Source organism: Paenalcaligenes sp. GW821-LYS-B07-1 (genome assembly GCF_058803365.1).
On sequence record NZ_CM179516.1, the window covers coordinates 2,972,932 to 3,030,602 of the forward strand.

51 protein-coding genes (2 of these 51 only partly in view) are annotated in these 57,671 nt (G+C 51.1%); 30 read left to right on the forward strand and 21 right to left on the reverse strand.

Annotated elements, in window-relative coordinates:
* From AC3QL0_RS14330 to AC3QL0_RS14350, 5 genes are all read right to left on the reverse strand, one after another.
* Window positions 1-454 carry the 5' end (the start) of a TRAP transporter substrate-binding protein gene (locus AC3QL0_RS14330; protein WP_493009076.1) on the reverse strand. 554 nt of this gene lie to the left of the window's left edge, so the window shows 454 of its 1,008 coding nt (coding positions 1-454); the start codon lies at window positions 452-454; its stop codon lies beyond the left edge, outside the window.
* A gap of 47 nt (window positions 455-501) precedes the next feature.
* Entirely contained in the window at window positions 502-1,779 is a 1,278-nt protein-coding gene (locus AC3QL0_RS14335) for a TRAP transporter large permease (RefSeq protein WP_493009077.1), read from the reverse strand.
* A 7-nt stretch (window positions 1,780-1,786) separates the two neighbouring features.
* Window positions 1,787-2,305, reverse strand: coding sequence for a TRAP transporter small permease (locus AC3QL0_RS14340; protein ID WP_493009078.1), 519 nt, complete (start codon window positions 2,303-2,305; stop codon window positions 1,787-1,789).
* 71 nt (window positions 2,306-2,376) lie between these two features.
* Window positions 2,377-3,117, reverse strand: coding sequence for a FadR/GntR family transcriptional regulator (locus AC3QL0_RS14345; RefSeq protein ID WP_493009079.1), 741 nt, complete (start codon window positions 3,115-3,117; stop codon window positions 2,377-2,379).
* Between the two features lie 73 nt (window positions 3,118-3,190).
* Complete coding sequence (locus AC3QL0_RS14350; RefSeq protein ID WP_493009080.1) at window positions 3,191-4,660, reverse strand: FAD-binding oxidoreductase; 1,470 nt, start codon at window positions 4,658-4,660, stop codon at window positions 3,191-3,193.
* A gap of 147 nt (window positions 4,661-4,807) precedes the next feature.
* Here AC3QL0_RS14350 and denD point away from each other — a divergent pair, with 147 nt between their 5' ends.
* From denD to AC3QL0_RS14375, 5 genes are all read left to right on the forward strand, one after another.
* Complete coding sequence (gene denD / locus AC3QL0_RS14355) at window positions 4,808-5,791, forward strand: D-erythronate dehydrogenase (protein WP_493009081.1); 984 nt, start codon at window positions 4,808-4,810, stop codon at window positions 5,789-5,791.
* Window positions 5,788-6,678, forward strand: a complete 891-nt coding sequence (locus tag AC3QL0_RS14360) for an NAD(P)-dependent oxidoreductase (protein ID WP_493009082.1) — start codon at window positions 5,788-5,790, stop codon at window positions 6,676-6,678. The genes denD and AC3QL0_RS14360 overlap by 4 nt, the downstream gene beginning before the upstream one ends.
* A gap of 5 nt (window positions 6,679-6,683) precedes the next feature.
* Complete coding sequence (locus AC3QL0_RS14365) at window positions 6,684-8,465, forward strand: IlvD/Edd family dehydratase (protein WP_493009083.1); 1,782 nt, start codon at window positions 6,684-6,686, stop codon at window positions 8,463-8,465.
* A 278-nt stretch (window positions 8,466-8,743) separates the two neighbouring features.
* The gene (gene gabT / locus AC3QL0_RS14370) at window positions 8,744-10,009 is read left to right on the forward strand and encodes a 4-aminobutyrate--2-oxoglutarate transaminase (protein WP_493009084.1); all 1,266 of its coding nucleotides are present in this window, start codon (window positions 8,744-8,746) and stop codon (window positions 10,007-10,009) included.
* Window positions 10,010-10,185: 176 nt separating this feature from the next.
* The gene (locus AC3QL0_RS14375; RefSeq protein WP_493009085.1) at window positions 10,186-10,878 is read left to right on the forward strand and encodes a dienelactone hydrolase family protein; all 693 of its coding nucleotides are present in this window, start codon (window positions 10,186-10,188) and stop codon (window positions 10,876-10,878) included.
* An 18-nt stretch (window positions 10,879-10,896) separates the two neighbouring features.
* Here the strand turns inward: AC3QL0_RS14375 and AC3QL0_RS14380 are convergent, their stop codons facing one another.
* Entirely contained in the window at window positions 10,897-11,676 is a 780-nt protein-coding gene (locus AC3QL0_RS14380; RefSeq protein ID WP_493009086.1) for an alpha/beta hydrolase, read from the reverse strand.
* A gap of 88 nt (window positions 11,677-11,764) precedes the next feature.
* Between AC3QL0_RS14380 and AC3QL0_RS14385 the strand changes: the two genes are divergently transcribed.
* The 13 genes from AC3QL0_RS14385 (at window position 11,765) to dhbA (ending at window position 27,753) form a co-directional block, all read left to right on the forward strand.
* Complete coding sequence (locus AC3QL0_RS14385; protein ID WP_493009087.1) at window positions 11,765-12,817, forward strand: FecCD family ABC transporter permease; 1,053 nt, start codon at window positions 11,765-11,767, stop codon at window positions 12,815-12,817.
* A 6-nt stretch (window positions 12,818-12,823) separates the two neighbouring features.
* Window positions 12,824-13,609 carry an ABC transporter ATP-binding protein gene (locus tag AC3QL0_RS14390; protein ID WP_493009088.1) on the forward strand — a complete coding sequence of 262 codons (786 nt, stop codon included), beginning with the start codon at window positions 12,824-12,826 and terminating at the stop codon, window positions 13,607-13,609.
* A 10-nt stretch (window positions 13,610-13,619) separates the two neighbouring features.
* Window positions 13,620-14,798, forward strand: coding sequence for an ABC transporter substrate-binding protein (locus AC3QL0_RS14395; protein ID WP_493009089.1), 1,179 nt, complete (start codon window positions 13,620-13,622; stop codon window positions 14,796-14,798).
* Window positions 14,798-15,574: an alpha/beta hydrolase gene (locus tag AC3QL0_RS14400; protein ID WP_493009090.1), complete on the forward strand. Its 777-nt coding sequence runs from the start codon at window positions 14,798-14,800 to the stop codon at window positions 15,572-15,574. Before AC3QL0_RS14395 ends, AC3QL0_RS14400 begins: the two co-directional genes overlap by 1 nt.
* A 158-nt stretch (window positions 15,575-15,732) precedes the next feature.
* On the forward strand, window positions 15,733-16,425 hold the full coding sequence (locus AC3QL0_RS14405) for a 4'-phosphopantetheinyl transferase family protein (RefSeq protein ID WP_493009091.1): 693 nt from the start codon (window positions 15,733-15,735) through the stop codon (window positions 16,423-16,425).
* An 8-nt stretch (window positions 16,426-16,433) separates the two neighbouring features.
* A complete protein-coding gene (locus AC3QL0_RS14410) occupies window positions 16,434-18,077 on the forward strand; it encodes a (2,3-dihydroxybenzoyl)adenylate synthase (protein ID WP_493009092.1) in 1,644 nt (547 codons plus the stop codon).
* Entirely contained in the window at window positions 18,074-18,313 is a 240-nt protein-coding gene (locus AC3QL0_RS14415; protein WP_135862051.1) for a phosphopantetheine-binding protein, read from the forward strand. Before AC3QL0_RS14410 ends, AC3QL0_RS14415 begins: the two co-directional genes overlap by 4 nt.
* Before the next feature lie 27 nt (window positions 18,314-18,340).
* Window positions 18,341-22,315, forward strand: a complete 3,975-nt coding sequence (locus AC3QL0_RS14420; protein WP_493009093.1) for an amino acid adenylation domain-containing protein — start codon at window positions 18,341-18,343, stop codon at window positions 22,313-22,315.
* Window positions 22,316-22,320: 5 nt separating this feature from the next.
* A complete protein-coding gene (gene entS, locus AC3QL0_RS14425; protein WP_493009094.1) occupies window positions 22,321-23,559 on the forward strand; it encodes an enterobactin transporter EntS in 1,239 nt (412 codons plus the stop codon).
* Window positions 23,560-23,658: 99 nt separating this feature from the next.
* Window positions 23,659-25,050 carry a YncE family protein gene (locus tag AC3QL0_RS14430; RefSeq protein ID WP_493009095.1) on the forward strand — a complete coding sequence of 464 codons (1,392 nt, stop codon included), beginning with the start codon at window positions 23,659-23,661 and terminating at the stop codon, window positions 25,048-25,050.
* 65 nt (window positions 25,051-25,115) lie between these two features.
* Window positions 25,116-26,339 (forward strand): isochorismate synthase, encoded by a 1,224-nt coding sequence (locus AC3QL0_RS14435; protein ID WP_493009096.1) that lies wholly within the window; start codon window positions 25,116-25,118, stop codon window positions 26,337-26,339.
* On the forward strand, window positions 26,336-26,980 hold the full coding sequence (locus AC3QL0_RS14440; RefSeq protein WP_493009097.1) for an isochorismatase family protein: 645 nt from the start codon (window positions 26,336-26,338) through the stop codon (window positions 26,978-26,980). The genes AC3QL0_RS14435 and AC3QL0_RS14440 overlap by 4 nt, the downstream gene beginning before the upstream one ends.
* Entirely contained in the window at window positions 26,980-27,753 is a 774-nt protein-coding gene (dhbA, locus tag AC3QL0_RS14445) for a 2,3-dihydro-2,3-dihydroxybenzoate dehydrogenase (RefSeq protein ID WP_493009098.1), read from the forward strand. Before AC3QL0_RS14440 ends, dhbA begins: the two co-directional genes overlap by 1 nt.
* Window positions 27,754-27,854: 101 nt before the next feature.
* Here dhbA and AC3QL0_RS14450 read toward each other — a convergent pair whose 3' ends face one another.
* The 5 genes from AC3QL0_RS14450 to apaG form a co-directional block, all read right to left on the reverse strand.
* Window positions 27,855-29,390: an EAL domain-containing protein gene (locus tag AC3QL0_RS14450; protein WP_493009099.1), complete on the reverse strand. Its 1,536-nt coding sequence runs from the start codon at window positions 29,388-29,390 to the stop codon at window positions 27,855-27,857.
* Between the two features lie 240 nt (window positions 29,391-29,630).
* Window positions 29,631-30,371, reverse strand: a complete 741-nt coding sequence (locus tag AC3QL0_RS14455) for a DsbC family protein (RefSeq protein ID WP_493009100.1) — start codon at window positions 30,369-30,371, stop codon at window positions 29,631-29,633.
* A 26-nt stretch (window positions 30,372-30,397) separates the two neighbouring features.
* Window positions 30,398-31,585, reverse strand: coding sequence for an FAD-dependent monooxygenase (locus AC3QL0_RS14460; RefSeq protein ID WP_493009101.1), 1,188 nt, complete (start codon window positions 31,583-31,585; stop codon window positions 30,398-30,400).
* Window positions 31,582-32,889: a murein transglycosylase A gene (gene mltA, locus AC3QL0_RS14465; RefSeq protein WP_493009102.1), complete on the reverse strand. Its 1,308-nt coding sequence runs from the start codon at window positions 32,887-32,889 to the stop codon at window positions 31,582-31,584. Before mltA ends, AC3QL0_RS14460 begins: the two co-directional genes overlap by 4 nt.
* An 8-nt stretch (window positions 32,890-32,897) precedes the next feature.
* On the reverse strand, window positions 32,898-33,272 hold the full coding sequence (apaG, locus tag AC3QL0_RS14470) for a Co2+/Mg2+ efflux protein ApaG (RefSeq protein WP_493009103.1): 375 nt from the start codon (window positions 33,270-33,272) through the stop codon (window positions 32,898-32,900).
* A gap of 109 nt (window positions 33,273-33,381) precedes the next feature.
* On the opposite strand from apaG, the gene rpe reads away from it, so the two are divergent.
* Window positions 33,382-34,080 carry a ribulose-phosphate 3-epimerase gene (gene rpe / locus AC3QL0_RS14475; protein ID WP_135862035.1) on the forward strand — a complete coding sequence of 233 codons (699 nt, stop codon included), beginning with the start codon at window positions 33,382-33,384 and terminating at the stop codon, window positions 34,078-34,080.
* A 3-nt stretch (window positions 34,081-34,083) separates the two neighbouring features.
* Here rpe and AC3QL0_RS14480 read toward each other — a convergent pair whose 3' ends face one another.
* Complete coding sequence (locus tag AC3QL0_RS14480; protein WP_493009104.1) at window positions 34,084-35,892, reverse strand: GGDEF domain-containing protein; 1,809 nt, start codon at window positions 35,890-35,892, stop codon at window positions 34,084-34,086.
* A gap of 194 nt (window positions 35,893-36,086) precedes the next feature.
* Here AC3QL0_RS14480 and AC3QL0_RS14485 point away from each other — a divergent pair, with 194 nt between their 5' ends.
* The 6 genes from AC3QL0_RS14485 (at window position 36,087) to AC3QL0_RS14510 (ending at window position 41,855) form a co-directional block, all read left to right on the forward strand.
* Window positions 36,087-36,773 (forward strand): phosphoglycolate phosphatase, encoded by a 687-nt coding sequence (locus tag AC3QL0_RS14485; protein ID WP_493009105.1) that lies wholly within the window; start codon window positions 36,087-36,089, stop codon window positions 36,771-36,773.
* A 253-nt stretch (window positions 36,774-37,026) separates the two neighbouring features.
* A complete protein-coding gene (gene trpE, locus AC3QL0_RS14490; RefSeq protein ID WP_493009106.1) occupies window positions 37,027-38,547 on the forward strand; it encodes an anthranilate synthase component I in 1,521 nt (506 codons plus the stop codon).
* Window positions 38,548-38,596: 49 nt separating this feature from the next.
* On the forward strand, window positions 38,597-39,160 hold the full coding sequence (locus AC3QL0_RS14495) for an anthranilate synthase component II (protein ID WP_493009107.1): 564 nt from the start codon (window positions 38,597-38,599) through the stop codon (window positions 39,158-39,160).
* 25 nt (window positions 39,161-39,185) lie between these two features.
* The gene (gene trpD, locus AC3QL0_RS14500) at window positions 39,186-40,217 is read left to right on the forward strand and encodes an anthranilate phosphoribosyltransferase (RefSeq protein ID WP_493009108.1); all 1,032 of its coding nucleotides are present in this window, start codon (window positions 39,186-39,188) and stop codon (window positions 40,215-40,217) included.
* 104 nt (window positions 40,218-40,321) lie between these two features.
* Window positions 40,322-41,116: an indole-3-glycerol phosphate synthase TrpC gene (gene trpC, locus AC3QL0_RS14505; RefSeq protein ID WP_493009109.1), complete on the forward strand. Its 795-nt coding sequence runs from the start codon at window positions 40,322-40,324 to the stop codon at window positions 41,114-41,116.
* Window positions 41,117-41,126: 10 nt separating this feature from the next.
* Window positions 41,127-41,855, forward strand: coding sequence for a uracil-DNA glycosylase (locus tag AC3QL0_RS14510; RefSeq protein ID WP_493009110.1), 729 nt, complete (start codon window positions 41,127-41,129; stop codon window positions 41,853-41,855).
* 625 nt (window positions 41,856-42,480) lie between these two features.
* Here AC3QL0_RS14510 and AC3QL0_RS14515 read toward each other — a convergent pair.
* A complete protein-coding gene (locus AC3QL0_RS14515; protein WP_493009111.1) occupies window positions 42,481-43,701 on the reverse strand; it encodes a CaiB/BaiF CoA transferase family protein in 1,221 nt (406 codons plus the stop codon).
* A 242-nt stretch (window positions 43,702-43,943) separates the two neighbouring features.
* Here AC3QL0_RS14515 and AC3QL0_RS14520 point away from each other — a divergent pair, with 242 nt between their 5' ends.
* Window positions 43,944-44,135 (forward strand): hypothetical protein, encoded by a 192-nt coding sequence (locus tag AC3QL0_RS14520; protein WP_493009112.1) that lies wholly within the window; start codon window positions 43,944-43,946, stop codon window positions 44,133-44,135.
* Between the two features lie 56 nt (window positions 44,136-44,191).
* Window positions 44,192-44,317, forward strand: coding sequence for a hypothetical protein (locus tag AC3QL0_RS14525; protein ID WP_493009113.1), 126 nt, complete (start codon window positions 44,192-44,194; stop codon window positions 44,315-44,317).
* A gap of 125 nt (window positions 44,318-44,442) precedes the next feature.
* On the opposite strand, the gene AC3QL0_RS14530 is transcribed toward AC3QL0_RS14525, so the two are convergent.
* The 5 genes from AC3QL0_RS14530 to AC3QL0_RS14550 all read right to left on the reverse strand — a co-directional run bounded on the left by AC3QL0_RS14530 (window position 44,443) and on the right by AC3QL0_RS14550 (window position 51,859).
* Window positions 44,443-46,488, reverse strand: a complete 2,046-nt coding sequence (locus tag AC3QL0_RS14530) for a UvrD-helicase domain-containing protein (protein ID WP_493009114.1) — start codon at window positions 46,486-46,488, stop codon at window positions 44,443-44,445.
* Between the two features lie 12 nt (window positions 46,489-46,500).
* Entirely contained in the window at window positions 46,501-48,597 is a 2,097-nt protein-coding gene (locus tag AC3QL0_RS14535) for a primosomal protein N' (protein ID WP_493011005.1), read from the reverse strand.
* A gap of 282 nt (window positions 48,598-48,879) precedes the next feature.
* Window positions 48,880-49,953 (reverse strand): uroporphyrinogen decarboxylase, encoded by a 1,074-nt coding sequence (gene hemE, locus AC3QL0_RS14540; RefSeq protein ID WP_493009115.1) that lies wholly within the window; start codon window positions 49,951-49,953, stop codon window positions 48,880-48,882.
* A gap of 32 nt (window positions 49,954-49,985) precedes the next feature.
* On the reverse strand, window positions 49,986-50,789 hold the full coding sequence (locus AC3QL0_RS14545) for a hypothetical protein (RefSeq protein WP_493009116.1): 804 nt from the start codon (window positions 50,787-50,789) through the stop codon (window positions 49,986-49,988).
* Window positions 50,790-50,911: 122 nt separating this feature from the next.
* Window positions 50,912-51,859, reverse strand: coding sequence for a cation diffusion facilitator family transporter (locus AC3QL0_RS14550; RefSeq protein ID WP_493009117.1), 948 nt, complete (start codon window positions 51,857-51,859; stop codon window positions 50,912-50,914).
* Between the two features lie 130 nt (window positions 51,860-51,989).
* Between AC3QL0_RS14550 and ogt the strand changes: the two genes are divergently transcribed.
* Together ogt and ada are read left to right on the forward strand one after the other, a co-directional pair.
* Entirely contained in the window at window positions 51,990-52,547 is a 558-nt protein-coding gene (gene ogt, locus AC3QL0_RS14555; RefSeq protein ID WP_493009118.1) for a methylated-DNA--[protein]-cysteine S-methyltransferase, read from the forward strand.
* Window positions 52,548-52,578: 31 nt separating this feature from the next.
* Window positions 52,579-53,412, forward strand: a complete 834-nt coding sequence (gene ada / locus AC3QL0_RS14560; RefSeq protein ID WP_493009119.1) for a bifunctional DNA-binding transcriptional regulator/O6-methylguanine-DNA methyltransferase Ada — start codon at window positions 52,579-52,581, stop codon at window positions 53,410-53,412.
* 120 nt (window positions 53,413-53,532) lie between these two features.
* Here ada and AC3QL0_RS14565 read toward each other — a convergent pair whose 3' ends face one another.
* From AC3QL0_RS14565 to AC3QL0_RS14575, 3 genes are all read right to left on the reverse strand, one after another.
* On the reverse strand, window positions 53,533-55,263 hold the full coding sequence (locus AC3QL0_RS14565) for a porin (RefSeq protein ID WP_493009120.1): 1,731 nt from the start codon (window positions 55,261-55,263) through the stop codon (window positions 53,533-53,535).
* 227 nt (window positions 55,264-55,490) lie between these two features.
* On the reverse strand, window positions 55,491-56,015 hold the full coding sequence (locus AC3QL0_RS14570; protein WP_493009121.1) for a carboxymuconolactone decarboxylase family protein: 525 nt from the start codon (window positions 56,013-56,015) through the stop codon (window positions 55,491-55,493).
* Between the two features lie 18 nt (window positions 56,016-56,033).
* Entirely contained in the window at window positions 56,034-57,365 is a 1,332-nt protein-coding gene (locus AC3QL0_RS14575) for an aspartate aminotransferase family protein (RefSeq protein ID WP_493009122.1), read from the reverse strand.
* 164 nt (window positions 57,366-57,529) lie between these two features.
* On the opposite strand from AC3QL0_RS14575, the gene AC3QL0_RS14580 reads away from it, so the two are divergent.
* A protein-coding gene (locus AC3QL0_RS14580; RefSeq protein ID WP_493009123.1) for a MurR/RpiR family transcriptional regulator crosses the window boundary here: on the forward strand, window positions 57,530-57,671 show its 5' portion. The gene runs 749 nt beyond the window's last position; only the first 142 of its 891 coding nucleotides appear in the window; it begins with the start codon at window positions 57,530-57,532; its stop codon lies off the right edge, out of view.

The following is a 57,671-nucleotide window of genomic DNA, read 5'->3' on the forward strand; positions in this document are numbered from 1 at the left end:
ATTGGCGGAAACCATTTTCCCAATACGCTAAGTTCACCAAGCCCTGTTCAGCTAACTTCTCATTGATAAAGTCACCAAATGCGCCATCTTGAATCGCATCGGCCTCTTCGTCATTGGCAAACAAGAAAGGTAAGTCAAACACCCCCAACGCTGGCACTAACCCCACCAAGGGTGACGACGACGTAATTACCGCCTCTTGGGTACCTGAGCGCAATGCTTGTGTAGCCTGAATGTCGCCTCCTAACGAACCACTCCAATACGCTGTCAGTTTCATCTGACCGCCTGATTTCTCTTGCAGGCAGGCATTAAAGGCCTCTACGCCATTACCCACAGGGTGCTCCGCATTCAGTCCGTTAGAAATACGGATATTGCGTTTAGCAAAATCGGCATGTGCAGGCAAGGCCGCGCTCAGACCTATTAGGGCAATCATGCTGCTTAGTACAAGTTTTTTCATGTCTTTGTCTCCTTAGTTCAGAATCTGCCTACCTTCTAGGGCAAGCTTCAATACAGCCACTTCATGGGTACGGTAATGATTTCAGGTACGGCTACGAACAGCATTAACAGCAGGAAATAGCCCAACAGGAATGGCCCCACACCCACAATGACCTTCCCCAATGGCACTTTGGCTACGCCACTGACTACGTTTAGCACTACGCCTACGGGAGGCGTCAGCAAACTAATGCAGGTATTCATCACAAACATCACCCCGAAGTACACCGGATCAATGCCTGCCATCTTCACGATAGGCAGCAACACAGGGGTCAGAATCAATAGCGTGGGAGTGAGATCCAATGCGGTACCAATCACAAAAATCAGCAGCATCATGATCAACATCAGCACCTTGGGATGCTCAATAAAAGGCTCTAAGAAACCACCTAGCTCGGCAGGAATATCCGCTGCGGTAATCAACCAAGCTGATACCAATGCTGCAGCAACCAAGAACATCACTACCGCAGTGGTTTTGGCCGAGCGCAGCAACACGGTATAAAGATCGCGTAAACGCAGCTCTTTATACACAAAGGTACCAACTAGCCAGGCATACACTGCCGCAATCACCGCCGCCTCGGTAGGAGTCACCATGCCCATGCGTATACCACCCAGTACGATCACAGGCATACCCAAGGCCCACGACGCACGTGCGGTGGCTTGTAAACGTTCTTTACCTGATCGTTTGGGAAGCGTTGTGCTGGTGCTATTGCGCCCTACTACCATCCAAATCACTACCAAGGTCAGTGCCATCAACAAGCCCGGCACAATACCCGCCATAAACAAACGCGAGATAGAAACGTTGGCAGCCACACCGAAAATAATGAAGGCCATTGAGGGGGGAATTACCGGTGCAATCACACCACCTGCTGCAATCACCCCAGCAGAACGCGGCACGTTATAGCCCGCTTCGCGCATCATAGGTACCAGAATCGCAGCCAATGCGGCGGAGTCGGCGACAGCAGAGCCAGACAAACTCGCCATAATCACCGCCGCCACAATGGCTACCAAGCCCAAGCCCCCTTTGATATGACCCACACACGCTAAGGCAAAATCAATGATGCGACGGGACAAGCCTCCCGAGTTCATCAACTCGCCCGCCAAGAGGAAAAACGGTATCGCCAATAAAGTAAAGGTATCTGCCCCCGAGATCATGTTTTGCGCCACGATTTGGGCATTAAACATATCCAATTGCAGCATTAGCATCAGCGAACAAAAGATCAACGCGAAGGCAACAGGCACGCCTATAGCCATGGCTCCCAGTAATGAAGCCACAAAAATCAGTAATGTCATGGTGAGCTTACTCCGCGCTAGACCCGTGGCCGCCTGCAAAGCGGTCTAACTCTACGTCACTGACTTTACCGGTCAGCACCGTTAGCAATCGGAAGCCGGCGATCACAAACACCCCCACACCCGTGAACATACCTATGCCATACACCCATGCCAACGAGAGGCCGGTGACAGGAGCATACATTGTTGCGTTCACCTCTAACTGTTCCCATGTACCTGCTGCAAAAATGTAGGCACACGCCATAATGATGAGGTTAGTGGCCGCCATACAGATCAACTGACCGTTGCGTGATAAGCGGGAAGTAAGGGTTTCAATACCCATATGACTATGCTCTTTGAAGGTCAGCACAGCCCCAGTGAAGGTCAGCCAGACGAAGAAGAAACGGGACAATTCTTCTGAGATCATCCATCCGGTGTTAAACGCGTAGCGCAGCACCACGTTGCCAAATACCATGACCACCATGCCGGCGAGCAGGATGGCCAGCACTAGGCCAAGAAAACGGTAAAACCAATCTATTATCCACTGCATGTACCTTGACTCCTTTGTGTTTATATCGGTGCATCTGCAGCTTCTCCCTACCGTCTTGGCATGAGGAAAACCTACAGCTCGCGCGGCTTATAGAGTGCCGCTTTGTCTTCTGCCTGCAATTTGACACGCTGTGCACCACCCAAAATATGGGCTTCCATGGCTTTACGGGCTCCCTCCACATCCCTTCTGGCTATGGCATCGCGCACAGCTACGTGTTCATCAATAGTGATTTTGACTATTTCGTCTCGCTCGTAATAATTGCGCGACGTATTCATGGCTTGATGCATCTTTTCACTAATAAAACCAATAAACAGCGGGAAGTATTCATTGCCCGTTGCATTGGCAACCTCGGAGTGAAAATCCAAGTCGGCCACTACGCCATCATCACTCCACTTATCGGCATGAATCATGCGGTTTAGTGCATCATCAATACGCGCCATTTCCTCCTCGGTATGGTGCTGTGCAGCCAAACCAGCCGCCTCCACTTCCAGCACACTACGTAACTGGAACAGGCTGCGAAATGCTTCAGGCTCATTTAGCGACAAGTCGTCTAAACGTAAAAACTGTCGGCGTTCTGGCTCGGTAATAAACGCCCCTACCCCACGTCTGGTTTCAACTAGTCCTTCGTGACGTAGCTGTGCAATGGCTTCACGCACTACTGTGCGGCTCACACCAAAGCTCTCAGACAACTCACTTTCTGTGGGTAATCGGTCCCCTGCTTTCAACTGTCCCTGTACCACTTTGTCGTAGATCTGGCGGGCAATCATCGCTGGCAAACTTTCCACACGCTGGATCTGATCAAAAATAGCCATGACTGACATTTCTCCTTGGGCTGACACTAGCTGAAAATAGCGAGTGTGCCTTGTAAGCGCACATAGCGTCCAGTCAGGACAACAAACAACCGGGATTCATGATGTTTTTTGGGTCTACACACTGCTTTAATTTGTGCATCAAAATTTTCTGTGCCGCATCGGCATAATGCTCAAAGGTATGTTTTTTTAGTCGCCCCACACCATGCTCGGCACTGAAGCTACCGTTAAACGTCATCACGCATTCAGTAATGATGTCGCCCCCCGCTGCGATTAATTCCATGCGCTGCTCAGTCGTAAACTCTGCAGGTGGCAATACATTGACATGCACATTGCCATCACCGATGTGGCCGTAGCCCACTACTAATGAAGTAGGAAAAGCCTGCTGTAATCGTTGCTGTATCTGCTCAACAAACTCGGCCATACGAGAAATTGATACCGACACATCAGAGCGCAAATGCAACCCACGTAAGGCTTGGGCTTCATTCACGGCTTCGCGGTAACGCCATAAGGTGGCAGCTTGTGTTTGGGTGTGGGCAATAACCGCATCTTGTAATAGACCGTCTTCCATCACGCGCTCTAAAAAACCTTCCAAAATACCGGCTACATCTACCAGCTCAGCTCCTGAAAACTCCACTAACACATAGGTAGAGTGGGTAAGCGACATGGGGGCTGTGGTGTCTGGCAATGCTTCTTGCGCAAGCGTTAATACGTTTTGCGGCATCAATTCGAAGGCTGTCATTAGGTCGCCACAACGTTTTCGTGCTTGCAAATACAACTGCACTGCATCGTGTACTGAATCCAAGGCCAATAAGGCGGTCACTACATTTTGCGGTAAGGGCGACAAGCGTAAAGATGCGGCGGTCACGATGCCTAAAGCCCCTTCCGCACCAATAAAGAACTGGTTCACATCGACACCACGGTTATCTTTACGCAAGCCCTTCAGGTTGTGCAGCACGCTGCCATCTGGCAGTACCACTTCTAAGCCCAGCACTTGCTCGCGCATCATGCCATAGCGCAAGACGTTCACCCCACCAGCGTTGGTGCTGATATTGCCGCCTATTTGGCAACTTCCCTCTGCACCCAAGGAAACAGGGAACAAAAACCCTTGTGCGGCAGCAGCGTCTTGCACCGTTTGCAAAATGCAGCCTGCCTCTACGGTCATAGCGTAGTTGTCGTGGTCCATATCTCTAATGGCATTCATACGCCCTAGCCCCAGCACGATGACACGCATATCGGTACCCAGAGGCAACGCCCCCAACACCAGCCCCGTGTTCCCCCCTTGCGGAACTACGGCAATTGCTTGTTCCGCACAGTAGCGCACTACGTTTTGTACTTGCTCTGTATTAGCAGGCATCACCACCGCCAACGCAGCAGCTACGTGATCACCATGCCAATCACGTAAACACGGCTCAGCACGCGCATCATCGCCTGGCCACACATGCTCGCCCCCCACTAACTGCCGCAACTGCGCACATACGGTAACTGCATCGTGACGATCTACGGGCGTTTCAGCTGCCGTTGGCGAGTAGGAGTGTGCGTTCAATTTTTTTCTTTCCTGTAGGGATGAAGTGTGGTCATTTTGGGATTGACCTGCACTTTTAAACCAGACATCATATTGTCAGACAACTAAACTATAGAAAAAAAGCCTGATGACTCTAATCGGGTTTTACCCTAAGAGGAGACAAACAACATGCGTATTGCCATCATTGGTGCCGCTGGCATGATAGGTTTCAAGCTGACCAACCATTTGCTACAACACGGTTTAGCCGCCAGCTCGCCCATACAATCTATGCAACTGTATGACGTCAGCCCTGCCTTACCCATGCCACTGGCGTCAGACCGCTACCAGTATCACTGCATTGATTTCTCTAGCCCTCAGGCAGCAGAAAAAATTGTGCATGATAGGCCCGATCTGATCATTCATCTGGCGGCTATCGTTTCAGGCGAAGCCGAAAAGGACTTCGACAAAGGTTATGCCATCAACTTAGCGGGTAGCCATCAATTATTTGAGGCTATACGCCACGCCCATCAAGAAGATGGTTATTACCCACGCATGGTGTTTGCATCCTCGATTGCCGTGGTGGGTGCTCCCCTGCCTTTTCCAATTCCTGACGACTTTCACCTCACCCCGCTTACCAGCTATGGCACACAAAAAGCCATTACCGAGCTGCTGTTAGCCGATTATTCCCGCCGTGGGTTTATGGATGGCGTAGGCATACGTTTACCCACTATCTGCGTGCGCCCCGGCAAACCCAATGCGGCAGCATCCGGATTTTTCTCGTCCATTATTCGCGAACCGTTAAACGGCCAAACCGCCATCTTGCCGGTAGACCCTAACGTTAGGCACTGGCACGCTTCCCCACGTTCAGCCGTGAACTTCTTTTTGCATGCCGCAACCATGGACACCGCACCATTAGGGGCCAGACGCTCACTCTTTATGCCCGGGGTAAGCGTAACCGTAGACGAACAAATCCAAGCCTTGCGACGTATAGCGGGTGACGAGGCCACGCGTCTGATCCAGTACCAACCCAATCCAGACATTCAAAGAATGGTCACAGGCTGGGCCCCTGGCTTCGACGCCAAACGGGCCCTTGCCTTAGGCTTTAGCGCCGAGCAAAATTTCGATGAGATCATTCAACAATACATTGACGACGAAATGAGGGCCGGAGCATGACTACTACACCACAACCACGCATCGCTTTTTTGGGTACAGGCTTGATGGGCGCACCCATGTGCGCCAACTTACGTAAAAAGGGCTTTGAACTCTGGGTATGGAATCGCAGCCCTGAAAAAGCAGAAGCCTTGGTGCCACTGGGCGCCACGCTTGCACACAGCGCCGCCGAAGCCGTCAGCCACGCCGATGTGGTGTTCACCATGCTTAGCAATGACGAGGCCGTAGAAAACCTAGTGCTAGATCCTGCCATTATCGCCGCCGCCAAACCCGGCACGGTCTTTATAGACAGCAGTTCTACCCGCCCCGCTACGGCTAAAAAACTGGCAGCAGCCCTAGCACAGCATCAATTGCACTTTATTGATTGCCCGGTATCGGGTGGCGTGAAAGGAGCACAAGAAGGCACGCTAGCGTTGATGGCTGGCGGCCCTGCAGCACTGATTGACTCTTTAGCACCCATTTTTGCCGCCTTAGGGCGATTAACCCGTGTAGGTGATCACGGTGCAGGGCAAGTCGCTAAATTGGCTAACCAACAAATTGTAGCCATCACCATAGGTGCCATTGCCGAGGCCATGACGCTAGTATCACGCTCGGGTGGCTCTGGCGCCGCATTCAGAGACGCCATTCGTGGTGGTTTTGCCGAAAGCACCATCTTGGCACTGCATGGCGAACGCATGATCAACCGCAACTTCGAGCCCGGTGGCCCCTGCAAGCACCAATACAAAGACCTACGCAACATACAGTCGCAAATGGCCTTGCATCAGTTGGAACTGCCTTTAACCTCTAGTGTGACCGAGCTGTTCGGCACCTTATGCGAAAACGGTGGCGCTGATTTGGACCATAGCGCTTTGCTGCTACAGATTGAATCTCTGAATCCCAAGGAGGGTTAGCAACAATGACTAGCCCACACACACCTAAACGCCTACGCTCGCAAGACTGGTTCGATAACCACGAGCACATCGATTTGGCCGCTCTGTATATGGAGCGGTTCATGAATTACGGTATCACCCCAGAGGAGCTGCGCTCTGGCAAACCTATTATTGGTATTGCACAAAGTGGGAGCGACCTTACACCCTGTAACCGTGTACATATAGAGCTAGTGAAACGGGTACGCGATGGTATACGTGATGCAGGGGGCATTCCTATGGAGTTCCCCACGCACCCTATTTTTGAAAACTGTAAACGTCCCACCGCTGCACTAGATCGTAACTTGGCGTATTTGGGGTTGGTAGAAATTCTGTATGGCTACCCCATTGATGGCGTCGTACTCACCACTGGCTGCGACAAAACTACGCCTTCTGCGTTAATGGCAGCAGCTACCGTTAACATTCCCGCTATTGTGTTATCGGGTGGCCCCATGCTAGATGGTTGGCACGACGGTAAACGTGTAGGGTCTGGCACGGTTATCTGGCAATCACGACGTGCGTATGCTGCCGGCGACATAGATAAGGAGGAGTTCTTCCAACGCGCCTTAGACTCTGCTCCTTCGGTAGGCCACTGCAACACTATGGGTACGGCTTCCACCATGAACGCCATGGCCGAAGCCTTAGGCATGTCGCTCACCAGTTGTGCAGCTATCCCCGCCGCTTACCGGGAGCGCTCCCAAATGGCGTACCGCACCGGCAAACGCGCGGTAGAACTGGTACACGAAGATATACGCCCTTTAGATGTAATGACACGCACAGCCTTTTTAAACGCTATTCGGGTGAACACCGCGATTGGTGGCTCTACCAATGCACAACCTCATTTAGTTGCCATGGCGCGTCATGCGGGAGTGGAGCTGGCCGACGCCGACTGGCAAACCTACGGCTATGACATTCCTTTACTAGCGAACGTGCAGCCTGCAGGCGAATACCTCAGTGAAAACTTCCACCGAGCAGGCGGCGTACCCGCCATCATGTGGGAGCTATGGCAAAACGGTAAGCTAGACGAGCAGCCCATCAATGTGAATGGTAAACCTTTAAGCAAATCGCTACACGGCCGCGAAAGTACCGACCGCAACGTAATCCTTCCCTATGCCGCGCCGTTAAAACACCAAGCTGGTTTTAGAGTGCTATCAGGTAATTTGTTTGACTTTGCCATCATGAAAACCAGCGTCATTTCGGAAGCCTTTGCACAACAGTATTTGCGCAAACCCGGCCATGAAGGTGTATTTGATGCACGTGCCATCGTGTTTGAGGGCTCAGAAGACTACCACCAACGCATAGATGACCCCGCACTGAACATTGATGAAAATTGTATTCTGGTGATTCGTGGCACTGGCCCCTTGGGCTGGCCTGGAGCCGCCGAAGTGGTCAACATGCAACCACCCAAAGCCTTGCTGCAAAAAGGCATTACTAGTTTGCCTACCTTGGGTGATGGTAGGCAATCCGGCACCTCAGATAGCCCTTCTATCCTGCATGCGTCCCCTGAAAGCGCAGCCGGTGGTGGTTTATCGTGGCTGCAAACCGGCGACATAGTACGGGTAGATTTGAATAATGGTCGCTGCGATGCATTGGTTGATGCCGCAGAAATTGCACGCCGCAAAGCCAACTTCACCCCTCCTGTGGTGGCAACCGCCACACCGTGGCAAAAAATTTACCGCAATGATGTGGGCCAATTAAATACGGGGGCCGTGCTAGAAAGCGCCGTGCCATTTATTAATGTGAGCCAGACACTGCCTAGGCACAATCACTAGATAAGACCCACACACCACACAATTGCTTTTACACCCCCTTGATCGCACCTAGACAGCGTTGCTGTTTAGGTGCATTTTTTATACAGCGGTGAAGTGGTACTGCAATGGTTCTCTATAATCCATCACAAGTGGCTCTTTTGAAAGCACCAGCTAAGACTTAAGCTATACCCTATTCACGATGACATCGCTTTTTCTTCGGTTACCTGTCAGCAACCAGACAGCCCTGTCTCGCGAAAAAACAGAATACTTGAATACACGAATTGACCCGGAGTCGCCTCATGAGCAACGCAGATCTGAAAAAACGTAAAGATGCCGCCACCCCACGTGGTGTTGGTGTAATGTGTGATTTCTACGCAGAACGCGCCGAAAACGCTGAACTGTGGGATATCGAAGGCAATCGCTACATTGACTTTGCTAGCGGTATTGCGGTGCTGAACACCGGTCACCGTCACCCACGCCTGATGAAAGCCATTGCTGAGCAAATGGACCGTTTCACACACACTTGCTACCAAGTGGTTCCTTACGAAAGCTACGTAGAGCTGGCTGAGAAAGTAAACGAACTGTCCCCAGGCAAAGGTCCTAAGAAAACTGCATTCTTCACTACAGGTGCTGAAGCTGTTGAAAACGCCATCAAAGTAGCACGTGCTTTCACAGGCCGTCCTTCCGTGATCGCTTTTAACTCCGCTTTCCACGGTCGTACACTGCTGGGCATGGCTCTAACAGGTAAAGTAAACCCATACAAACTGGGTTTTGGTCCTTTCCCTGGCGACATCTACCACGCTCTGTACCCTAACGCACAAGCTGGCGTGACCATCGAAGACGCTAAAGAAGCGCTGAAACACCTGTTCTTGGCTGATGTAGACCCTAAACGTGTGGCTGCAATCATTCTGGAACCCGTACAAGGCGAAGGCGGTTTCAACGTATGTCCTCCAGAATTCATGCGCTTCCTGCGTGAAACATGTGACGAACACGGCATCCTGTTGGTAGCTGACGAAGTACAAACTGGTTTCGGTCGTACAGGCAAACTGTTCGCCATGGAACACTACGATGTACAACCTGACCTGACCACAATGGCTAAAAGCTTGGCCGGTGGTATGCCTCTGTCCGGCCTGAGCGGTCGTGCAGACGTTATGGACGCAGCTGCTCCTGGCGGTCTGGGTGGTACATACGCTGGTAACCCATTGGCTGTTGCTTCCGCATTGGCTGTGATCGACACCATCAAAGAAGAAAACCTGCTGGCACGTGGTGCTGAGTTGGGTGATCTGTTGCAAGCACGCCTGAACACCATCGCTAAAGACGTTAAAACCATTTGTGAAGTACGTGGTTTGGGCGCGATGGTTGCTGTTGAGTTCCGCGATCCAGAAACTGGCAAAGCTGCAGCACAACTAGTTAAAGACATTCAAAACCGTGCATTGGCCAACAAACTGATTCTGTTGACATGCGGTATTGAAGGTAACGTTATTCGCTTCCTGTTCCCATTGACCATCTCCGACGCAGTAATGGCAGAGGCTCTGGATATTCTGGAAGCGGCTATCCGCGGTTAATAAAACCGCACGACGCAGTTGCGCCTGCGTCAAACCATGACAACATGGTGCTCTTCACCCCCAGTAACTTTCAAAGTTACTGGGGCTTTTTTTATCTGCGAGCATAAACGCCTTTGTTACACTACGCTTTTCGCTGCACCTGAAAGGCAGCGCTCACCATCCACCAAGGAGTGTGCATGAACTACGTACAGATACCTACAGGACAGGGCCAAACCATGAAAGCCCTTTATGTTGCAGCCGCAGATAAAAACGCTCCGGGACTGGTGCTGATTCAAGAAATTTTTGGTATTAACCAAGCCATGCAAACGCTGGCGCAATACTGGGCAGCTCAAGGTTTTAATGTGATTTGCCCAGACCTGTTCTGGCGCCAAGAGCCTGATTTGGCACTAAACCCAACCAATAAAAGCCAATTTGCATTGGGCGTAGAGCTGATGCAAAACATGAAAGACAACGAGACGCTGGCCGATTTGGAAGCCACTCGCAGCTTTTTGGCAAAACAATTGGGACACCAAAACATTGCCGCTCAAGGCTACTGCATGGGTGGTAGATTAGTTGTGCTAATGGCCGCTCACAGCCCTATTCGCTGTGCTGTGAGTTACTACGGTGTAGGTTTGCAAGACTTGCTGCCTACATTGCCTGCCAAAGCAGCCCCGGCATTGCTGCACATCGCCGAACTGGACCACTACGTACCTAGCGATGTACGCAAAATCATTGAAGACAATGTCGCCCAACGCGCAGAGTGGGAAGTGACACTACACCAAGGTTGTGATCACGCTTTTGCTCGCCCCGGTGGCATGCACTTTGTAGAGAGCGCCGCTCAACAAGCCAACGCACAATCCCTGCAATTCTTGCAACGTTTTACCGCGTAATAGTAGCGATAGAGCGCCTTACTCGGCGCTCAGCAATACCTTGAAGGCTTGGGCAGATGCAGTACCGTGGTCTGCCCCTTCTATCACTGAAAAAGCCACATCAAAACATCCGGTCGCATCCAGCGTTTCAAATAATTGTCGAGCGCCATCCACCATGCGACGCCGCTCTCGACGCTGCTGGTTTTCTTGCTGCTTTTCTATGGGCTGCAACAAATCTGCAGGGGTTAGCCCTTGCTCTAAACTGCCTACGCTCACATGCACCGCTGGCCTATGTGGACCCATGCTGCGGCAACGCCACTCCACCGCCTGACGTAATAGATAAAAATCGCCCCACCACACAGAAGGGCTAGAAATTACATAGCGTTTGAAACGTGCTGGCTCTTGCAGCAATAACTGCGACACAAATAGCGCTCCCAGCGAATGCCCCACCAGCGTTGCTGACGATAATGGCTTCACTGCAAACCAACGCTCTACTTCAGGCACCACCACATTCAGCAGCGTTTGCAGTAATACATTGCTTCCCCCCGTACCAGCAGGTTGTTCGGTCACACGCCCCAGCTTGGGCGTATAGAAATAATGCCTACGTTCAGCGTCTGGTATACCTATGCCAACTAGCACCGCCCCTGGTCCTTGCCCACCCGCTTCGCGCCGCATTTGCAACAACAGGCGGAACTCTTTTTCATCCAGTACGTAGATCACTGGCCACCCACCCACAGGGGGAATAGCCTCAGGCCACGCTAGCCAAACAGGTAGTTCATCGCCTTCAGCGGTTTGCACCGTCAATTTTGCATGATTCATAAACGCCTACTATCACGATTCAGTCCAGCAACTCGCGGCTCAATCCACTATACTCATAGTTTCATAAACCATTCTCATTTACACCAGGATGTCCATCGCATCAAACCCTGCGCTTGCAGCCCATACCTACCACCGCCTGCTACGCACGCGCTGGCTACTTATCGCCGCTCTGGTTTTTGTTATTGTACTGTCCACTCTGGCTGATTTTACGCTAGGTCCCTCAGCATTGAGCTGGTCAGAACTCTTTACAACCTTATTGAGTCCTGCGGATGCAGAACCCACCACGCGTGTGATTGTGTGGGAGTTCCGCCTGCCCTACTCCATGATGGCGGTTGCCATTGGTTTAGGCTTGGGCTTAGCGGGCGCAGAGATGCAGACCATCCTGAATAACCCACTGGCCAGCCCTTTTACCTTGGGTATATCGTCAGCAGCAGCTTTTGGTGCCTCCTTAGCCATCATTCTGGACTTGTCTTTACCGGGTCTGCCCCATGCGTGGATGGTGGCCAGTAATGCCTTTGTTTTCGCTCTGCTGTCAGCCTTCTTGCTCGATGCCGTGGCCCGCTGGGGCGGCATGAGCAGTTCTGGCCTAGTGCTATTTGGTATTGCACTGGTATTTTCGTTTAATGCGCTGGTGTCCTTGATGCAGTTTGTAGCGAGCGCCGAAGACCTGCAAGCATTGGTATTCTGGACGATGGGCAGTTTGTCGCGTGCCTCATGGCCTAAAGTGGGTGCCATGTTCTTGGCCGTGGCAGTCATTCTGCCATTAGCCTTGCGTGACTCGTGGAAGTTAACTGCTTTACGCTTGGGTGAAGAACGTGCCACTAGCTTTGGTATTAACGTACAACGCCTACGGTTAACCTCGTTATTACGCATTAGCTTTCTGGCAGCACTAGCCGTTTCTTTTGTGGGCACCATCAGTTTTATTGGGCTGATTGCACCGCACATTTCACGCCGTCTCTTTGGTGAAGACCACCGTTTTTACTTGCCAGGCAGCGCGCTGATTGGTGCCATGATTCTGTCCTTGGCGTCTATTGCTTCCAAAAACATCTCCAGTGGCATCATCGTACCGGTAGGTATTGTGACTTCCTTGGTGGGTGTGCCCTTTTTCCTGTCGGTGGTATTGCGCCGCCAAAGCCGTTAATTGCCCATGCTAGACGTAAGTAACCTGCAACTTTCCTACGGCAAACGTACGATTATTTCTGATCTCAGTTTGGCCCCGATGAAAAGCGGCCAACTGGTGGCCTTGCTAGGGCCTAATGGCAGCGGTAAGTCCACCCTGTTAAAAGCACTGGCTGGCCTACTGAAACTCAGCAAAGGTGAAGTCGTGCTGGATGGTCATAATCTTGCACGTAGCAGCTTTGAGCAACGCGCTCAACACGTGGTGTACCTGCCGCAGTCTTTGCCTGCCTCGGTGCACCTACGTGTATTTGAGTCCGTACTGGTGGCCGCCAAAGCCTCTGCCTTAGCCCCTGACAGCACACAAGTTGATGAAGACCATATTCTGGCTTTGCTAAAACGCTTAGGCATTGAGCACTTAGCCCTGCATTATCTGGATCAGTTATCTGGCGGCCAGAAACAATTGGTGGGCTTGGCGCAAGCCTTGATCCGTCGCCCCCGTTTACTGCTATTAGATGAGCCGCTTTCTGCGCTGGACTTGAACTATCAATTCCACGTTATGGATCTGTTGCGCCAAGAAACACACGAGCACCAACTCACCACCCTGATTGTTTTGCACGATCTGAACATCGCTTTGCGCCATTGCGACTACGCCGTCATGATTAGAGACGGTGGTTTGTTAGCCGAAGGCCAGCCCAACGATGTGATCAATAGTCAAACGCTGGGCGATGCGTATGGCGTTTCTGCTCGCATAGAAAGCTGCTCAAAAGGCATACATCAAGTATTGATTGATGGCCTGCGAAAACCCATTTTATAGGTAAGACCACATGTTCCGTTCTTGCGTAAACCTGCTTCGTATCGTGGTAGTGAGCTGCTGCAGCATCATGCTGATTGCTCCTGCTCAAGCAGCCGAAACAGGCTCTACCCCTATTGTGGTAACTGACGCCTTAGGCCGCACCGTTACGCTGCCTGCGCCAGCTAAACGTGTGATTCTGACCCAAGCACGGCACTTTCCTGTATTAGCTTTGGTACACCCCGAACCTGCTAGTATCGTTGCTGGCTGGTCTGATGAATTTCGCACCTCGTTTTCCAACGAATACGAAACTTACAAGGCACGCTTCCCGGAAATTGCGAATATCCCAGTAGTGGGCCGCCATACAGCGGAAAGCTTTTCGGTGGAACAAGCCTTGGCACAGCGCCCAGACTTAGTCGTACTGACCTCAAGCTTCGCTGGTATTAAACCAGGTGAAGACCCAGAGAACTCACAACTGATTCAACGCTTCAGCGCCGCTAACGTGCCGGTGATCGTGATTGATTTCTTTGTAGACCCATTGAAAAACACCGTACCTAGCATTCGTGCTTTGGGTACAGCCGTAGGCCAAGCTGAGCGTACTGAAGAATTTATTACGCTGTACGAATCACACATGAAAAACGTGGCTGATCGTTTGGCCAATGTGGATGCCGATGATCGCCCCCCAGTTTTTGTACACGCTCATGCGGGCAGCACAGACTGCTGCAACTCTCCCGGCACAGGCACATTCAATGACATGATCAGCTACGCTGGCGGCCACAACATTGGCAGCGACGTACTGAAAACCGCCACAGGCAAACTGAACTTTGAATACATCAATGCTCGCAACCCTAGCGTGTATGTTGCTACCGGTACTGGTGCAGGCAAACGCGCCGATAAAGGCCTGGTCATTGGTACTGGCGTAGAAGAAAGCCAAGCACGCGAAAGCTTACAGCGCATCATTGACGGCAACCGCCTGCAATCACTACCTGCCATGAAAGATGGCAAAGCCTACGGTATTTGGCACGCGTTCAACGACTCACCTCTGCACGTGGTATTTATTGAGGCACTGGCTGCTTGGATACACCCAGAACTGTTTGAAGGGGTCTCTGCGCTGGATACGCTGAATGAAATCAACGAACGCTTTCTAGCGGTTCCCATGCAAGGCACCTATATGGTGGAACTGCAACCTAGCACCACACTTGTGCAGCCCTAATGTCTGATGTTTTATCACCCACGCATAGCCTGACGCTGCACAACGAAGCAGGTCAGCCCTATACCTTACAGTTATGGCTGACTAATCCCCAAGCCCCCACCTTGCTACTGCTAGATGGGGATTGGCTATACGACTGTATTCAGCACTTTCGCAAACGCCACGCTAATGCGATTAATATCGCCAGCTTGGGTTATGGCACCACACACGCCAAAACCGTTATACGACGTGCGTATGACTTTACTCCGCCTCATCCGGACGGTATAGAGATAGACCCCCGCGTTAAGGAATGGAAAAACGGTGGTGCACCTGCTTTTAGCACCTTCCTAGAGCACACACTTCTACCCACGCTTTCCCAGCACGTAGACCTCAACGCCTCAAAACTGGGGTTATTTGGCCATTCTTACGCCGGTTTATACGCACTGTATCTATGGCTGCAGCAACGCCCTTTATTTAGCCAATACGTGGGTGCAAGCCCCTCTGTCTGGTGGCGTTGGCCATACCTGCATCAGTTAGCGGCAGACGTTAATCCCGCAGCACAACAGGCAGCACCCTTGCACATCCTGCTTGGCGAGCACGAACAATGGCATGCACATCCACAGCAACCAGGCCAAGCTCGCCCACCCGGCGAGCCTACCTTACCCCTGATACAAGCGTGGCTGCATGCTCTACCTCCAGAGCTACAACCGCATTGCCATTTAGAACTTTGCCCACAAATGGCACACGGCCCTATGTTGGCCCACTCGGCCACAATTGCCCTTGAACTGATGCGGCTATAGCGCGATTTACGAGCTTGGCACTGGCTTTCACCACAAAAGCACTTTAGAATGAGAATGATTATTAAATAGAATGTATTTACTCATTCCATATAAACATCTCTTATAAGGGCATCCGCACGGGCGCATCTACACGTGGCGGTACTAAAAGCATTGCTGCAATGAACACCATTTACGTCTATCACTTGCATACTCACACAGCGAAGGGGCTACCATCGTCCTTCTTTGCGTGTCTGCGTGATCAAGACTGGGCTCATATCAACGCAGCACGCCAACCAGCACAACAACAGGTGCGTCAGTTAGCCTATGCCACGGCCTATCATCTGTTGGCGCACCACAATCAAGTAAGTTGCACCGCACTGAGTCTGCGCGCTGATGCCTATGGTAAACCTCAGGCTTATTTCAGCCATGACGTTGCACTGCCTTACTTCAATATTAGCCATTCGCATGAGCTGATTAGCATTGCTGTATCCAGCCAACCTGTGGGGGTAGATGTAGAACACATGGCTACCTCGTTGGATACCAGCACGCTAGCCCAACACTTTTTTGCTGAACCCGAAGCCCAGCATCTACATGGCCCACGGTTTTTTGCCTACTGGACTAGCAAAGAGGCCATACTCAAAGCGCATGGCAATGGCTTGCGTACCGACCCCATAGAACTGGGCCTACTGCCCCCTACAGAACACTTCCAACCGCTACGTCACAGCCCTGCACGCCTAGCGCTGCAGCACCATCAGGTTAGCCTATGCCCAGCCCCCGATGACTACTGCTGTGCGGTTGCCTCTCCCTTAACTGATCCTCTGTTGCAGGCCCAAGGCCTCCAAAGCGAACAGCTTCACCGTTTATTGCACTGATATCCACTATGAGTCTAGACATCCCTACCCAGATTTGGCCCTCCGAATTTGTACAACGCTACCAGCAAGCAGGTCATTGGCGTGGTGAAACCTTTGGTGCCATGCTGCGCCAACGCGCGACGCAACACCCTGATCGTGTAGCCGTAGTAGGTGGTACTCAACGAGTGACCTATGCCGAACTGGATCAGCAAGCCTCAGCCATTGCCGCAGGTTTATTGCAAAAAGGGTTGAAAAAAGGCGACCGAGTCATTGTTCACCTGCCAAATATCCCTGAATTTATCAGTGCGATTTTTGGTCTGTTCCGTGCTGGGCTAATACCGCTGTACTCCTTGCCCGCACACCGCATTACTGAAATTGAGCACTTCGCTAAAACTGGTGGCGCCAAAGCCTACCTGTGCGCCGACAACCATGGCGGTTTTGACTACCGAGATTTGGCAGCTGAATTGCAAGAACGCTATCCTGAACTGCAAGAAGTCTTTGTGGTGGGCGATGCCGGCAACTACACACCTTTTGCTGAATTGCAGAAAACCGATGTAGCGCATGATTTCCCTGTAAACGTATCGTCACCACAAGACGTTGCCTTTTTGCAGATTTCTGGCGGCAGTACAGGGTTATCTAAACTGATTCCGCGCACCCACGATGACTACATCTACACCTTGCGTGAAAGCGCACGCATTTGCGGCCTAGACGAAAACAGTATTTTCTTGGGCGCCTTGCCCTTGGCACACAACTTCCCCATGAGCTCCCCTGGTTTTCTGGGTACGCTGTATGCCGGTGGTCGTGTGGTGTTGTCACCTTCCCCTAGTGCGGAAGACTGCTTCTCTTTGATAGAGCAAGAACGTGTGACCTTCACCAGTTTGGTACCACCGCTATTGCTGTTGTGGTTAGAAGCAGTCAGCCGTTCTGCCTACGATATGTCTACCCTCAAAGTGATACAAGTAGGTGGAGCAAAACTGATTCCTGAAGTTGCGAAGCGCGTACACCCCACGTTGGGCGTTACCCTGCAACAAGTATTCGGAATGGCAGAAGGTCTGGTGAACTACACCCGTTTGGGCGATGACTTAGATACCATTGTGGAAACACAAGGCTATCCTATTAGCCCAGACGATGAAATCCTGCTGGTAGACGATAACGATCAGCCTGTAGCACCTGGTGAAACAGGGTACCTGCTCACCCGTGGCCCCTACACCATCCGTGCTTACTACAATAACCCCACCGCCAATCAACGCTCCTTCACCGCAGACGGTTACTACCGCACGGGTGACATTGTGCGTTTGACTGACAACGGTTATTTGATTGTTCAAGGCCGTGCTGGCGATCACATTAATCGTGCTGGCGAGAAGATCTCGGCTGAAGAAATTGAAGACCACCTGTTGGCCAATCCACAGGTGTTTGATGCCGCAGTAGTATCCGTTCCCGACGATTACTTGGGTGAACGCAGTTGCGCCTTCGTGATTGCTAAAGGCGACCAAAAACTACGCGCCATAGACCTAAAAAAATGGGTGCGCGAACGCGGCGTAGCCGAGTTCAAAGTGCCCGATCAAATCATCTTTGTTGATGCCTTTACCTCTACTGCTGCGGGCAAAATCAGCCGTAAAGCGCTACGCGCCCAATTGCAGGCTCAACTACAAACTCAATCCTCTCAATCATGAGCACAACTTTAACTTTAGAACGCATGCGCGCTGACATTGCTGCCATGCTACACGAAGACCCTAGCGAAATTGCCGATGACGACAATTTGATGGACTGGGGCTTAGACTCCATGCGCGCCATGACCTTGGCCTCACGCTGGCGCGAAGCTGGCGCTCGCATTGAGTTTTCCCAAATGGCAGAAGACGCCACGCTGAGCCACTGGTGGTCGCTGGTTAGCGCTCATACTGCCTCCTGATTTGTTTCACGCTGTTGTTACCTACTCATGAAGTCTACTGCTCGTACTGATTCATCGCTGGTTATTCCTCGCATGCATTCCGCAGAGGAAGCTGTTCCTCTGACTGAAGCCCAAGAGGGGCTATGGTATGCCCAGCGCCTAGCGCCGGATAACCCGATTTTCAATACGGCACACTGCACTGACTTCATCGGCACCTTACAACTACCAGCCCTGCAACACGCCATCAATCAAGCCTTGCTTGAAGCCGATGCGCTGTCCTTGCATATGATTGAAAGCGATGCCGGGCCGCTGCAGTATTTTGATGTGACGCATCGCGTACAGTTGGAAGTCGTAGATCTACGTCACCAACCCGATGCTGTTCAGCAAGCTGCAGCACACATGCATGCCGACCATAATCACCCGTTGGACCCCACGCAGGCTCCATTGTCTAGACAAGTGTTATTCCTACTGTCTGACACACACTGCCAGTGGTACCAACGCGTGCATCACTTGGCTGCTGACGGCTATGGAATGTCGCTCATTGAGTCGCGTGCGCTAACGCTGTATCACGAGCAGGTGTCCGGCGATAACGCCCCCAGCACTGGACTGACCTCTTTTGCCGAAGTAGTGGCAGATGACCAAGGTTATAGACAGAGCGAAAAACGCCAAAAAGATGCCAGTTATTGGCATCAAACTCTGGACGCTTTGGGTGACGTAGGTAGCTTAACCAGTGGTGTCGCCTTAAGCGCACCGTATTTCTTGCGTGCGGATGCGCCTATTGCTGCGCCCACGCTATCGCAACTACTGGACGCCCAAACACGCCTCCAGATTAGTTGGCCTGATTTGCTCACGCTACTCAGCGCCGCCTACATTCAACGCCACACTGGTCAAAGTGATGTGGTGGTAGGTATGCCGTGGATGGGGCGTATGGGTAATGTGAGCGCCCGTAGTGTCGCCACCGTGATGAACGTGGCACCGTTGCGCTTAACCATGCCGCAACATGAGCCGCTCGCTGATGTGTTAAATGCCGGCTCACGCGCTATTCTTAAAGCCCGACGCCATGGTCGTTACCGTAGCGAACAATTACGCAGAGACTTGGGTTTAGTAGGTGGCCAACGTCGATTACATGGCCCACTCATCAACATTCTGCCTTTTGACGCCCCCTACACCATTGCCGGCGTACAAGCCAAACAACGCGTGTTATGTGCAGGGCCTGTAGAAGACCTAAATTTCAACTTCCGCGCAGCCCCTGATGGCCAAAACTTGCGTCTGGAAATTGAAGCCAACCCCAAACTATATAGCCAACAAGGCCTGCAAACCCATTTGCAGCGCTTCCAGTATTTCTTGCAGCAAGCCTTGCAAGCCGCTACGTTAGAAAGCGTGCCCAGCTTAACACCCGTCGAATACGCCCACTGGGTAGAAGGTCAGGACAGCACAGCGCACCCTATTCCGCACACCACGCTGACTAAGCTGATTCGTGAGCAAAGCCAACGCAGCCCACAAGCCGTAGCTTTGTCATACAAAGGTCAGCACACTGACTTTGCGAGTTTTGATGCGCAAGTACAGCGTATTGCCCAGCATTTGATCAATGCAGGGGTGACCCCCGGCAGTATTGTGGCGGTGGGTATGGCACGTAGTGACCAAATGGTCATGTGTTTACACGGTGTGATGGCTGCCGGTGCAGCCTACTTGCCGCTGGATACCGCACAACCTGCTGACCGTATCTGCCGTATTTTGGGTTCTGCTAAACCTGTAGCCTTGATACACGACGACAGCTTGTGCACGAGTGGCACTGAGTTTTCTGTACCAGCCTACGATGCTTCGCAGCTATTTAGCACCCAGCCAAGCATTACACACGTCCTGCCAGACACACACCCCGATGATGCGGCCTATGTACTGTATACCTCGGGTTCTACGGGTGATCCTAAAGGGGTAGTGGTTAGCCAGAAAGCCATCGTGAACCGATTGCTGTGGATGAAAACCCATTACGGTTTCACCGACTCGTCACGCTTCCTGCAAAAAACGCCCTACACCTTTGACGTATCACTGTGGGAGCTGTTCCTGCCTATGCTGTGCGGTGCCTCCCTGACGGTGGCTGAGCCAGACCAGCATAAAGACCCACACGCACTGGCACAACTGATTCACAACGAAAACATCAGCGTGGTGCATTTTGTACCGTCCATGCTGGCGGCCTTCCTGAATGAACCGCAAAGCCAAGGACTCACCATTGGTCATGTGTTCTGCAGTGGTGAAGCGCTGAGCGCCCACTTGGCGGCACGTTTCTACGAGCGCATGAACGGTACGCTGCACAACTTGTACGGCCCTACCGAAGCGGCTGTAGACGTCACCTACTGGCCCGTTAGCAAAGAACACCCCGATGACCCTATTCCTATTGGGCTGCCGGTATGGAATACCCAACTGTATATTCTGGACGACTGCTTGCGTCCGGTGCCCCCTGGTGTAGCGGGTGCGTTGTACTTGGGTGGTATTCAATTGGCTGACGGCTACTTAGGCAGACAAGACCTGACCGACAAAGCTTTTATCACCAGCCCCTTTGATGCAACAAAACGCCTGTATCACACTGGCGATTTGGCACGCTGGCGTGATGATGGCGCCGTGCTGTATTTGGGCCGTGCAGACCATCAAATCAAATTACGTGGTCAACGTATTGAGTTGGGCGAGATCGAATCCTGCTTGGCACAATACCCCGCTCTGCGCGATCTGGCTGTGATTGCTAGAGAAGACCGACCAGGCGATCTGTACATTGCGGTGTACGCGGTAGCCCGCTCTGCCGAAGGCGCTGACAGCAATGCGCTATTGAGCTTTGCGCGCGCTCATTTGCCAGAAGCCATGGTACCTAGTGCGGTGGTGTGGATGGATGATCTGCCCATCAACGCTAACGGTAAACTGGATCGTAAAGCCTTGCCTGCACCTACACGTGAACGCCAAGAAGGTGCTCCTTTACAAGGTGAAGTACAACATCAATTGGCACACTTCTATCAACAGCTACTGCAACTGCAGCATCTACCTTATGCAGATGATGATTTCTTCGCGTTAGGCGGGCACTCGTTGCTGGCTGCTCAGCTAGCAGCCACCTTGCGTGAGCACTACCAAATTACATTAACACTGGGTGCTATTTTTGAGCATCCCACTATTGATAGATTAGCCAACCACGTGCAGCGCTTGTTGGATGGTCAGCAAGATGCGAATGCCGGCTTTAACCCTGTCTTCACCTTGCGCCCACCAGCACATGGCAAGCCAGTACAACCAGCACTGTTCTGCATACACCCTGCGGGGGGATTGAGCTGGTGCTATAGCTTGCTGGCTCGCCAATGCGGTAGCGACCAACCTGTGTATGGTTTGCAATCGCGCAGCTTAGATGCCGCGCAAATTGCGCCCACCAACTTGCACGATATGGCCGAAGACTACGCCAATCAAATACAAGCTGTACAACCGCAAGGCCCTTATCATTTATTGGGTTGGTCTGTAGGTGGTCTGTTAGTGCATGAGATTGCACGTATTCTGCAATCGCGTGATGCGGAGCTGGGCGTAGTCGCCATGCTAGATGCTTACCCAAGCGACGTATGGCGCGATCGCGAAGAGCCAGCTCTTGAAGCCAGCTACAAAGCACTGCTATACATTGCCGGTTATGACCCCGACAGCTTAAACGTGCCGCTTACCCAAGATGGGGTGATTGGTTTCTTGCGTCAAAGCGGTCATGCCCTAGGCACGCTGAGTGATGCTCAGTTGCAAGGTGTATTCCGCTCTGTAGAGTTGAACAACCGATTGGTGCGCCAGCACTGGCATCAACCTCTGAACCATCCTGTACTGTATTTCCGTGCTTCCCTGGATCACATAGGCGATACCTTAGAGCCAGCCATGTGGACCCCGTGGGTCAGTAATTTGCAGGTGCATGAAGTACCTTCTTTGCACGCCCACTTAACAGGCGCTGATGCACTGAAGCATATTCTTCCTGTGCTGCAATCCGCATTACAACGCAGCGTGGCTGCCCAAACGGTATAACAACTATGTCACTGAAGCGTTTTGTCATCGATATCACCCCACTGAAGCAAAGCCGCGCTTTCCGCTTTGCCTATATGGCGCGTACCGCCTCGGTATTGGTGACTGGCATGATGTTGGTGGCAGCCAGCATTCACTTGTACGAATTAACCAAATCCAGTGTGGCAGTAGCATTCCTAAGTGTAGCGATGTCAGCACCTATGGTGATTGCGCTACTGATAGGCGGTGTACTGTCTGATCGCATGGATAGACGCAAGCTGATGATGTGGTCACGTAGCGTATACGTCATCAGTGTATTGATGTTCTTGATTAACAGCCTGTTTGCGAACCCATCCATCACTGTCATTTATTTGGCGGCCATGATTGGTGGTGCAGCAAGTGGTATTAGTGTGCCCGCGATGATGTCGGCCACCCCTGCTTTGGTAGGGCGCGAGAATCTGGCCGCAGCCGCAGCGTTGTCTGGTTTGTCCTTGCAACTAGGCGGTGTGTTAGGCCCGCTGTTGGCCGGTGCTCTGATTGCAGGCCCTGGGCTGGTAGCGTGCTACAGCATCGTCTTGGTAGGCGTCTTGCTCACACCCTTCTTGCTTTCCGCCCTGCCCCCATTGCCGCCGCAAGCCAAACCCGGCGGTGCTGCCCCCAACCGTGTGCACCATGCGTTCATTGAGGGCTTTCGCTACATGCTGACCACGCCCTTGTTACGTTGCTTGTTGCTCATAGACTTGGGTGCTGTGGTGTTCGCTACGCCCTTAGCCCTGTTGCCTGAATGGGGCGATAAAGTGCTAGGCCAAGGTGCAGAAGTCACGGGCGCACTGTATGCTGCACCCGCTATAGGTGCCGCCATCACCGCACTTAGCAGTGGTTGGATACGTGGTTTAGAACGCCCCGGCCTAACCATCATCAGTGCCGTGCTGGTGTGGGGCTTGTCGGTAGTCGCGCTGTCATTCAGCACTCACCTGTATCCGTCCATGGTGGCACTAGCAGTCATGGGTTCGGCTGACACGATTTCCAAAATGTTGCGTATGACGCTAGTACAACGTCATACTCCTGACCATCTGCTAGGCCGCATGTCTGCCTTGTGGATGACGCAATCCTCCATGGGAACGGCTTTGGGTAACCTACAAATGGGTGCCGTATCGCGCTGGTTCTCGCCTTCTACCGCCTTGTTGATAGGCGGCGCAGCCTGTAGTGCCTGTGCGGGCCTGTTTGCTTTGCGGCGTAATGCGCTAAAAAGCACCAGCAGTTCCTAACACAATACGTGTTCCAGCCTAGTCTGGCTGGAACCTTCTTATTCGTCTGACGATGTACATAGCATGGGAAGCCCATGCTCACTTAACCAAGGAGCCATAATGCAAATCAATACTCTTTGCATTAGTAATAAAAACACTTTTAAACGCGTTTCGCAGGTTGCTCTGGCTGTAGCTCTGGCTATGGGTAGCGCACATGCTCAAGGCATTTTTGATCAAGCCGACATTGATTTCAAAGGCAATGTATCAAGCATGGGCGTTGTCACCCCTGGTAGCGAAGCCACCCTGCAAGGTCGCGGCTTTACTCCTGGTCAGGAAATTTTGTTGCTAAGCAATGGTCAATCCATTGTGGGCGATCAAAAACTGGTAGCCGATAAAGACGGCGAGTTTGTGAGCAAAACAGCTATCCCTGCCACGGCATCCGTAGGCTTACACCCTGTTGTGATTCAAGCAGCTAAACCTTCTGCTGCAGCAGTTTTTGATCTGAAGATTTCCCCTAAAACAGAAATCATCGGCACCGATCTGTTCACACAGCAATCCGCTCCAATGACTCGCGGTCTGTACCAAAGTGCTTACAGCCCTAAAGAAAACAAGTTGTACGTGGTGTCTTCCGTAGGTCGCCCACCGGTACAGCAATCTGAATTGCTGAAAGTAAACCCAGAAACATTGGCCATCGAAGCACGTATTACACCGGCTGCTGATCCTAACCGTGAAAACCACGTGTATGCGCTGTACGGTGTGAGCGTTGATGACGTCAACGGCAACATCTGGGTATCTACCACACGCAACAACAGCGTCGCTGTGTACAAACAATCCGACCTGAGCTTGGTCAAACAGTTTGATGACAACACCGTTGCTCACGCTCGTGACGTCGTCGTTGATGCAGCGAATAACCGCGCTTACGCTTCTGCTTTTGGCGGTGGAGAGGTTGCTGTATTTGATACCAAAACTTTGGAACAACTGCCTTCTATCGAGCTGAAATCCAAAGGCCGTCAAGCCCCATCTCCAATGAGCTTGGCATTGGATGCCGCAAACCAAAAACTCTACACCGTTAGCATCAACACTGGCGAAGCGTTTGTTGTAGATCTGAAAGAGCAGAAACAAGAAAACGTGATCACTCTACCGCAAACACGTGCGGCTAGCGGTGTCGCGGTTGCTCCTGCTGAGCAATTGTTGTGGGTAGCAGCTCAAGGTACCGACAACGTATTGATGATCGATCTGAAAAACGGTGAAGTTGTACAAGACATCAAAGTTGGTGCTGGCCCATTGAACATCGTATGGGACGATAAAAACAAACTGGCATTTGTCGCTGTACGCGCAAACGGTCAAGTTACTGCACTGAACACCAAAGGCGAAGTCGTCGCCAATTTGGAAGCTGGCCGTCAACCTAACCATATCAGCACAGACGGTAAAGGCAACTTGTTTGTGGTGCACAAAGCTGCAAGCACTGACAAAGATGCTGTAGACCAAGTAACACGTCTACACATGAAATAAGCCTTCCCCCGCCCGACTGCCTCACCGTAGTCGGGCGTTTTTCATTTACTACTTACTGCACTGTCGTGACGCCTACTTCTCTACTTGATAACAACGCTGACACAGCCCGCACCGACTCCCCCTTACAGCACTGGCTGAAGGCTCATCGTTCCCGTAGTAGTCTTTTTTGTTCCCCCACACTGGCGTTGATGGCGTACGGTCAGGCTCTTGTATGCCGTGCCAGTAATGCCAACAACGACTTGGATGCACAAGCTACCCAGTTGCTTGCGCAAGCCCACGAACAAGGTTTGCCGTCGCTGTTGATGGGTGTATTGCCTTTCAACACCACACAACCTGCCCATTTGTTTGTCCCGCATTCTGTACTGCGCAGTGCCCCGCTGCACCCTTCTGCCGCGACAGAAGCACAACCGCATCCCACCGCCACGTTGCAGCCATTTCCGAATGGCGCAGGCTATGCTGATATTGTGGCCCGCTCATTGCCATTGCTGGATGACCAGCCTCTGAGCAAGATCGTTCTGGCTCGCACGATGGATGTGACATTAGAACAGCCACTGCAACGCCAACAGTTGTTGCACAACCTGATACGCCTTAACCCGCACGGGTATAACTTTGGCATCAACTTGGATGACCAAGAAGGCGATAACCCCTGCTTTTTTGGCGCAAGCCCCGAATTACTGGTACGCCGCAGCGGCTCGCAAGTGAGTGTAAACCCCTTGGCAGGCACAGCGGCTCGTGTGGCTGACCCTGCGGCCGATGCCCGCATTGGTCAGGCACTGCTGCAATCCGCCAAAGACCTACATGAACACGCTATTGTGATTGAAAGTGTGGTGCAAGCATTGCGCCCTTTCTGCAGTGAGCTGCATGTTCCAGATGGCCCTGAACTGGCCAAAACAGCCACGCTATGGCATTTATCTACGCCTATTCACGGTACGTTACGTGCCCCCTATGCCAGCTCATTGGAACTGGCCTTGGCGATGCATCCTACCCCTGCCGTGTGCGGTACACCTACGCTAGCTGCCCGCGATGTCATTGAAACGCTGGAACCTTTTGAGCGTCAGTTTTATGCAGGCGCTGCAGGCTGGTGTGACGATAAAGGTGATGGCGAATGGGCCGTTGCCATACGTTGCGGTTTATACCAGCAACAACACATTCGGTTGTACGCTGGCGCTGGCATTGTGGCGGCATCAGACCCCGATAGCGAACGCCGCGAAACTGGCAACAAATTACGAACAATGCTCAATGCACTGAATATTGAGCCCGCTACGATTGAAGGAGGCATCACACTATGAGTCACATTCACCAACTACCCAGCTACACCATGCCAGACGTATCTGTGCCTAACCGTGTGCAATGGGAGGTGCAAGCTGACCGCGCTGTTCTGTTAATACACGACATGCAGCACTACTTTCTGAACAAATACGACATGCAAGCTGAGCCTATCCCTACATTGGTTCGCCATATCCAAGCAATTAAAGCTCACTGCGTGAAGTTAGGGATTCCAGTAATCTACACTGCTCAGCCCACCGAGCAAAACCCCGCTGATCGTGCCTTGTTAACTGACTTCTGGGGCTTGGGTTTAAGCGCCCCCGAATACGCAGGCCAAGAAGCCATCATTGATGAGCTGGCACCTAGTGCAGATGACATACAACAAACCAAATGGCGTTATAGTGCATTTTTCCGTTCGCCCATGCGTGAGCAGATGCAAGCCTGGGGCCGAGACCAACTGATCGTGACAGGTATTTATGCGCACATAGGCTGCATGACCACCTCGTTGGATGCCTTCATGCAAGGCGTGCAAGCCTTCATGGTTAGCGATGCTGTGGCGGACTTTTCTGAAGAAGAACACCGTATGGCTTTACGCTATGTATCGCAACGTTGCGGCGTAGTGCTCAACAGCCAGACCCTACTGACTCAATTAGGAGCAGAGTGATGTACCCCGAGTTTCAACAACAACACGTACTGGTCAGCGGTGCTGCCAGTGGTATTGGCGAAAATGTGGCCCAGCAATTACTTGCGCTGGGTGCCCGCCTAACCATCATTGATCTACATGCTGATGCGCTGAATGCGTTAGCCGCTCACTACCCAGAGCAAGTATTGGCTTTAGGCTGTGATGTAGGTGATTTTGATGCCGTTGCCAACGTTGTTAGCCAAGCAGAAGCACGCTTTGGTGCCATCGACAAACTGGTGTGTGCAGCAGGCCGTTTGCAAATGGGTGATATTACAGACCTCACCGCTGAACAGTGGCAAAAAACCTTTACCACAAACACCAACGGCGTATTTAACCTATGCCACCACGTAGGCTTGCGCATGAAAGCACAAAAGCGCGGTGCGATTGTGAACATCAGCTCTAATGCAGCCACCTCACCACGTATGAGCATGGGTGCCTATGCCGCCTCTAAAGCTGCAGTGACGCAAATGTCGCGCTGTTTAGCCTTGGAGCTGGCTGCTTATAACGTGCGTGTGAATGTGGTTTCCCCAGGCTCTACCGATACCCCTATGCAGCAAGCCATGTGGCAACAAGGCAGCTCACGCGAAACTGTGATTGCGGGTTCTGGCCCTCATTACAGACTCGGTATTCCGCTGCAGAAAATTGCCACACCAGCAGAAATTGCTAACGGTGTACTGTATCTGCTGTCTGACCAAGCCAGTCACATCACACTGCATGACTTACGTATTGATGGCGGCGCTACGCTAGATCAATAAGCATACTGCGACGTAAGAAAAAGCCATAAACCCACTGGCCGTCAGAACATTCAGGGGGGCTATGCATACGCATCGTCAGCCTTTAACGAATAACGTTCTGATTACATACTTTCAATACTGGCCAAGCCCAGCAGCACCCCATCCCTAGACATGGGGCTACCTAGAAACTCACCTTGCACATAGGTCGCCCCTACACGCATAGCAGCATCTCGTCTGGCTTTGTTCCACACATTGCCTACGATAGTTTTTAAGCCATGCTCTGTGGCTAACCCACAGGCCTGCAACAAGGTTTGCTGTACCTGATCAGCCAGCGGCTGCTCGTCATCGGGATAACAGAAACGTAAGCCTTCCAATATATCCAAGCCTAGTGTTTGCTGGCTAGGAACGCTGACATTGTGCTCCAACCAAATGCTTACCCCTAAGACTCGCAACGGTGCGCACAAGGTAACCCAGGTTAGATCTGGAGTTTCATCTGTGTGACACAACACCAACTCTATATTTCTGGCTTCCGAGGCATAGGACGACAACAAGCGTAACAACGACGGCTGTAGATCAGACAAGATACTGACCGGTATGCTTAACTGCACTGGCGTACTCAATCTATATACTTGCTGCCACTCGTGCATATCAGCACACAGCATCTGTATACTGCGCTCTAGCAAAGCTACCGCCACAACCTTGTCTAGCTGCCCTAACACTGCTGAATGTATGCGCTGTGTACTATCCCAATACAGCTGTACCTCTACCCCTTTCTGTATAGCGTCCTTTAGCTGAATACGGCTTTGAAACTGTAAGCTTAAACGCCCATCAATAGACGTATTCTCATGCCACGCACTTTCTATGTGCTGCAACAACCGCGCTTGCTCTTCCTGCGCTGTTAATGCCTCAGGGCTACGCTCTTCCCGGCTAATACGGCCAGCAAAACTATAGCCCCAGCCATGCACTGAACGTATAGGCAGATCCAGCTTCAACTGCGCTGCTTTACGCTTTAAGCGACTGATTAATGAATCTACTGCCCGCTTGCTTTGCAAAGCACCTGATTTGATTTGTAGAAAATCTTCGCGACTCACTCGTCCATCATGGCTATGGCTAAACAGCTCTATCAGTTGCTTCTCACCGTAAGTGAGTTCTAGCACAACGCCTGATGGGGAGAGCATGCTCCAACCCTTATCCTGCAACACCCACGGCGTATCGGCAGTAAAGGACGTTGGCAGCAGCTCTGCAGCAGCAATCGACGTTTCTACTGTATGACTTAAGAACCGCTCCGCTCTACGTCGCAACGCATGTTTGATAGCCACTACTTCCGTCGCACTAATGTGTATGGGCAGCACGGTATCTGCCCCTGCAAACAATAAATCCGTACGTTGGGCTTCTGACTCGAACTGGCTTACCACCACAATGCCGCTATATGGCACGATGGAACGCAAATTCGCTGCCACTAGCGCCAGATGCGCGCGCTCACACACCAGCAGAATAATATCTACTGCGGCGTCAATATTTTCTAATGCGGTTCCGAAAACCGAGGGGCCTTGCAATATCGTCTGAACAGAAGTGCCCAGCAAGCCCAACTCTTTTTCCAACTTGTGACACTGGTTGGCGTCATCAAACACCACCACTACTTTTCTTGCGTGCTTCATATCAACCCTGCCTCAACTTATGCAACAGGAGTTACCGTTACATCAATACACCTCTTCTTTTCTGATTGTTAACGTTTTACACATCCAGTCAAAGACAAGCATTGTCAATTTACAGTTTTGTTCTGTGTACTTAGCACTACGTAATCCAACATCAGGGATCAGCACGCAAACTGTCACTCACTGACGCAGATACAAAAACAGCACTGTGAAGCCCAGTGCTGTTTTTGTTGTAACTAATTATTAAGGCTTGGTGCTTTGTGTCAGTTTTGCCTCAAGTTGCTCTTTAGGCAAAAAGCCGCTTACTCGCGAACCATCTTCGAAAATCAGAGCAGGAGTGCCACGAATATCCATGCTCATCCCCGTCGTCAAAATTTCTTTGATAGGGTTTTCACAGCTACGTGCTTGTGGCGCTGTACCGTTCAACATCCAGTCGCTCAATGCTTTGCCTGGTTCTTCAGCACACCAAATATTTTCAGCTTTGGCCGCGGAGTCAGGGCTCAGGATGGGGTACATCATGGAGTAGATGGTGACGTTATCCACGTCTTTCAGCTCAGTGTGCAACTTCTTGCAATAGATGCAGTTAGGGTCTTCGAATACCACTAACTGACGACTGCCATCACCCTTCACCGTTTTAATGGCTTTATCCAAAGGCAACTGCGAAAAGTCGACTTTGTTCAGCTCTTCCTTACGCTGCGACGTCAAATCAATACGTTCTTTGATGTCTACCAACGAACCTTGCATCAGGAAATCCACTTCAGGATTCACATACACCAGTTCATTCCCTATACGTACTTCCAACAGCCCTGGAAAAGGAGTAGGACGAATTTCATCGATAGTGATATCGGTGAATGTTGCTTCCAGCTTCTGACGGACGTCAGGGTAATCGGTGGTTTGTGCCTGCGCGGTACCAGCCAAACCTAGACCTACACTGAATGCCAGTGCAGCGACAAGACGGCCTGACCACGTGGTTTTTACTTGCATGTTGACTCCATTAATAAGCGATATCGTTAGAGTGGGAAAATCTTGTCTCCCGCCGCATTGGCTATCAAACGTCGCTTGATAAAAGGCAATTGATTAATGATGGACATTCCGGCATTACGCGCCCACGCTACGGGGGCTTGCTGCGCCATAAACAGGCTATGTAAAGAGTCTGTCACGACACGCATGGCGGCGATGGGTTCTGCCCGTCGTCGCTTATATCGCTCCAGTACAGGTAACGCCCCTACGGATTGATGAACAGGTTTGGCTGCCAGAACACGTATAAGTTCCTCTACGTCACCCAAACCTAAATTCAGCCCTTGGCCAGCCAACGGATGCACGCGATGCGCAGCATCCCCAACCAAGGCTACACCTTCTGCTACCATGCCGGTACGCTCAAAAGTCAGCGGGAAAGCAAACATTTTTGAACGTACACGCACATTTCCTAGACGACCTTGGGTCACGCCCATCAGCCATTGCTGCAAACGCTGTGCTTTGTCTTCGTCACTCAGCACCATCAATTCAGCAATTTGCTCGGTAGGGCCAGACCACACCAACGACACTTGCGGACCTTCGTCGGTATCTGGCATAGGCAACAAAGCCACTACGGCATCGCCCGTAAACCATTGCAAAGCCACACCTTGATGCGGCAATTCAGTGGTGAGGTGAGTGACCAAGCCACTGTCGCCATACGCCTTAAAGTCGTGCCAAATTTCTGCCACTCGACGCACCGTGGATTTAGCACCGTCAGCCCCCACCAGCAGTTGAGCGTCCAGTGTTTTCCCAGATACTGTGTGTACCTGCTCGCCATCACGTGACGCGAGTTGGTCGTCGTGCCAACGTACGCCATACACTTTCAGCGCTTGTCGTAGCGCCCGTTCCATTTCGCCGGACTCTACAATCCACGCTAAGGTATGACGAGCGTCTTGCCAAGCATCCAAGGCCAAACGTCCACCACCATCGCCATAAATCTCCATGGCTTGAACAGGTGTGAGACGCGTAGCATCCATTAAATCCCAAATGCCTAGCGACGCCAAAAAGCTCTGGCTAGAACCAGAGATAGCATACACACGGGGATGGTATTCATCGTGGCGTGGCAGCTGACGCGACATCTCTGGCGCCAGCACTTCCACTGTAAAGGCTTTTTTTGCTAGACCCAAGGCGCATGCCATACCGGCAATACCTGCGCCACACACCATGATTTTTTGCTGTGTCATCGTGCTGACGGTGCTCCTGCTGATTTAGGCCATAGCACCCACATTTCACCGCGTTGTTTCATGCGCCCGGCCTGGGCACCCGCTTCATCGCCAGTGCCCCAATAAAAGTCGGTACGTGCAGCGCCTTTAATAGCTGCACCTGTATCTTGTGCAAACACCAAACGCTGCAACGGTTTCTGGCTACCTGGATAGGAGGTAGACAAAAATACAGGAGAACCCAGCGGCACAAAAGTAGGATCAATAGCCACCGCGCGCTCGGCGATCAGCGGAATGCCATAGGCCCCTTTAGGCCCCAACAACGGGTCAGTAATGGTTTCTTGACGGAAGAACACCATCGCCGGATTGGCATTGAGCATTTCCTGTATACGGTTAGGATTGCGTTTGGCCCATGCCTTAATGTTTTGCATCGAGGTTTGTGCCAGCGGCATTTCGCCCTGCTTGGCTAACCACTGACCAATAGAAGCATACGGACGGCCATTATGATCGTCGTAAGCTAAACGCACCGCTGAGCCATCTGGCAACACCGCACGACCAGAACCTTGAATCTGCAAGAAGAAGGCTTCTACAGGATCGGCCGCCCATACCAGCGCTTGAGGCTGACGATGCGACTTGGCAGCGATCTCGGCACGCGTATCGTAAGGCACTACACGTCTACCTTCTACTTTGCCGCGCACACGCTTGCCCGCTAACTCAGGGTACACAGTCCCCAAGTCGATGGTAAGCAGGTCGTCGGGGGTAGAGTACAACGGCCATTGGTATGTACCGCCACGCGTTGTAGAGGCTTGGATCAACGGCTCGTAATAGCCAGTAACGGTATTACTTGCTACCGCACCATTCGCATCTAACACGCGCCATGGTTGCAAATGCTGCTGTAAAAACTGGCGTACTGCTGCGGTATCTTGACCAGAAATATTGCTGTTCGCTGCAGCGGAACACACACCTTGCCACGCACGCGGAGCCGCACGCGCAGGCATCGTCAACGAACCGCTTACCGGACGCATCAAGCCCTTACAGTTATTAATAAAAGCTTTCCAAACATGTTCTAAATTATCTTGCTGCCAACCCGGCAAAATTGACCAGTTCACCGCTACAAAGCGGCCAGTCAGTGGGCGTACAGCGGTTTCAGGCAACGCAGATAGTGCAGGCACTTGCAAAGGACGCAAGGCCACATCATCAGTCGCGGCAGTAGTAGCACTACTACTGGAGGAACCCACCGCACTACCAGTTTGATCCAAATCTACTGTAGAACAAGCAGAAACCAAAGCCAGCACGGAAGCCAGCACAGTCAAACGAAGTACAGTCATAGTGTTTATTAGTGCAGAGTGCGTGGGATAGCCAAAACGAATTCGGGAATCACCACATCAAAAGGGATACCGTCTTCGCTGACACAATGATAAAACCCTCTCATCGTACCAACAGGGGTCATGAGCGGACAGCCACTGGTGTATTCAAATGTTTCACCGGGAGCCAATAATGGTTGCTGGCCTACTACGCCCAAACCACGTACTTCTTGTACATTTTGATTCGCATCAGAGATGATCCAATGCCGACTGACTACCTGTATAGGTTGCTCAGCATGGTTAGTGATCTGTACGGTATAGGCAAATACGAACTGCTGGCGCTCAGGTTCGGACTGCTCGGGTAAATAGCGTGGCACAACTTTGACCACTACATTTTCTGACTTCAAACCCGTCTCCCTCAAAAATCAGTTGCAAAACTGCAGGGTCATGGAACATCACCCCTAATCATGACACAATTGCAGTATGTACGTCACAAACCAACTTACTCGCTGATCTATGTCACACAAACAAGCTGCCCGCATTGCTCCCAGTATTTTATCCGCGGATTTCGCCCGTTTGGGTGAAGAAGTCAAAAATGTCGTCCTCGCCGGGGCCGACTGGGTTCATTTTGACGTTATGGACAACCATTACGTCCCTAACCTGACGTTTGGCCCCATGATCTGTAGTGCGCTACGCCCGCACACTGAAGCCCCTATTGATGTACACCTGATGGTTGAGCCAGTAGATTCTTTGGTTGAGCCTTTCGCCAAAGCAGGAGCCAACTTAATTAGCTTCCACCCAGAAGCCTCTCGCCACATTGACCGCACGCTATCGCTGATTCGAGATCAAGGCTGTAAGGCCGGGTTGGTATTCAACCCAGCGGTAGGTTTGGAGTGGATGGACCATGTCATGGACAAACTAGACTTGGTACTAATCATGTCAGTGAACCCTGGTTTTGGTGGCCAGAAGTTCATTCCTCACGCATTAGAGAAGCTACGCCAAGCACGCCAGAAAATTGATCGCTGGGTAGAAGAAGGCGGCCAGCCTATCAGCCTAGAAATTGATGGCGGTGTGAACGTGCAAAATATTGGTGCTATTCGTGCCGCTGGTGCGGATGCATTTGTAGCCGGCTCGGCCATTTTCAACCAACCTGACTACAAAACTGTGATTGATGCCATGCGCGTGGAAATCGCCAAAGCGGATTCCCAAGCCTAACCACTACATCAACCAGTTACCATTACGGCTCTGCCCTTTATCTCCGTGCTTTACCGGAGATAAAGGCTTACGCCGCTCAATAAACAGCGAGCTACCCAGAGTTTTCTTGGCCATTGTTTTAGCAGAAGCTGCCATTTCGGCAATTAAGCTGCTGTTATACAGATGCACCGGATTCACCTCTACCACCCCTAGCGATAGCGCCACCAACGAATGGAACTCTTCCACTTGCTGGCGATTTTCTGCATAGTAGCCGCCCATACGCAAATGCTCAGCACTATAGAGATGGCTTAACGCCAACGGCAAATTCTGGATAATGCTCTTGCAGCGCTGTTCCCAGTCTGGGCTTTTAAAAATCACGATGAAATCATCACCGCCCACATGCCCCACAAAATCGTGCTCTGGGTGACTAGCCTCTACCAGCAAACTGGCTGTGATCTGTATCACCTCATCGCCTTTTCTATACCCGTATAAGTCATTAAAGGGTTTGAAATAATCCAAATCGCCATAACAGACTGCAAACGGACTTTGGCCACGCAGCAACTGTTCCAAGTGCTCATTAATAGGCACGTTGCCTGGTAATTGCGTTAATGGGTTGGCATACCGCGCCGCTTGTAACTGCAACTGCGACACTTCACGCATCAGATCAGCACTAGATCCTACGCCTAAGTAGCTACCATCACGGGTGATGATGAAGCCGTCTGACATATAGTGCTCAGGCCCATCTGTTACCCATTGCGCCAACTCCTGCAACGGCATTTTTCTATCAATGATCAGCGGCGTATTTTCTATCATTTCACCGCATGCTCGATTACCGTACAGCTCGCGGTGATATAACCGTGCCAACCTATCAAATAACTTGTCGCGTCGAAGCAAACCCACTGGCATGCCACCTCTTAACACCACCAACGTATTTAGCGAAGCGTCTTTTTGGAAGCGATCGCACACTACATTCGTAGGCACTTCGAATGCCACCACAGGTACCTGACGCACCAAACGATGGGCAGTCACCGGCTTGTCAGCACGCCCTAAGGCAGTCAACGTAGGTGTACCAAATGGGGTTCTAAACAGCGCTAGCAACGAGGTTTCCAGCGAAGTTTTAGGATGTTTTTCTGGTCTGCCCAAGAAAAAACCTTGGCCGCACATCACGCCCAGCCTGCGCAGCATCACTAGTTCTTCTTGAGTTTCTATACCTTCAGCAATCACCGTAGATTGTGCTTGGAAGGCAATTTCACAAATAGACCGCACCAACTGCTGGCGCAACGGATCTTCATGTATGCCACGTACGAAAAAACGGTCTATCTTGACGTATTCAGGGCGCAGTTCTGTCCACAACTTCAGCGTAGAAAACCCCTGCCCCAGATCATCAATGGCCAATTGCACACCCGTTTCCCGGTACATTTTGACCACATCGTGCAGCATACTCATAGAGCTAACCGAGCAATCCTCTGTTAGTTCCACTACCACTTGATCGAATTCTCTGTCACGCAGTGTTGAGAAAAAACAGCTCAAACTACGCTCTTCCCCCGCAGTTTGGTGCAAACTGGGACTAGTATTTAGAAACAATTTTCCTGTGAGTCCTAGCGCTCTGAACTGTTCCAGATGCAACTCACAACACAAATGCTCTAATTCAAAACGCTGTCCATGTTGGTCTGCTAGCTCAAATAACGCTAACGGCGAATACAAGGCCGTATTTTCTGGCCCCCGGATTAATGCCTCATAACCAACAATAGCGCCATGTCGCAACTCAACTATGGGCTGAAATAAAGGTGTTAATTTTTTATTCTGCAGTACTTCTTGAAAAGCAGTCAGCATGTTCTCCACCTTAACACTGCCGTCCCCTGTTTGTATCAGTTTGTATCACCGACACGTTATGCTACAAGCAACACCTTAACTCAACAAAATTACCAAACAATCCAAAGATGACAGATATTGCAAGAAAACAACTGTCACTCACTATCTGCTCTACAATGCCAAGCAATGCTTTACTTTTTCTCACAGAGCCCATCATGCAATACACCGCTGTACTTCTTGACCTAGACGGTACTCTTGTTGACTCCATCCCTGATATTGCCGCAGCGGCCAATGGCGTCCTGATTGACCTACAACGTCAACCCTTACCCGAAGACGTGATTCGTTCTTTTGTGGGTAAAGGCTCTGATGTGTTGGTGCAGCGACTGCTGCGACACACCTCTGAAAATGAGCACCTAGACCCCGAAGAGTACGAACAGGCTAAGGCTTCCTTTGCGCACCATTATGCGCGTAGCAATGGTCAGCACAGCACGATATACCCGGGTGTAGAAGAAGGCTTAAAAGCATTCAAGGCCGCCGGCTGCAAACTCGCCGTAGTGACCAACAAGCCCATAGAGTTCACGATTCCTTTACTGGATGCTCTGAAGCTTTCCCCCTATTTCGACCTCATGGTTGGCGGGAATACTACAGATCAGAAAAAACCCCATCCGCTGCCTTTTATACACGCCAGCAACAAGCTCAATGAGCCTGCTGCACAGTGTCTGGTCATTGGTGATTCAGTGAACGACGCCCAAGCCGCGCGTGGTGCGCACATGGACGTTTTACTGGTGCCTTACGGCTACAACGAAGGAATAGATATACAAACTCTGGATGCTGATGCTATAGTGTCCAGCATTAAGCACGCTGCTGAGTGGGCAACCGCACGCAGTTCCATAACGGATTAAATGTTAACGATACGAATTAACACATGATGTCTGCTACCTTCACACACAATGCACAAATCGGCGCCTATTGGCGCTGGTGGCGTTTGTGTTCCGGGTAGCTAGCATACTGTCCCGGTGTTTTTGTTGAGCTTCACGTTGTACCCATAAAGTCTCAGCACCTGCACCACCCAGTCAAACCAGCCCGGAATCTATGACAGCCGGGCTGTTTTGTTTTCAGGGCCCGGCCAACAGAACTTTTAAAAAAGGCCGTACCATGACAGAAATTGAGTTTAAAGCGCTTGCCGCAGAAGGTTTTAACCGCATTCCTCTCATTGCCGAGACCTATGCTGATCTGGATACACCTCTTTCCATTTACCTGAAACTAGCGCACAACGGCCCCGAAGGTGGACGTAACAGTTGCTTGCTGGAATCTGTAGTAGGTGGAGAGCGTTTCGGCCGTTATTCCTTTATTGGTCTACCAGCCAAAACGGTAATCCGTGCCACTGGCAACGTGACCGAAGTCCTGCATAACGACGAAGTGGTAGAACGCTACGAAGGCGACCCACTGACCTTTATCGAAGAATACCAAGCACGCTACAAAGTAGCGATTCGTCCTGGCATGCCTCGCTTTGCGGGCGGCTTGGCGGGTTACTTCGGCTACGACACCGTGCGTCACATTGAGCCTTCTTTGGGCCAACCCGTCAAACCTTTCCCTGCTGGTCAGGACGAAGGCACTCCAGACATCATGCTGCTGCACATTGATGAGCTGGTGATTGTGGACAACTTGGCTGGTCGCACCTACTTGATCGTGTATGCGGATCCTACTCAGCCAGAAAGCTACTCCCGCGCCAAACGCCGTCTGAAAGAATTGCGTGAAAAACTGCGCACTCCAGTAGTGATTCCTTACGCGTACGCGAGCTTGGAAACCAAAGAGCGCCGCGACTTCGACAAAGCTGACTACATCAAAGCCGTAGAAAAAGCCAAAGAGTACATCACTGACGGCGAGATCATGCAGGTTCAAGTTGGCCAAGTGATCGCCAAACCTTTCCGTGATGCGCCGTTGTCCTTGTACCGTGCGCTGCGTTCGCTGAACCCATCGCCTTACATGTACTTCTGGAACTTCAGCGACTTCCAAGTGGTGGGTGCTTCCCCAGAAATTCTGGTACGCCAAGAGAAAGAACTAATTGATGGCGAATACAAACAAGTTGCCACCATTCGCCCCTTGGCCGGTACACGCAAACGCGGTTCTACCCCAGAAGAAGACAAACTGTTGGCCGAAGAGCTGCTGGCTGATCCTAAAGAGCGCGCTGAACACGTGATGCTGATCGACTTAGCGCGTAACGACATTGGTCGTATTGCAGAAGGCGGTACAGTGAAAGTAACCGACACCATGACTATTGAACGTTACTCACACGTTCAACACTTGGTGTCCAATGTGTGTGGTGAAGTGAAAGAAGGCTTGTCCTCCATGGATGTGCTGCGTGCCTCTTTCCCTGCCGGCACATTAACTGGCGCACCTAAAGTACGCTCCATGCAAATCATTGATGAGCTGGAACCTGTACGTCGTGGTATTTACGGTGGTGCAGCAGGTTACCTGAGCTACAGCGGCGAGATGGATTTGGCCATCGCCATTCGTACTGGCGTGATCAAAAACGGCATGTTGTATGTACAAGCCGCTGCTGGCGTCGTGGCCGATTCCAGCCCAGAAGCCGAATGGCAAGAGACTGAAGCCAAAGCCCGTGCTCTGCTGCGTGCAGCAGAACAAGTACAGCTTGGCTTAGACGATCCCATTTAATCAGTTCCAGTCTTAACCCATACGTTCTCTTTTTAGATCAGGTGCTCCCATGATTTTCATGCTCGATAACTACGACTCTTTTACCTATAACCTCGTGCAGTACTTTTACGAACTGGGACAAGAAGTCACGGTTGCCCGTAATGATCAGATCACGATTGAAGAAATAGCCGCATTGCGTCCTGAGCGCATCTGCGTCTCGCCCGGCCCTAGCACTCCAGCCAAAGCCGGAATCTCCATCGAGCTGATTCGTCACTTTGCGGGCCAACTGCCTATTTTGGGCGTGTGCTTGGGGCACCAAGCCATTGGTGAAGCCTTTGGCGGCAAGATTGTTCATGCACAACGTGTCATGCACGGTAAGGTTTCCCCCATTACCCACAACAACACTGATGTGTTTGCCGGCCTACCTTCACCATTTAACGTTACGCGCTATCACTCGCTGGCCATTGAACGTGCCAGCCTGCCTGACTGCTTAGAGATCACAGCGCAAACCGAAGACGGCGAAATCATGGGTGTACGTCACAAAACCATGCCTATCAGTGGCGTACAATTTCACCCCGAGTCGGTTCTAAGCGAACACGGCCACGCCTTGCTGCGTAATTTCCTGACCCTCTGAATTTGAAAAAAGAAAAAGGACCATCATGACAACCATTACGCCAACCGAAGCCCTAGTGCGCTGCATTGAACACCGTGAAATTTTCCACGATGAAATGCTGCACCTAATGCGTATGTTGATGCGTGGCGAAATGCCTGCGCCATTAGCTGCTGCACTGCTAATAGGGTTGCGAGTCAAAAAAGAAACCATAGGCGAAATTACCGCCGCGGCTCAGGTCATGCGTGAGTTTTCCACCCCCGTTGTCGTACCCGACACATCCGATTTACTGGATATGTGCGGCACCGGAGGAGACAGCAGCAATACCTTCAATATCTCTACAGCATCCATGTTTGTAGCCGCTGCCGCTGGCGTAAAAATCGCTAAGCACGGCAACCGCAGTGCCTCTAGCTCGTCTGGCAGTGCGGATGTATTGGAGGCCTTGGGTGCAAATCTGAACCTGAACCCTGAACAAGTTGCCGAATGTATTGAGCAAATTGGCATAGGCTTCATGTTTGCCCCTGCTCACCACGGTGCCATGAAAAACGTTGCTGCCGTACGTAAAGAACTAGGCGTACGCACCATTTTCAATATCTTGGGGCCTCTCACCAACCCTGCGAATGCCGCCAACCAGCTAATGGGCGTATTTCACCCTGACCTGGTGGGGATTCAAGTACGCGCCATGCAACGCTTGGGTTCCAAGCATGTACTGATCGTACACGGCATGGACGGTATGGACGAAGCCTCGTTGGGTGCCAGCACCTTGGTAGGTGAGTTGAAAGACGACGAAGTGCGCGAATACCAAATTCACCCTGAAGACTTCGGTTTGAGCATGGTGTCCAACCGCTCTATCAAAGTGAACAACAGCGAAGAATCTCGCGACATGATTCACCAAGCACTGGATAACCACGCCGGCCCTGCGCGTGACATCGTGATGTTCAATGCTGGTTTGGCCATTTACGCCGGTAACGGTGCCAGCAGCATCAAAGCCGGTTTGGAGAAAGCGTCCGACATGCTAGCCAGCGGCGCAGCCCGTGACAAACTGGAAGAGTTCTGTCGCTATACCAAACGCTTTATTTAAGCTTCTACGACCAAGGCATGGTCGCCATATAATGGCGGCTCATGCTATCGTAGCCCTACATTTTCTTAATGACGTCATCCACCTGACGAAGAACGCTGAACGCCATGAACGATATTCTCGCCAAAATCCTAGAAACTAAAAAAGCAGAAGTTGCCACGGCCCGCCAGTTGCGCAGTGAAGCTGAAGTCCTGCGCGAAGCTAAAAATCGCAAAGACCTACGTGGTTTTTCCCGTGCCCTGCATGACAAAAATGCGGACGGCAAATCAGCTGTAATTGCAGAAATCAAAAAAGCCTCGCCTTCTAAAGGCGTCATTCGTGAAGATTTTCAACCGGCCGAGATCGCTAGCTCCTACGCCGCTCATGGCGCAGCTTGCCTATCCGTACTGACAGATGTTCAGTATTTCCAAGGCGGTTACGACTACCTGCGCCAAGCACGCGCTGCCTGTGCATTACCCGTACTACGTAAAGATTTTATTGTGGACGCCTATCAGGTGATTCACTCTCGTGCCATTGGCGCTGACTGCATCTTGTTGATCGTCGCCGCCTTGTCGCCTAGCCAGCTGAAAGAATACGAAGCTTTGGCGATGGAGTTGGGCATGGACGTACTCGTAGAAGTACATGGCCGTGACGAACTGGATATCGCCCTAGACCTGAAAACAGACCTGCTAGGCATCAACAACCGCGACTTGCGCAGCTTCGATGTATCGCTAGACAACACGCTGTCCCTGTTGAAAGACATCCCTAGCAACAAACTGGTGATTACCGAAAGCGGCATTCTGACTCGTGACGACGTTGCGATCATGCGCGACCACGACGTAAACGCCTTCTTAGTAGGCGAAGCCTTTATGCGCCAGCCAGACCCCGGTGTAGCACTAGAAGAATTGTTTTTCGCCGCCTAAGACATCATTTATGCAGCCATCCAATACCTTACAGCAAAGCCTACTGGCACAACTTCCCCACCTGCACGCCGATTGGCAAGGGGTGATGGCAGAACCCGCCATTCGACAAAAACTGCAAGCATTGGATGACTGGCTCATGCCTCAAGTTGCGGCAGGCACCACCATCTACCCCAAACACCCGTTCAAGGCGCTAGAACTTAGCGCCCCTGAACAGGTAAAAGTCATTATTCTGGGACAAGACCCCTACCACGGCCCAGAACAAGCACAAGGCTTATCTTTCTCGGTTCCTGACCACGTACGTACGCCCCCAAGCCTGCGTAACATGTTCAAAGAACTCCACGCCGAATACCCTGACGTTGCTACTACTCCCACCAACGATCTAAGTCATTGGGCATGGCAAGGCGTGCTACTGTTGAACACCTCATTAACCGTAGAAGACGGCAAAGCTGCCTCTCACGCCAAACAAGGCTGGGAAGATATCACCGATGCATTGCTGCTGCACTTACTGAACTTTGAGACCCCAAAAGTCTTCTTGCTGTGGGGCAACCACGCCCAAGCCAAAGTACCGCTGATTAAGCGTCATGCCCATAAAGGGCCTATAGAGATACTCTGCTCTAACCATCCTTCCCCATTGTCAGCCTTACGTCCACCCGTACCATTTATGGGGAATGGGCATTTCCGTAAGACCAATGAATGGTTGGTTAGCCAAAATCACGAGCCTATTAACTGGCTGTCCTAAGGTGGTTTATCGGGGCATGAGTGTCAGGGTTCAGTGCTGAGGCACTGCTTTCATCGCACGCGCTAGGGACTGCAGGAATACTTTTTGTGATTTGAGACACCAAATCAAAAAAGTTTCCTCTCCGTCCCCTGAGTCTTCTAGCAATTGCTAGGTTTACTGCCCGTTCTTATGTGGCGCTTTTTCTCTGCCTCTCATACCTAAGGATGAGCCATGCGTACGCACAAACTATGGATCTAGAGTCACTTGTTGTGGCGTATAGGGATTCAATCTTGCAGCAACCACCGTACAAAAACCGTGGCAAGCGATGAAGGGAAAACGGAGGAAAGTATTTTTTTATTTGGTGTACAAATTAAAAAATACTTTTCGCAGTGCTAGCTAATGCAGGCAGTCTTAAATCAGCGTAATGCTGCATCCATCGCACACGCCGGGAACTGCAGGAATACTTTTTGTGATTTGAGACACCAAATCAAAAAAGCTTCCTCTCCGTCCCCTGAGTCTTCTAGCAATTGCTAGGTTTATACCCTTTCTGGTGTAGCTCATATCTAAAAAATATGCTGGTAAACCACGCCTAAACGTCGTGCATTTACCAGCAATAGCTACCCAGCAGCGTTAACCAGCCTACTTACTAATTCGTGAATTTGGCAATTTGCGCCGCATCCAAACCTAACACATCACGCAATACCTCTTCGGTATGCTCACCTAGCATAGGTGGCGCATTACGGTATTCCACGGGTGTATCGGACAAACGGATAGGACTGCCCACCAAAGTTGCTTGACCCGCTGTAGGGTGAGGCATGCTGATCTTCATGCCACGTGCCAACACCTGAGGGTTGTTATGCACTTGATCCAAGGTGTTAATTGGGCCCGCTGGTACACCTGCTGCTTCCAGTTGTTCTAGCCACGTTGCACAAGAACGCGTCAGCATGATTTCCGCCAATACGGGAATCAATGCTTCACGGTTCATTACACGCTGTGGATTAGTCAGGAAGCGTGGATCTTCGGCCAGTTCGGTACATTCGGCCACACGGCAGAAGTTACGGAATTGGCTGTCGTTACCTACAGCCACAATAATGTGACCATCGCTGGTCGCAAATACTTGGTAGGGCACCAAGTTAGGGTGTGCGTTACCGGCACGCTGTGGTGCTTTGCCAGATGTTAGGTAGTTCATGTTTTGGTTGGCCATCATGGCGACTTGGCAATCCAACAATGCCATGTCCACATGCTGCCCCAAACCAGAACGATCGCGTTCACGTAACGCAGCCAAAATCCCTACCGTGGCATACATACCGGTCATCAAATCGGCTACTGCGACACCCGCTTTTTGTGGGCCACCACCAGGCAGATCGTCTTTTTCTCCTGTCACGCTCATCAAACCACCCATGGCTTGAATCATGAAGTCGTAACCAGGACGTGGCGCATACGGGCCGGTTTGGCCAAAGCCTGTTACCGAGCAATAAATCAAACGTGGGTTGATGGCTTTCAGCGAGGCGTAATCCAGACCGTATTTAGCCAAGCCACCTACTTTGAAGTTTTCTACCACGATATCGGAACGCAGTGCCAAATCACGTATTAGCTCAGCACCTTCAGGTGTGGCCATGTCGACAGTGACCGATTTTTTGTTGCGGTTAGCGGCCATGTAATACGCCGCTTCGCTGGTATTGTTACCAGCTTCATCACGCAGGTACGGAGGCCCCCAACCGCGAGTATCGTCACCCGAACCTGGGCGTTCAATTTTGATAACTTCGGCACCCAAATCAGCCAAGTTCTGGGTACACCACGGCCCGGCCAAAACACGAGTCAAATCCAATACACGGATCCCAGCTAACGGAGCTAAGCGAGTAGACATAAGGGGTAAACCACCTACCAAAAATAAGGGGAAGTAGAGGCATACGTTAGCATCAATGCTCGCCACACTTCTTTATTTTTTGACACATCATTGTGCAAATAGCGCTCAGGATTCTCGCTACATCCCCCTGTAAGCACACGAAAAACAACACCTTTTAGAGACACATAGGGTAAACCCTTGCATGAATACTAGGGTAAACCCTATAATTGATTCATCTGTTCTGAAATGAAGAAGAGACGTACATGATTCCTGCAATGTCTTACCTATACAGCCAGCGCTGGAATGATGTACAGCCTGGATACGCAGCAAAACTGCACAACATTTCTACACCCATCCACTACGTAGAGAGATCCACCATGAAAAAACTATTGATTGCACTGAAACGTATTATCAAAGACGCACGCGTTCAAGCCGCTCAAGACACCATCTTGTAAAAACTGAGGCTGCATAGCCTACCGAATTCTGTACCCTTGATTGAGGACTATTTGCCATGAAAACTGCACTGCATACATTGAAACGTTGTTCCTACGGCGCTATTCATATGCTGTGGACGTTGGCAGATACGATTCATGAAGCACGTATGCGTGACCCACGCTACCGCTCTCATTGGTACTAATGCTTTACGATACCTGCGGTTATCGGCAGTAATGTAGTTACCGCAAATTGCATCACTTCGCTTAGATCCCAAATCGATCTCCCTTCGATTTGGGATTTTTTTATGCCCCGCTGACGGGGGCTGCGTTACGCATTGCCAGGTTTGGTGAGTAAGTCTTTGAGGCGACCCAACCGTTCTTTGGGGCTCAGGGCTTTGTCCTCTGGGCTTTCTTCAGGCACCGCTTCTAAGCCCATTTCCTCGATAAAACGGGATTTCTCGCGCACCACATATTCACGTGCTCTGCGACGACGCTTACACCAACTCAAACGTAAACTACGCTGAGCACGCGTAATACCTACGTACATCAGCCTACGCTCTTCTTGTACGCGGTTAGCCAGCACCTCGTGTTCGTCACCGACGATATCTTCGTCTTCGCGCCCTAAGTGAGGTAACAAGCCTTCCTCTACCCCTATTAGCAGCACATGCGGGTATTCCAAACCTTTAGACGCATGCAAGGTAGACAGTCGTACTGCATCAGGCTCTTCGTCGTCTTCGCCACGTTCTAGCATGGTGATTAATGCCACGTGCTGTACCAACTCGCGCAGCCCCATGCCATCTTCGTCAGCTTTGCGTTTAAGCCAACCTATAAGTTCCAAGACGTTAGTCCATCGCAATTGAGCGGGACGTTCATCAAACATATCGTACAGATAACGTTCGTAGTCGATGGCATGCAGCAATTCATCTAACAACTCACCAGCATCAGCCCCCTCTTGCTCTGACCTATCTCGTATACGTTGAATAAAGTCGGCAAAGGTGCGCAAAGGCTGTAATTGGCGCTCAGCCAAACGATCAGTAAGCCCTATTTCAAAAACAGCTTCATATAAGGACTGCCCACTACTTGCGGCGTACTCGCCCAAACTCTGCAAGGTAGTCTGACCTATACCGCGCCTAGGGGTAGTGGCCGCACGTATAAAAGCGGGATCATCTTGGTCATTCGCCATAATACGTAGGTACGCCAAAATATCGCGAATTTCAGCTTTATCGAAAAAGCTTTGCCCACCCGCAATTACATAGGGAATACGCATGTCACGCAGCGTTTGTTCCAAGATTCTGGCTTGGTGATTACTGCGGTACAAAATGGCAAAGTCTTTCCACTGCGCTTTACGATCAAAACGATCGGCTGAAATCGTGACTCCCGCCCATTGGGCTTCGGCCAACTCGTTCTCGGACGCTTTGATAGAAATGCTCTCGCCTATGCCCAAGTCTGACCACAGCTTTTTACCGAACACCACAGGATTATGACCAATCACATTATTGGCGGCAGTCAAAATGCGCTGCACGGATCGGTAGTTTTGCTCTAGTTTGATCAACCGTAGATCTGGAAAGTCTATACCCAGGCGTTCTAAGTTTTCTACGGTAGCGCCGCGCCATGCATAAATAGCTTGGTCATCATCCCCCACTGCCGTCAGCATGCCTCTAGACCCAATCAGGCTCAGCAAGAACTGATACTGACACTGGTTAGTATCTTGGTATTCATCTACCAGCAAATAATGCACTCTGGCCTGCCAACGCTGGCGTACTTCTTCGTGTTCTAGCAAGATTTGTGCGGGTAGGCGCACTAGATCGTCGAAGTCCACAGCTTGGTACGCTGCCAACGTGGCACAGTAATCTCGGTACACGCGGGCGGCTTCTACCTGACTAGGCGTACTGGCACTACGCTCGGCGGCATCTGGCCCCAAGAGTGCATTTTTCCACAAGGAAATTTCTTGTTGTACAGCGCGTAAACGGCCTTTATCGGTGGTCGCTAATAACTCTTGAATAACGCCTAGAGAATCGTTGGAATCCATAATGGAGAAGCTGGTTTTCAGCCCTACACATTTGGATTCTTCACGTAAAAACTTCAGCCCTAACGAGTGAAAGGTACTCACTGTAATACCGCGCATCAGGCGCTTATCTACAATCTGCTCCAAGCGTTCGCGCATTTCTCGCGCTGCTTTATTGGTAAAGGTGAGCGCCACCACATTACGCCCACTGTAGCCACAGTCACGTAATAAATACGCCATTTTTTGGGTAATTACACGTGTTTTACCACTGCCTGCACCGGCCAATACCAATGCAGGGCCATCCAAATACAGCACGGCCTCTCGCTGTTCAGCATTTAAATCCGTGGGTACTTGATTGCTCACGGTCATAGGGTTCTATCCTTAAATCTCCAAGGGGTCTACTTCTAGTACCCAACGTACCCGATATTCTTTGGCCAACGGCGCCAACACATGGCGCCAATGGCGTAAAAACTGCTGCAAAGCTGGACGATGCTGGCTTTCCGCCAACAACTGCGCCCGCTCGCTATTGGCAACCCGCACAATACGCAACGGCACTGGATCATACAACTGCACGTGCTGTATGCCTGTTAAGGTTTGCGCTTGCTCTTTGGCTACCGTCAAAAAACTTAATACACGCGCCAATTCTGGTGCATCTGCGGTCAACAAGGCTTGGTACGAATACGGCGGCAACCCTACCGTTTTACGCTCTTCTAATGTGACGCGCGCAAAACCCACGTAATCTTGCCTCAACAATGACTGATACACCACTTGTTCTGGATAACCCGTTTGTATCAGCACACGCGCACCTGCCGTATGTCGGCCCGCCCTACCCGCTACCTGCATCAGTTGAGCAAAGAGACGCTCTGGTGCTCGGAAATCTTGTGCAAACAATTGCGAGTCGGCATTTAGCACCACCACCAAACCCAAATTGGCAAAGTCGTGTCCCTTAGACACCATTTGCGTGCCTACCAAGATATCTACATTACCGGCGTGAACTTCAGAAAACAGCTTTTCAGCACTACCTTTTAATCTGGTGCTGTCGGCATCAATGCGCATGACCCGTGCACCGGTGAAATGCTCAGCCAAGAACTCTTCCACACGCTGTGTGCCACGCCCCATCGCTTTAAGGTCTTGGTCACGACAATCTGGACAAAAACGTGGCACAGCAGCTTGATAACCACAATGGTGGCACTGCAAATAGGTTCTGCCACCCTTACTACGGTGCAGCACAGTATAGGCGCTACAGCGCTTGCACTGACTTAACCAACCGCATGAGCTGCAACTTAACACCGGCGCATAACCACGCCTATTCAGAAACACTAATACTTGCTGCTTATTATCTAAGCAACTTTGCATGGCATCCAAAAACTGCGGAGAAAAACCTTCTTCAAGCTGAGCCCGACGCGTATCTACCAACCGTATTTCCGGCAACGACTGAGTACGCGCACGCTGTGTTAACGAGCACAGCTGATAGCGGCCTTCTTTGGCATGTGCCCAGCTTTCCATGGACGGCGTAGCAGATCCTAATACCACCGGTACTTGTGCCGCATGACCGCGCCACACAGCGAGATCGCGTGCTGAGTACCGTAGCCCTTCTTGTTGCTTGTACGAGGTGTCGTGCTCTTCGTCTACGATGATCAGCCCTAGTTCTTCTAACGGCGCAAAGATAGACAAGCGTGTACCCAACAAAACACGGGCTTCACCTTGCTCCAACGACATCCACGAGCGTAAACGTTCGCCCTCAGACAAACCGCTATGCAACACCGCTACGTCATAGGCTTGGCCATCTTTTTGCAGCCTACGCCGCAAGGCTTGCTCGAACTGTGGTGTCAGATTGATCTCTGGCACCATAAATAAAACTTGCTTGCCCTGCCCTAATACCTTCAGAGCAGCCGCTAAATACACCTCGGTTTTGCCGCTACCGGTAATACCGTGCAGCAATACAGTTTGGTGCCCTGCAATAGATTGAATGTGCTGCACAGCCTGTTGCTGTTCAGCATTCAACACAATAGTTTCTTGCTCGTCTGGCTGCGCTTTAGCGGCAGCTTTGCGACGTTTGCGTAAGCGTGCTACTGGCCCCCCCGCAGCGCGCTTACCAGTATAGGCCGCTGGTTTACGTAAACTCAGTGGTAACACAGGTAGCAATACCTCGCCTACTGGTCGCTGGTAATAGCTGGCAGCAAAATGTGCCATCTGCAAACTGGCGGCGCTTAACGGCGCGGTATCGTCCAGCAACATATCAATAGCTTTGACTTGCTTGGCCTCAAACACCGGCTGCTCAGGTGTTTCGACGACCACACCCACCATCTGGCGTCGCCCAAAGTGCACCAACACTCTGCTGCCCACAGCCACTACCGTGTCATGGTAATAATCAAACAAATCATCCAGCGGCACATCCAAGGCTACCCGTAACCAATATTTGGCTACCGATTCAACACTCAAGGTAGGCTCTGCTGGTGCAGGAGTTGGATTATGCATAATGGCTCGCACTGGTAAATAAGACATCTAGCATGTACTTAGCACCAGCCTGTGGATAACTTTGGGGAAAAAACACCGGAAACTGTGGGGATTGATGTGGACAACCTACTGTGAAAATAAACAGTCCCTGTTGAAAAATAAGTATATTTGTTTAAATTCAATAACTTATAAAACAAACCAAAGACTTATCATGAATAAAGACTTCTAAGTCGGTTATTTTGTAAAACTGTGCACAACCACAGTATGTCAATCGTGAAAAAGGGCCCAAAGGCCCTTATTTACTTACTTGTGCATGGCTGCACTGTAACTATGTACCTCGTCTACCAACACTTTAACCATATCAGGATCTGTAAAGCGAGAGATCCCATGGCCAAAGTTAAAGACGTGACCACCTTTACCTACCATGCCATAGTCATCAATGACTCGGCGTACTTCACGGCGAATAGCTTCTTCGCCACCGAACATGGTCATTGGATCCAAGTTACCTTGAAACGCTACTTTGTCTTGAATACGCTGACGTGCTTGAGACAGATTTACTGTCCAATCTAAGCCCATGGCATCACAGCCGCAATCAGCAATGGTTTCCAACCACTGGCCACCACCTTTGGTGAACACAATCACAGGTACTTTTCTACCATCGTGTTCGCGAATCAGGCCATCTACCACCATTTTGGTGTAGTGCAGCGAGAACTCTTGGAACAGGCCATCTGCCAACACACCACCCCAACTATCAAAAATCATTGCGGCTTGTGCGCCAGAACGAATTTGCTGGTTCAGGTATTCAATGGTGGTTTCTGCATTGATTTTCAAAATACGGTGCAAGAGATCAGGGCGTGCGTACAGCATGCTTTTGATCATGCGGTAATCTGACGAACCTTGGCCTTCCACCATGTAACAGCCAATAGTCCATGGGCTGCCCGCAAAACCAATCAGTGGTACACGACCATCTAATTCTTGGCGGATTAGCTCAACCGCATCAAACACGTACTGCAGTTTTGCCATATCAGGCACATGCAGTTTATCTACATCGGCTTCAGTACGAATAGGCGATGCAAAACGTGGGCCTTCGCCTTCGTAGAAACCCAAACCCAAACCCATTGCATCGGGTACGGTCAGAATATCGGAAAACAGAATTGCCGCATCCAGATCAAAACGGCGCAATGGCTGCAATGTGACCTCACACGCATACTCCCGATTTTGAGCTAGCCCCATAAAAGAACCGGCCTCAGCACGAGTTGCCCGGTATTCTGGCAAATAACGACCTGCCTGGCGCATTAACCAAACAGGGGTATATGGCACAGGCTCACGTAACAATGAACGCAACAGAATATCGTTTTTAAGTTGTGGTAAAGACACAGCAATCCCTATAAGAAAAATGCCCGACAATTTTAGCTGTCGGTGTGTACTGGGGGCCCTGATGGGCTTCTAAAGCCTTCCGCCTTGATATCATGCTTGCGCATCAGTGCCCAAAATGCACGTCGGTGCTTCTGCACTGAACGCGCCGCCATGGCTATATTGCCGGCACTACGCCCTAATGCTGCTCGTATATACGCTTGTTCAAACCGCGAAACCACAATATTTTTGGCATCCTGAAAGGATTCTCGCGATGTTGCGTACCGTGTAGCAACTGCTGCGGCATAGGCTTCAAGGGTGGCCCCGCTCTGCTGCAATATGGTAGCGCATAAATGGTCTTCTTCGACACTGTGCCCTGCGCCTACCTTATTGAGATCCACCGCATAATAAGCGGTGGTTGCCTTATCTTGCAAAGCATGGGCCGCCTGCCGCACCCGTTTCAACATGTGAATACGCGTGCGTAACTCTTCCAAGCACATGGGCGCCCGTAGAAAATCTGCCACACCTAATTTCAACAGATCATTCATGGCTGCTGCCTTCAGGTTTTCCACCAAACAAAACAGTGGCGTCTGAAAGCTTTGTTGGGCAAAAAACAGGTTTTGACGTACCAAGGCTAAGTTCTGCTGACAGACGGACAGCAAACACGCATCAAAGCGCCGGGCGGGCATAGCTAGGGCTCGCAATAGTTGGGTAGCTTCAGCCTCTTGTGCCAACAACGAGTCTTCACGTTGCAGCATCTGCACTCGCAACTTACCTTGCGCATACTCGCCAACCACGGCGCTCGCCCATGCGTGCTGGCCGTCTAACATTAATACTGCACAGTCTATGGGATCCCTCATCGTTTACCTCCGTGAATGACTGCACTTCAAACATGGAGGTACTGTAGTTAAAGCATAAAGCACTCACAATTCGGTGTTTTAACAACTCAGCAACTACTAAGTGCTAAAGCCTGCCTACTTTGCTAGTTGCGTGCGCACCCACGTAGCTCTGCTGGCATAGCTTCACCATCATCCCACGAAGCGGGGTCTTCCAAAGGCTCTAAATGGCTATCTATTTGGATGGGGTTCACCACTTCGGCAATGCGCTGCTCTATTTCTTCCAGCAAATCGTGCCCTGCTTGTACAGACCACTTCCCTGGTACCAAGATATGCACCGACATAAAACGCTGTGCGCCGGAGCGTCGGGTGCGCAACGCATGATACAAAACACCCTGTGTTTGGTAGCTGTCTAAGACAGCTGTGATTTTGGCAATTTCGTCATCAGCGAGGGCAGCATCCATCAACCCATTGATAGAGCGTTTTACCAATCCCCAACCGGTACGAATAATATGCAGCCCCACGATAATGGCGACTACTGAGTCCACCCATAGCCAGCCGGTCAGCATCACTATCCCTACCCCTACCAACACGCCAGCCGTCGTCCACACATCACTAAGAATGTGCTGTGCATCGGCCTCAAGCGTAATGGAGTCATGACGACGCGCTGCCGACAACAATATGCGGGCCAACACAAAGTTCACAATAGAGGCTAACACCGCCAAGCCCATACCTAAGCCGGGCTGCTCTAGGGCCGTGGGGTTCAACAAATGATCAACGGCGGTCACGATGATCATCAACGCTGCCACAAGGATAAGCATACCTTCAGCACCGCTGGAAAAATACTCGACCTTTTCGTGCCCGTACGGGTGTTTTTCATCAGCGGGCTTTGCGGCAATAATCAACACAATCATGGCCAAAATAGCCGCCACCAAATTCACGACAGACTCCAACGCATCAGATAACAAACCCACTGAGCCTGTTAATAAATACGCGCCTGATTTCAGTGCAATGGTAATGATGGCCCCCACCATGGAGAGCACCGCAAAACGCACCAATGACGGCCTGGCTTGCTGCTGTTCAGCCTGTTGCATATCTGCTCCTGCTCTACCCTGAAGGCTCAAAATTGCGATTATACGCCAGCGCATTTTCCCTAAAGAGGATGCGAATCAGACGCGAAAACTCTACACTGTCTTACTACTTGTTCACCGCTGTACAACTGCCATGCCTACCCTTTTCTTACTTGAACGCGCGCCCACTCCATTGGGCGAAATGTTGGTCGTTACCGACGAACAGGGAAAGCTACGCGCCCTAGACTGGGAAGACTATGCACAACGCCTGCACACCCTGATGCAGCGGCAATATAAGGGGCAGACGTATACCGTAAAAAATACCGATCAGCGCTCTACCGCAACTCAAGCCGTGCTGCGTTATTTTGACGGTGATATGTATGCCATAGAACAGTTGGCTACCAGCACAGGCGGCACCGACTTTCAACGCCAAGTGTGGCAAACCCTGTTGACTATTCCGTGTGGGCAAACCATTAGCTACGGAGAGTTAGCAGAGCGCATTCACAACCCTAAAGCGGTACGTGCGGTAGGATTAGCCAATGGTGCTAACCCCATCAGTATCGTGATCCCCTGCCACCGCGTAATCGGCAGTAACCAACGTTTAACCGGCTATGGTGGTGGCCTGCCTCGTAAACTCTGGCTGCTGCAACACGAACGCGCCCATACACAGCAAGAAACGGAGTGTGGCCAATTGCCTTTGGCTTTACGATAAAGGCTCATAGGACCTTTTATGAAGCTCTGCCATGCGTACTACACCACACCACACCGCACTTATTGCTGAAGCTTGTCGCCAACTGCAATCACTAGACCCTGCGCCCAACTTGGCAGAGCTGGCAGCGGCAGCAGGGCTTAGCCCGTACCACTTTCATCGCGTTTTCAAAGCAGAAACCGGTTTAACCCCCAAAGCTTATGCCGCCGCCTGCCGAGCACAGCGACTACGCACTGCCCTGCAAGACCCTAAGCACACAGTTACCGATGCCATTTATGAGGCAGGGTTTAACTCCAACAGCCGCTTTTATGAACAGTCGCAACAGCTACTAGGCATGCCTGCCAAAAACTACAAAACAGGTGGGGCTGGATCTGATATTCGCTTTGCCTTAGGACAATGTTCCCTAGGGGCGATTGCCGTGGCACAAAGCCAGCATGGTGTGTGCGCCATCTTGCTAGATGATGACCCTCAAGCGGTACTACAACAACTGCAAGACTTGTTTCCTAATGCACAGCTCATTGGCGATGACCCAGAGTTCGACACGCTGGTTGCTCACGTTGTGGGGGCAATAGAGCAACCCAACATAGGCATACATCTGCCGCTAGATATACAAGGCACTGCATTCCAAGAACGTGTGTGGCAAGCATTACGAGACATTCCACCCGGTAGCACTGTCAGCTATAGCGAACTTGCCCACCGCATTGGTGCGCCCAAAGCTGTACGTGCTGTCGCCAATGCCTGCGGGGCGAATAAGTTGGCCTTTGCTATTCCCTGCCATCGCGTCGTACGTAGCAGTGGTGAGTTAGGTGGTTACCGCTGGGGCTTGGCTCGCAAACAGCAACTGCTACAACGCGAGCAGTCAGCCTAAACACAGCCCTATTCACCTATAAAAAAACACCCCAAACGGTGGGCACGGACCCAACCTTGGGGTGTTACACACATAGAGCGATGATGAGGAACCTCGCCCTGTATTCACCACGGAATGCACTTAGAAGTGATGTGTTAGACCTACGGCAACACGGTTTGAGTGTGGCTCAGCCGCCGTCATTACATTCTCAGGATCATAGTGTTTGCCATGCGCCGCAAAGGCATACACACTGGTGCGTGGAGACAGTGGGTACACATAACCCAGCGACATCACTTGCATCTTACGTGCTTTGTTGCCTGTGTCTTCCCATGTCCAGTTAGGCTTACCAAATGCCCATTGCATTTGCACTTCACCACCACCTAGCTCTACTGCTGCACCCAGATACCAGGTATCTAATCTGCCGCCTTTCACAAATTCCTCTGGGCCTAAACCGTCCAAGCCAATGCTTTCTAAGCTAGCTGGTGCATCTTCACCATTACGCCCTACAAAACCGTTTTGCTGACGACTCCAGGCAGTGGCCAAACGCACACTGCCAAAGTCATAGCTCAATGCCACCTGCAATGCTTGCGGGGCACGCGCTTTATCACCGTCTACGCTCACGCGTTGTAGACGTTCGTAGCTGGTAGCAACCTGCCATGGACCATTTTCATAACGGCCAGCAACGCTATAGACTTGTTTACGGTTTTTTTCCCAATCACGCTCGCCTACATCACGGCTATGCGTTACCCCAAGCTGGAAACCAGACCACTCAGGGCTAATCCACGTTGCCGCGCTAGAAACCTGATAGTTATCGGATGCGCGCATCAAGGCGCCCATACCAAAATCTTTCCAGCCTGCTATTTCTAGCTCGGACACAAACTCTTGGCCCACGGTGTACTGACGACCAAAACGCAGCTCACCCCACTGCTCGTTACTCAAACCCAACCAAGATTGATAGTTGAACAACCGATCAGGCTCTGCTGCTGAACCAGTTAACAGGTTTAAGCCGCCTTCCAGCCTGAAATTAACGTAGGTGCCACCACCTAGGTCTTCTTGACCTCGCAGCCCCCACAGTGAATCGGTTTGGCCACCCTCTTCTAGACCAGTGCGATGACCTTGCCCAGAGATTCGTGTCCAGCTCATGCCAGTATCCAACGTACCGTACAAGGACAATTCAGTTTCAGCGTGGCTAGCCGCTGAATGCAGGGCAAGACCGCCCGCTACCAACATGGCCGCGCAACAACCAGCCATGCGCAGCAGACTGTGACGCCAGTTGGTTAACAATGAATGGTGTTCTTGTACGGTGCGCTGCTGTTGTGGCATTTGCATTAACAAGCTCAACAAGGTGTGTTCTCCAGTTGCTACCACTACAGCTTGTGCTGTACCGGCGATGACTTTGTCACCCATTGCACAACTATCTGGCCACGCTTGCAATACCATGCGCTCTAACACCAAGTTGTCTTGACTAATGATGCGCACATCGGCGGGTACCCAATCCCCTGCGCCCAACAACACCATATCGCCAGGCACCAACAAACTGGCAGAGACTTTACCTTGGTAGCTGCCTTCATGACCTGCTACGGGGTTCTGTCTACGCACCATACAGCTTTGTTGTGACATCAGTTTTGCATAGGCCGCTAAGTCTGGAGCACTACCTTTTTTTACCGTAATGCGGTTCAAGCCTTGCTTCATCAGTCTGTTCAATACTTCTGTGAAAGACAGTCCTTGATGTTGTGTGCCCAACTTCTTTAATACGGTCGTTAACGACAAGTGGGCGTATGTAGAAAGCTGGCAATCGACTCTACGCACAGTACGCAGTGGCGTCGCAGCAGAACCAGTAAAGAATGCGGGAGATTGGTATACATGTTGCATGGGTCTGTCCTGCAAGTGATGCGAAAATACAGGGTTATGTGATGACGTAGTCATCCGATAACACGAACTTCCAGTATTTTCGCACTGCCCCCCATGAGCAACCAGACTGCCTTGGCATAGTACTGGCATCTCTAAGCATCGCTTCGTTATACACAGGTATAGTGCTTGTGTATAACGTGTACCTAAAGCCCTAATATCATGGCGAATCACGCCATGACGGCTAGGTTTTAGCGATGATCATCACTATGAATTTGCAGGGCTTCCAAGAAACGTGACACCATGTTGTAGGTAGCAATAGTGGCGGTTAGCTCAACAATTTCACGCTTATCAAAATGCGACTTGATAGCAGCAAACACCGTGTCGTTCACTTGAACATCACGTGTCATGGCATCGGTATAAGCCAATACAGCACGGGTACGGTCGTCGAACAAGGTAGAGCTTTGCCAAGTTTGCAGCTCGTCTAACTGCGCTTGGCTTACCCCTTCTTTCAGAGCAATAGGCGCATGCTGGTCGGCCTCGTAAGGTGCGTTGTTCAGCACCGCTACCCGCATGATGATCAGCTCGCGCAGATCGCCCGGTAAACTGCTGTTCAAGCGAATACCAGTCAAATGATTCAGCCAACCTTTAGCAATGGGTGGGCTATTTAACAGCATTTGATACAAGTGCAGCACGCTACCGCGTTCTGCAATGATCTGCTCCACCAGCGGGCTTACCTCGGGGTCTTGTAAATCAGCGTAATCAATACGGGCCATCCAGAATTCCTCCGTTACTCAAGATTGGACTGGCAAAACCTGATGAATGGTTTGCGTCAACAGTTCAACAATACGACTGATGTCTTCAGCGGTGCAAATAAATGGGGGGGCCAACAAAATATGATCGCCTCGCACGCCATCAATAGTGCCACCACCGGGGTACATCAACAGCCCTAGCGACTGCGCTACAGACTTCATTTTGGCGTTTGTTTTTAGTGCAGGATCCAAAGGTTCTTTGCTTTGCTTGTCGGCAACCAGCTCAATACCCGTGAACAAACCACGACCACGAATATCGCCCACATTAGGATGTGAACCTAACGCGGCACGCAACTCACTACGCAACTGTTCGCCACGGGCACGCACGTTTTCCAGCAAATTATCGCGCTCGATGACTTTCTGCACCGCTAACGCTCCGGCACACGCAGTGGCATGGCTCATGTAGGTATGGCCATGTTGGAAATAACCAGAACCAGCCAAAATGGCTTGGTATATTTTTTCGCTCGCTAGCATCGCCCCTATAGGCTGATACCCAGCACCCAAGCCTTTAGCGATGGTCAAAATATCGGGAGCCACACCATCTTCTGCACATGCAAACAAATGGCCTGTACGCCCCATACCGCACATAACTTCATCAAAAATCAGCAACACACCGTGGCGGTCGCAGACTTCGCGGATTTTCTTCAGATAACCATTAACGGGTGGCAACACACCCGCCGTCGCCCCCACTACAGGCTCAGCAACGAAGGCCGCTACATTTTCAGGGCCTAGGTTTTTGATCATGCTATCTAGCTCATCAGCCAAGCGCTGTGCGTAAGCTTCTTCGCTTTCACCCGCCAATTGGTCGCGGTAGGCATAGCAGGGCGATACGTGATGCGACTCGGTGAGCAACGGCAAGAACGGCGCACGACGCCATGCGTTACCGCCAATCCCCAACGCACCCAGCGTGTTGCCGTGGTAGCTTTGTTTACGGGCAATGAAAATACGGCGTGAAGGCTGATTCGTATCTACAAAATATTGTCTGGCCAGTTTCAGTGCTGCTTCTACCGCTTCAGAACCACCCGACACAAAATACACATGATTCAAATCGCCTGGCGCACGCTCAACCAAAAAGTCTGCCAAATCTTCCACTGCATCGTTGGTAAAGAAGGCCGAGTGAGCATACGGCAACGCATCTAACTGTGTTTTGATCGCCGCCACCACATCGGGGTGGCTATGGCCCAAGCACGATACGGCTGCCCCGCCCGAGGCATCAATATAACGTTTACCTTCAGCATCAATAAGATGGATACCCTCACCGCGCACAGCACGTGGCAGCTGTGTTTTGGGGTTGCGATGAAACACATGAGTCATAGCGGCTACCTTTAAATTCCTAGTAGGAACAGCACGAACAAAAACAACATTTGTTGAATATAATAATTACAATACAACAAATAAATCAAGCTCTGTGCATAATCCAGAAAAACCCTTTTTTCTGTGGCCTCTTTGCCGCAGCGTAGTTGATATATACTTTGCGAATGACGCGTCCACACCTAGCCCCTCCTACGACTTTTGATGATCTGATTCAACGCTTACAGGCCGAGTTTGCGAGCCTGCCACCGCAATTTCAGGTCGCTGTTCGCTATTTACTGGATCACCCAGCCGAAGTGCCTGTGGTCT

Coding starts and splice junctions, on each gene's coding strand:
- mltA (WP_493009102.1), bottom strand. CDS start 32,889: ATGACTGTACTTCGTTTGACTGTGCTGGCTTCCGTGCTGGCTTTGGTT.
- AC3QL0_RS14390 (WP_493009088.1), top strand. CDS start 12,824: ATGCTAGACGTAAGTAACCTGCAACTTTCCTACGGCAAACGTACGATT.
- rpe (WP_135862035.1), top strand. CDS start 33,382: ATGTCACACAAACAAGCTGCCCGCATTGCTCCCAGTATTTTATCCGCG.
- AC3QL0_RS14385 (WP_493009087.1), top strand. CDS start 11,765: ATGTCCATCGCATCAAACCCTGCGCTTGCAGCCCATACCTACCACCGC.
- AC3QL0_RS14360 (WP_493009082.1), top strand. CDS start 5,788: ATGACTACTACACCACAACCACGCATCGCTTTTTTGGGTACAGGCTTG.
- trpD (WP_493009108.1), top strand. CDS start 39,186: ATGACAACCATTACGCCAACCGAAGCCCTAGTGCGCTGCATTGAACAC.
- AC3QL0_RS14520 (WP_493009112.1), top strand. CDS start 43,944: ATGATTCCTGCAATGTCTTACCTATACAGCCAGCGCTGGAATGATGTA.
- AC3QL0_RS14565 (WP_493009120.1), bottom strand. CDS start 55,263: ATGCAACATGTATACCAATCTCCCGCATTCTTTACTGGTTCTGCTGCG.
- AC3QL0_RS14485 (WP_493009105.1), top strand. CDS start 36,087: ATGCAATACACCGCTGTACTTCTTGACCTAGACGGTACTCTTGTTGAC.
- AC3QL0_RS14450 (WP_493009099.1), bottom strand. CDS start 29,390: ATGAAGCACGCAAGAAAAGTAGTGGTGGTGTTTGATGACGCCAACCAG.
- AC3QL0_RS14515 (WP_493009111.1), bottom strand. CDS start 43,701: ATGTCTACTCGCTTAGCTCCGTTAGCTGGGATCCGTGTATTGGATTTG.
- AC3QL0_RS14420 (WP_493009093.1), top strand. CDS start 18,341: ATGAAGTCTACTGCTCGTACTGATTCATCGCTGGTTATTCCTCGCATG.
- AC3QL0_RS14335 (WP_493009077.1), bottom strand. CDS start 1,779: ATGACATTACTGATTTTTGTGGCTTCATTACTGGGAGCCATGGCTATA.
- AC3QL0_RS14405 (WP_493009091.1), top strand. CDS start 15,733: ATGAACACCATTTACGTCTATCACTTGCATACTCACACAGCGAAGGGG.
- AC3QL0_RS14535 (WP_493011005.1), bottom strand. CDS start 48,597: ATGCATAATCCAACTCCTGCACCAGCAGAGCCTACCTTGAGTGTTGAA.
- ogt (WP_493009118.1), top strand. CDS start 51,990: ATGCCTACCCTTTTCTTACTTGAACGCGCGCCCACTCCATTGGGCGAA.
- AC3QL0_RS14455 (WP_493009100.1), bottom strand. CDS start 30,371: ATGCAAGTAAAAACCACGTGGTCAGGCCGTCTTGTCGCTGCACTGGCA.
- AC3QL0_RS14510 (WP_493009110.1), top strand. CDS start 41,127: ATGCAGCCATCCAATACCTTACAGCAAAGCCTACTGGCACAACTTCCC.
- AC3QL0_RS14365 (WP_493009083.1), top strand. CDS start 6,684: ATGACTAGCCCACACACACCTAAACGCCTACGCTCGCAAGACTGGTTC.
- gabT (WP_493009084.1), top strand. CDS start 8,744: ATGAGCAACGCAGATCTGAAAAAACGTAAAGATGCCGCCACCCCACGT.
- AC3QL0_RS14440 (WP_493009097.1), top strand. CDS start 26,336: ATGAGTCACATTCACCAACTACCCAGCTACACCATGCCAGACGTATCT.
- AC3QL0_RS14570 (WP_493009121.1), bottom strand. CDS start 56,015: ATGGCCCGTATTGATTACGCTGATTTACAAGACCCCGAGGTAAGCCCG.
- AC3QL0_RS14430 (WP_493009095.1), top strand. CDS start 23,659: ATGCAAATCAATACTCTTTGCATTAGTAATAAAAACACTTTTAAACGC.
- AC3QL0_RS14415 (WP_135862051.1), top strand. CDS start 18,074: ATGAGCACAACTTTAACTTTAGAACGCATGCGCGCTGACATTGCTGCC.
- AC3QL0_RS14375 (WP_493009085.1), top strand. CDS start 10,186: ATGAACTACGTACAGATACCTACAGGACAGGGCCAAACCATGAAAGCC.
- AC3QL0_RS14460 (WP_493009101.1), bottom strand. CDS start 31,585: ATGACACAGCAAAAAATCATGGTGTGTGGCGCAGGTATTGCCGGTATG.
- AC3QL0_RS14345 (WP_493009079.1), bottom strand. CDS start 3,117: ATGGCTATTTTTGATCAGATCCAGCGTGTGGAAAGTTTGCCAGCGATG.
- trpE (WP_493009106.1), top strand. CDS start 37,027: ATGACAGAAATTGAGTTTAAAGCGCTTGCCGCAGAAGGTTTTAACCGC.
- AC3QL0_RS14395 (WP_493009089.1), top strand. CDS start 13,620: ATGTTCCGTTCTTGCGTAAACCTGCTTCGTATCGTGGTAGTGAGCTGC.
- AC3QL0_RS14530 (WP_493009114.1), bottom strand. CDS start 46,488: ATGACCGTGAGCAATCAAGTACCCACGGATTTAAATGCTGAACAGCGA.
- trpC (WP_493009109.1), top strand. CDS start 40,322: ATGAACGATATTCTCGCCAAAATCCTAGAAACTAAAAAAGCAGAAGTT.
- AC3QL0_RS14410 (WP_493009092.1), top strand. CDS start 16,434: ATGAGTCTAGACATCCCTACCCAGATTTGGCCCTCCGAATTTGTACAA.
- AC3QL0_RS14400 (WP_493009090.1), top strand. CDS start 14,798: ATGTCTGATGTTTTATCACCCACGCATAGCCTGACGCTGCACAACGAA.
- AC3QL0_RS14380 (WP_493009086.1), bottom strand. CDS start 11,676: ATGAATCATGCAAAATTGACGGTGCAAACCGCTGAAGGCGATGAACTA.
- AC3QL0_RS14480 (WP_493009104.1), bottom strand. CDS start 35,892: ATGCTGACTGCTTTTCAAGAAGTACTGCAGAATAAAAAATTAACACCT.
- denD (WP_493009081.1), top strand. CDS start 4,808: ATGCGTATTGCCATCATTGGTGCCGCTGGCATGATAGGTTTCAAGCTG.
- entS (WP_493009094.1), top strand. CDS start 22,321: ATGTCACTGAAGCGTTTTGTCATCGATATCACCCCACTGAAGCAAAGC.
- AC3QL0_RS14575 (WP_493009122.1), bottom strand. CDS start 57,365: ATGACTCATGTGTTTCATCGCAACCCCAAAACACAGCTGCCACGTGCT.
- AC3QL0_RS14340 (WP_493009078.1), bottom strand. CDS start 2,305: ATGCAGTGGATAATAGATTGGTTTTACCGTTTTCTTGGCCTAGTGCTG.
- AC3QL0_RS14545 (WP_493009116.1), bottom strand. CDS start 50,789: ATGAGGGATCCCATAGACTGTGCAGTATTAATGTTAGACGGCCAGCAC.
- AC3QL0_RS14495 (WP_493009107.1), top strand. CDS start 38,597: ATGATTTTCATGCTCGATAACTACGACTCTTTTACCTATAACCTCGTG.
- ada (WP_493009119.1), top strand. CDS start 52,579: ATGCGTACTACACCACACCACACCGCACTTATTGCTGAAGCTTGTCGC.
- AC3QL0_RS14550 (WP_493009117.1), bottom strand. CDS start 51,859: ATGCAACAGGCTGAACAGCAGCAAGCCAGGCCGTCATTGGTGCGTTTT.
- dhbA (WP_493009098.1), top strand. CDS start 26,980: ATGTACCCCGAGTTTCAACAACAACACGTACTGGTCAGCGGTGCTGCC.
- AC3QL0_RS14525 (WP_493009113.1), top strand. CDS start 44,192: ATGAAAACTGCACTGCATACATTGAAACGTTGTTCCTACGGCGCTATT.